Below are 55,722 nucleotides of genomic sequence, written 5' to 3'. Positions count from 1 at the left end.
CCCCCCGCCGTCCCGTACAGTCGACGGGTGATCGAAGAGACGCCGGACGAGGCCCGAGCCCGACGCCGACGGGCGCTGCTGTGGGTGGTGCCGCTGCTGGTGCTGCTGGTCGGCGGCCTGGTCGCCGTCACCCTCGCGATCGGCGGATTCGCGCTGCGCAGCATGACCGGCGCCTCCGCCGTGCAGCTCGTCCTCGTCGCCTAGGCGGTCGCGGCCGGGCCGTCCTCGTCCTCGGGCGGGGGCGCGGAGGAGGTGCGCGCCCGCTCCTCGGACGCGTGCACGGTCTCGGGCCCGGTCGCGCGGGCCTGCTCGTCGGCGCGGGTGACCGCCTCCGCGAGCTCGTCGGCGACGAGGTACCCGGGAGAGACGGCCTCGGCCCGGTAGGCCGCCCGGCCGACCATGTGCGCCGAGACGGGCACGGTCAGCAGCTGGAAGCCGATCACCAGCACGATGGTCCCCGCGGCGGCGAAGCCGGGGTTCCGGATGGCGACCGCGAGCATCACGCAGATCAGTCCGAGCACCTGCGGCTTCGTGCCCGCGTGCATCCGGGAGAGCAGATCGTCGAACCGCATCAAGCCGATCGCGGCCAGCAGCGAGAGCAGGGCGCCGACCAGCAGCAGCACAGCGGTGAGCACGTCGAAGAACAGGTCCATGTCAGTCCTCCTCGCGGTTGGCCATGAACTTGGCGACGCTGATCGATCCGAAGACGGCGAACAGCGCGAGCCCGAGCGCGACGGGCAGGGTCCGCGCGTGGTGGTCGACCGCCATCTCGGCGCCGATCCCGCAGATGATCGTCGCGACGAGCACGTCGGCCGCGACGACCCGATCGAGCACGGACGGACCGCGGAGGATCCGCACGAGCGCGAGCAGGCAGGCGGCGCCGAAGACCGGCACCAGGATCCAGATCAACCAGTCGATCACCGGACCACCCCCGATCCGGCCTCGATCGGCCGATTCACGCGCTGCACGTCCTCGCGGGAGCCGATGGCCCGCACGATGCGCGCTTCCGTCCGGAGGACCGTCCGGCGCACCTCGTCGATCCGCTCGCCCTCGTCGTGGGTCACGCCGAGCACGTGCAGGTAGAGGACGTTCAGCTGCGGGTCCACGTCGATCACCAGGGAGCCGGGGACGAGCGAGACGGCCTCCGTCGTCCAGACGAGCATCCCCTCGGAGCGGCTGCGCAGGTGCACGGCGACGATGGCGTTGTGCACCGGGACGGGCAGGGTCAGGATCTGCCAGGACACCCGCACCGAGGCCACCGCGATGTCGGCCAGCAGGCGCAGGAGGAAGAGGAGCACGAACCACGGGTTGATGCGGTTCGAGAACTCGACCGGCGGCAGGTAGAACACCCGGGTGATCAGCAGGGCGACCAGGAAGCCGGTGACGATCGACAGCACCGAGACGTCGTCCCAGAGCAGCACCCAGATCCCGACGAGGGTCACGAACATCGCGACGCGGTTCCAGATGTCGACGCGGCGGCGGGGGCTCATCGCGGCCCCTCCTCTCCGAAGGACGAGTCGCGGTAGACGGTCGCGATGTAGGTCGCGGGGTCGACGACCGCGCTCGCCGCTCGCTCGCTCGCGTCGTAGAGGGGACCGGCGCCGACGGTCAGCACGACGCCGACGACGACCATCCCCGCGGTGGCGAGCACCATCATGGGCGGCGAGTGGCGGGTGCGGATGCTGCCCGTGTCGTCGGGGTCCTCCTGCAGCTGGTCGATCAGGGGCGACTCGTAGCCGGGCACCTCCTCCTGCCGGCGCCAGAAGACCATGTTCCAGACGCGCGCGACGGCGTAGAGGGTCAGGAGCGAGGTGACGGCTCCGGCGGCGATGACGGCCCAGATCAGCCACGACGGCTGGTCGACGGCCGCCTCCGTGCCGGCGACGAAGAGCCCCACCTTGCCGAGGAAGCCGGTGAACGGCGGGATCCCGCCGAGGTTCATCGCGGGGATGAAGTAGAGCAGCGCCAGCAGCGGCGAGGCCTTGAGCAGCCCGCCGAGGCGCAGGATCGAGGTGGTGCCGCCGACGCGCTCGATCAGGCCGGTCGCGAGGAAGAGCGTCGTCTGCACCGTGATGTGGTGGATGACGTAGAAGATCGTCGCCGCGTAGCCGGCCGGGGTGCCCACGGCGATCCCGAAGACCATGTAGCCGATGTGCGAGACCAGCGTGAAGGACAGCATCCGCTTGATGTCGGCCTGCGCGACGGCGCCGAGGATGCCGACGATCAGCGTCAGCAGCGCCACCACCAGCAGCACCTCGCTCAGCCTCCCGCCGGGGAAGAGCAGGGTCTCGGTGCGGATCAGTGCGTACACGCCGACCTTGGTGAGGAGTCCGGCGAAGACGGCGGTCACCGGCGCCGGAGCCGTGGGGTAGGAGTCCGGGAGCCAGAACGACAGGGGGAAGACGGCCGCCTTGATGCCGAAACCGAGCAGCAGCACCACGTGGAGCACCAGCTGCACGTCGGCGGGGAGCTCGGCGATGCGGATCGAGAGCTGCGCCATGTTGACCGTGCCGGTGGCGCCGTAGAGCAGGCCGATGGCCGAGAGGAAGAACACGCTCGAGACCAGGCTGACGACCACGTAGGTCGTGCCGGCGCGGATCCGCGGCGCGGTGCCGCCCAGGGTGATCAGCACGTAGCTCGCGGCCAGCAGGATCTCGAAGCCGACGTAGAGGTTGAAGAGGTCGCCCGCGACGAAGGCGTTGAGGATGCCCGCCGAGAGGATCAGGTAGGTCGGGTGGAAGATCGTGACCGGCGTCTCGCGGTTGCCGTCGACGAGGCCCTGGCCGACCGAGAACAGCAGGACGCCCAGCAGGGTGATCGAGGTGATCACGAGCATCAGCGCGGCGAGCGGATCGACGACCAGCACGATGCCCCACGGCGGCTCCCAGCCGCCCACGTAGACGGCGCTGCCGCCTCCGTCGCCGGTGAGGACCAGCACGAGCATCACCGAGGAGATCACCAGAACGCTCGAGAGCGTCACGATGTTCACGGTGATCTGCGCGCGCCGGTGGCGTCCGAGGATCAGCGCGACGGCCGCTCCCAGGAGGGGGAGGGTGACGACGAGCGGGATCAGGGCGTTCATCGGTCCTCCTTCCTGTCGTCGGTCATGGCGCTCTCCCCGTGCTTGGCGGCGGTGCCCTCGTCGCTGGACTCGAGCAGGACGTCGAGCGCCCGGTCGTCGGCGGTGGTCTGGGCCGAGATGCCCGCCGCGTCCTCGCGGACGGAGGCGTCGGTCTCGTCGTCCTCCACCTGGTCGGCGTTGGCGAGGCGCCAGCGCCGGTAGATCATCGCGAGGAGGAAGGCGGACACCCCGAAGGTGATCACGATCGCGGTGAGGATCAGCGCCTGCGGCAGCGGGTCGGCCATCTCGGCGGCGAGCTGCTCGTAGGAGCGCCCGTCGTCGGTGACGAACGGCGCGATGCCCGAGCGGCCGGCCATCAGCAGGATGAGGATGTTGGTCGCGTTCCCGACGAGCAGGAACCCGATCAGGATGCGGGTGAGGCTGCGCTCGAGCATCTGGTAGACGCCCGCCGCGTACATCACCGCCATCACGACGACGAGGACGAGGGTGATGCTCATGCGCCGTCCCCCCTGCCCGGTCCGCCGACGACCGTGGAGCCGGTGGGGAGCGAGGTCTCGAGCCCGTCGACCGTGCCCTGGCCGGGGCCGGGGGTGCTGTCCGTCGAGTGCGTGACGCCGTCGCCCGAGGGGGAGCCCTGCTCGGCCTCCTCGCCGTGGCGGTCGACCTCGCCGCCGAGGCTGCGGAGGATGTCGAGGGCGAGGCCGATCACGATCAGGTACACCCCGATGTCGAAGAGGGTGGACGTGCCCAGGTGGAGCTCGCCCAGTACCGGCACCTCGAGGTCGAGCCAGCTCGATTCGAGGACCTCGAGGCCGAAGGCGAGGGAGGAGACGGCGGTGCCGACGGCGAAGAAGAGGCCGAGTCCGAGGACCTTGCCCGCGTCGATCGGCGCGGCCTCGCCGAGCTCGAAGCGGCCGCCGGCGAGGTAGCGCGCGACGAGTGCGAGACCGGCGAGCAGGCCGCCCGCGAAGCCTCCGCCCGGGGTGTTGTGACCGGTGAAGAGCAGGTAGACCGACACGATCATCGCGGGGTGGAAGAGCAGGCGCACCAGCACCTCGAGCACGATCGAGCGGTTCTCCGGCCGGAGAGTGCGCCCGGCGACGAGCCAGGAGCCGCGGTCGCCGTCGCGCTCGGCGTCGGCGGAGGAGGCGGTCAGGTCCATCGCGCGCTCGCGGCGGTCGTCGGCGCTCTGCGACTCCAGGCGGGGAGCGCCTCCGGCCCGGCTGGAGAGGAAGATCAGGCTCGCGACGCCGGTGGCGACCACGACGAGGACCGAGATCTCGCCCATCGTGTCCCAGGCGCGGATGTCGACGAGCAGGACGTTGACGATGTTGCGGCCCTTGCCCTCCTCGTAGGCGAGGCGGGGCAGCTCGGCCGAGATCGGCGTCGCGGTCCGGGCGCCGAGGGCGATGGTGGCGGCGAGGGCCATGACCGCTCCGACCGCGATGCCGATGACGGCGCGCAGGCGCTTGCGCATCGGCTGGTGCTTCGCGGCGATGCGGGTCGGGAGGCGGCGCAGCACCAGGACGAAGACCACGAGGGTCACCGTCTCGATCAGCGCCTGGGTGAGGGCGAGGTCCGGTGCGCCCTGCAGGGCGAAGAGGGCCACCATCCCGTAGCCGGTGGCGCCGGCCAGCAGCACGGCGGCGACGCGGTTGCGGGCGATCGCGCACAGCACCGCCGCGAGGATCATCACGGCCGCGACCGCGAGCTGGCCCGGGCTGTCCCAGAAGACGAGATCGCCCGGCCAGGTGCGGTTGAGGGCGGCCGCACCGCCGACGCCGAGGACGAAGACCGCGAAGATCACCGTCAGGTAGCGGGGGAGCGAGCCGCGCTGGACGGACTCGGTGACCGTGCTGGCGACGCGGTCGAGCCAGCGGACGGTGGCCCAGTAGCCCTCGGCGGAGTCGATCCGGTTGGGCAGCATCGACTGGGCGCGCGCGACGGCGACGCGCTTGGCGAAGAGCAGGAGTCCGACGGCGATCACGAGGGCGCTGAGTGCCAGCGCGGGCTCGAAGCCGTGCCAGAGCGCGAGGTGGTAGCCGCCGTGGTCGGAGGCCTCCGCGGCGGCGGCGAGCTCCGGGTCGGCGTCCGGAGCGGCGTAGGGGAGGCTGTCCGCGTAGACGGCGACGAGCGGGTCGAGCACGGAGGCGGCGATCCCGCCGATCACGCTGGCGGCGGCCAGCAGTACCGGGGCGGCGGTGAAGGTCCACGGCTCGGCGTGCAGGTGCGTGTCCTCGAGCCCCTTCTTCCGGGCGAAGGCGCCCCAGAAGAAGCGCGCGGAGTAGGCCACGGTGAGGATCGAGCCGAGGACGAGGCCGACCAGCGCGACCCAGGCCCAGAACGAGCCCTGCTCGATCGCCGAGATCAGGCTCGTGAACACGGTCTCCTTGGCGACGAAGCCCAGCAGCGGCGGGATGCCCGCCATCGACAGCACGCCGACGAGGGCGGCGCTCGCGAGCACCGGCGCCTGCCGTCCCAGGCCGCTGAGCTTGCGGAGGTCGCGCGTGCCGGCGCGGTGGTCGACGATGCCGACGGTGAGGAAGAGCAGCGCCTTGAAGAGAGCGTGGGCGACGAGCAGGGTCAGTCCGGCCAGCGCGGCGTCGCGCGAGCCGAAGCCGACGGCGACGGTCAGGAAGCCGAGCTGGCTGACGGTGCCGTAGGCCAGCACGAGCTTGAGGTCGTACTGCCGGAGCGAGCGCCAGCCGCCGACGAGCATGGTCCAGACTCCGACGCTCACCACCACGGGCAGCCAGACGGAGTCGTCGGCGAAGCCCGGCGCGAGGCGCGCGACGAGGTAGATGCCGGCCTTCACCATCGCGGCGGCGTGCAGGTAGGCGCTGACCGGCGTGGGAGCGGCCATCGCGGCCGGCAGCCAGAAGTGGAACGGCACCAGGGCCGACTTCGAGAACGCGCCGAGCAGCACCAGCACCAGGGCCGTCGACACGATCGGGCCGGAGGGGGCGGCGGCGACGATCCCGGAGAGGCTGGTGGTACCGGCCTGCACGATCAGGACGATGATCCCGACCAGCATCGCCAGCCCGCCGAGAGTCGTGACCAGGAGCGCCTGGAGCCCGGCACCCCGGCTCTCCTTGCGCCCGCTGTAGTGGCCGATGAGGAGGTAGGAGAGGACGCTCGTCGCCTCCCAGAAGACGAAGAGGATGATCACGTCGTCGGCCGTGACCAGCCCGTACATCACTCCGGCGAACGCGGACAGGAGCGCTGCGAACCGGCCCAGCGAGGGCTCGTCGCGGCTGAAGTACGTCGCGCAGTAGGCGAGGACCAGGGCGCCGACTCCGCTGACCACGAGGGCGAGGACGATCGAGAGCGCGTCCAGGCGGAAGGAGAGGGCGATGTCGAGCGCGGGGATCCACGGCACGGACTCGCGGATCTCGCCGCCGTCGAGGATCGTCGGCAGGGCGGTCGCGGTGGCGACGAAGCTCGCGGCCGGGATCAGCGCCAGCGCGTAGAACGTCTTCGGCCCGAACCGGTCCACCAGCCAGGGGGTCACCACGGCGATCGCGAACGAGATCACGAGGATGAGGAGCATCACATGTTCCTCCCAAGGTGTACCCAGCGCATAAGTCGGTCAAGAATATCGGAGCGCCCTCCCGCGGAACCTGAGTGCGCGAAGGCTTGACGGCCCCGTCGTGATCCGCCAGGGCCCTACCGTGGGGAGCATGGCCCGCTCGCTCCTCCCCGACCAGCTCTGCCGACTCCGCGTCCACGACCTCGCGACGGGGGAGTCGACGACCGTCTTCGAGTCCGACACCGTCCTCGTGGAGGCGCCGAACTGGACTCCGGACGGCTCCGCCCTGATCGTGAACGGCGACGGCGGCCTCTTCCGGCTGCCGCTCGAGGGGGCGGCCGTGCTCGAGCCGATCCCGCTCGACGGGGTGCCGGCCGAGCTCAACAACGACCACGTGCTCGCCCCGTCCGGCGGGCTCGCCTACGTCTCGGCGCGCGACGGGCACCTCTACGCGGTCGAGCTCGACGGCTCCGCCCCCGCCCGCCGCCTGACCGCCGAGCGCGAGGGCGCGCGCTTCAAGCACTACCTGCACGGCGTCTCGCCCGACGGCGCGACCCTCGCGCTGATCGGCGGCGGCGACGCCTCCGGGCGGTGGCGGACCGACGTCTACACGATGCCGGCCGGGGGAGGCCCGCTCACCGCCCTGACCGACGACGAGGCGGCCGACGACGGCGTCGACGTCTCGGCCGACGGCCGCACCCTCGTCTTCAACTCCGAGCGGGCCGGAGGAGGCGCGCAGCTGTTCCGCATCGGCCTCGACGGCTCCGCGCTCTCCCGCCTGGTCGAGTCGGACACGGTCGACTGGTTCCCGCACGAGTCGCCCGACGGCGCGCACCTGCTCTACCTCGCCTATCCGGAGGGGACGGCCGGGCACCCCGAGAACGTCGACGTCGAGCTGCGGCTGCTCGACCTCCCCGGGCGCGCGACGCTCGAGCCCGGCCGCGTGCTGGAGCGCCTCCACGGCGGGCAGGGGACGATCAACGTCTCCGGCTGGGCGCCGGACTCGACGCGCTTCGCCTACGCCGACTACCCGCGGCGCTGAGAGCCTGAGTCCTTGCCGCGCATGCGCGGGAGGGGGATCGATCACGGCGGGGAGCGGGTCTTGAATCGGGGGATGAGCATCGACAGCGCAGCATCCTCCTCCGTCACCCGCTCGCCGCTCGGCGACTCCGGCATCGACGTCTTCCCGCTCTCCCTCGGCGGCAACGTCTTCGGCTGGACCGCGGGCCGGCAGACCTCCTTCGACGTCCTCGACGGCTACACGGCCGCGGGAGGCGACTTCATCGACACCGCCGACGCCTACTCCGCCTGGGTCCCGGGCAACACGGGCGGCGAGTCCGAGACGATCATCGGCGAGTGGCTCGCGCAGCGCTCGGGGGACCGGGACGACGTGGTGATCGCGACGAAGGCGGGCCGCCACCCGCAGTTCACCGGCCTCGCGCCCGACACCGTGCGCGCGGCCGCCCGCGCCTCCCTCGAGCGCCTCGCGACCGACCGGATCGACCTCTACTACGCCCACTTCGACGACGAGGCCGTGCCGATGGCCGACATCGCCGCCGTGTTCTCGGAGCTCGTGGACCAGGGCCTGGTCCGCGCGATCGGAGTGTCGAACTTCAGCGCCGAGCGCGTCGCGGAGTGGCTGCGCATCGCGGGCGAGGAGGGCCTGCACGCGCCCGTCGCGCTGCAGCCGCACTACAACCTCGTGGAGCGCGGGGTCGAGGCCGACCTGCTGCCCCTCGCCCGCGAGGCGGGGCTGGCCGTCGTCCCCTACTCCGCCCTGGCGTCAGGATTCCTGACCGGCAAGTACCGCGACGGATCGACGCCCGAGGGTCCGCGCGCCGACGGCGCCTCCCGCTACCTCGACGGCCGCGGCCGCCGGGTGCTGGCGGCGCTCGATGCGGCGGCGGAGGCGCACGGCGCCGAGGTGGCGACGGTGGCGCTCGCGTGGCTCCGCTCGCAGCCCGGAGTGGTCGCGCCGATCGCCAGCGCCCGCGTGATGGAGCAGCTGCCGGCGCTGATCGCCTCGGCCTCCCTCGAGCTGAGCGCCGAGGAGCTCTCCGCGCTCGACGAGGCGAGCCGGGCGTAGCCGCAGACGGGCAGCCGCGGGGGCGCGTCCCCCGCGGTCATCGACGCTCCGCGGAGGTGCTATCGTCTAACGGTGCCAAATCGCGGGCACGCCCCGAGAGGGGCTGTCAGACCCGCAGGTGCGCCCCCTTAGCTCATTGGTAGAGCACTTCCTTGGTAAGGAAGAGGTAGTGGGTCCGATTCCCACAGGGGGCTCCGTTCCCCGCAGGCCAGGCCTGCGAAGAACGCGCGGCGGGGTAGCTCAGGTGGTTAGAGCACACGGCTCATAATCGTGGTGTCGCGGGTTCAAGTCCCGCTCCCGCTACAGCGAGAAGGCCCCGGTTCGCGCGTCGAGCCGGGGCCTTCGGCGTTCCCGGGCGAGGTCCTGCCCGTGGGAGAGGTCTCAGACCGCGCAGCCCGCGAAGAGCACGTCGTCCGAGGAGACCAGGTCCTCCAGGGTCAGCAGGCGGTCGAGGTCGTGGCCGGCGGCCAGGGCGTTGGCGCGCTCCGGTGCGGTCTGGGGGGCGAGGCGCCCCTCCATGACCCCGCCGAGGGCGCGGACGGCGCAGGCGGCGACCACTCCCTCCGGGGTGCCGCCGATGCCGAGGACGAGGTCGACGCGGCCCGCGGGATCGGCCGCCTCGATCGCGACCGACACGTCGCCCTCGCCGCGCAGCTCGAGCGCGACCCCGGCCGCGCGCAGAGCCGCGATGAGCCCGGAGTGACGCGGCTTGTCGAGCACGACGACGACCAGCTCCGCGACGGGCTTCCCGAGCGCCGCCGCCAGCCGTGCGGCGTTCTCGGCGGGAGGGAGGTCGAGCGAGACGGCGCCCCGGCCCGCTCCGGAGCAGACCAGCTTGTCCATGTAGAAGACGTCACGCGGGTCGAACAGCGTGCCTCGCGGGGCCAGCGCGATCACGCTCACCGAGCCGGGGAGCCCCTCCGCCGTCAGCCGGGTGCCGTCGAGCGGATCGACCGCCACGTCGCAGGAGGGAGCGGAGGCGCGGCCGAGGCGCTCGCCGTTCGCGAGCATCGGGGCCTCGTCCTTCTCGCCCTCGCCGATCACGACGACGCCGTCGAACGGAGCGTCGGCCAGCACGGCGCGCATCGCCGCGACCGACGCCTCGTCCGCCGCGACCTTGTCGCCGCGCCCGTACCAGCCGCGCGCCGCCTCGGCCGCCGCGCGCACGGCGGCGGCCACCGCCTCCTGCAGCTCGGCCGGGTAGGCGGGCGACGCGATCAGCCGCAGGCCGCTCATGCGCGCGCGGGCTGAGCGGTCGCGGTGCGGACCAGCCGCTCCAGGGTGCGCAGGCCGTCGGAGGAGAGCACCGACTCCAGGTGCCCCTGCACCGACGCGACGTGCTCGCCGCGCAGGGCGTTGACCACTCCCGTCTCCGGATCGACCGACACCTCGAGCCCCAGCCGGGGCGTGCGCGCGACGCCGGGGGCGACGGAGGAGAAGGTGTTGTAGAAGCCGATCGCGGCGTCCTCGCCGAACACGTCCACCGCCAGGCGCACGCCCTGGCGGGGCGCGGGCAGCGGCTCGACCGGGAGGCCCGCCAGCAGCGACAGCATCTGGTGGCTGAGGCAGACGGCGAGCATCGGCCGCTCCGCCTCGAGGCGCGTGGTCATCAGCGAGCGCAGGTGCGCGATCCGCGGCTCGGACTCGTCGCGGGGGTCGCCCGGGCCGGGGCCGAAGACGACGAGGTCGTCGCTCAGCACGTCGGCGACCTCCGACCAGCGCTCGACCCGGGCGTCCATCCCGAGGTGGCGCAGCTGGTGGGCGAGCATCGTCGTGAACTGGTCCTCGTTGTCGACGATCAGCGCGGTGTGCCCGGCGAGGCCGGCGATGTGCTCGGGCGCCTGGGGCCGGAGCCAGAACGAGGCGAGCCGCTCGTTGCGCGCCTCGAGCGCCTCCTGCACGCCCGGCTGCGCGTTCAGGTCGATGGCCGGCGGCACCTCGCGGTGCGGCAGCAGGCCCAGGGCGGAGAGGACGCCCGACGCCTTCGCCCGCGTCTCGGCGACCTCGCCCTCGGGGGTGGAGTGGCGCACGAGCGTCGCGCCGGCCGGCACGGTGAGGCGGCCGTCCGCGCGGAGGTAGGCGGTGCGGATGAGGATGGGGGCGTCGACCGTATAGCCGTGCTCCTCCGGCTCGAAGAGGGCGAGCACGCCGGAGTAGTAGCCGCGCGGCTCCTTCTCGTACTCGGCGATCACGGCGCACGCGTTCTCCATCGGCGAGCCGGTGACCGTGGGCGCGAACATCGTCAGCCGCAGGACCTCGCGCACGTCGAGTCCGGTGCGGCCCTCGAGCAGGTACTCGGTGTGGCTGAGCCGCGACATCTGCTTGAGGAACGGCCCGAGGATGCGGCCGCCGTCCGGGCAGACCGCGCTCATCATCTTCATCTCCTCGTCCACGACCATGAAGAGCTCCTCGCTCTCCTTGACGTCGGCGAGGAACGCGAGCACCTCCTCCCCGGTGGGTCCGGCCGCGGGGTGGCGGAAGGTGCCGCTGATCGGGTTCATCATCGCGACGCCGTCGCGCACCGAGACGTGGCGCTCGGGGGTCGCGCCGACGGCGGTGACCGTCTGCGCGCCGTCGACGCCGGGGGTGTGGATCGCGAAGGTCCAGTACGCGCCGGACTCGTCGGTGAGCAGGCGGCGGAACCAGGCCAGGACCGCCTCGACGGGCGGCGCGTCGGTCTGCGCGACGAAGGCGCGGTTGATGACGAAGTTGGCGCCCTCGCCGCGGCCGATCTCGTCCTCGATCACCCGGCGGACGATGTCGGCGTACTCGTCGTCCGGCACGTCGAAGCCGCGCTCCTCGACCGGGATCTCCCGCTCGGGCAGGAGCCGCAGCACCTCGGCCAGGGGGACGCTCTCGCGCTCGCGCACCACGAGGTTGCGCAGCGGGGCTCCGTCGTCCTTCGCCGCGAAGCCGCGCTCGCGCACCTGCCGGTAGGGCACGAGGGTCAGCACGTCGTCGCCGTCGAGCGGGATGTCGGCCAGGCCCTCGACGTCGAGCACGTCGCCCGTGAACACGTCGACGGCGTCGCGGCCCTGGCGGAGGACCACCGCGAACGGCAGCGTCCCGTCGGAGGCGAGGATGCGGGAGAGGAGCGAGGTCATCGTGGTCCTTGTATCGGGTCGTGCCCCACCCGGGCCCTGACATGCAGAACGACCGCCCGGAGGAGGCGGTCGCGTGCGAGGGGTCTGCGCGTCGGTCCGCCTAGGAGGCGGGCCACCAGGGGCTTCGGATCGACGTGCGCACGCGGCGAGTCTAGGGGAGAGCCGGGCGGCGGCCAAGCGGTGTCAGGCGGCCGGCCGCTCGGTCGGCTCGCCCCGCAGGGTCCGGAGCAGGAGGGTCGCGCCGGCCGTCGCGGCGGGGGTGGCGACGACCGCGCCCCCGGGGACGAGGAACGCCAGGTAGACGGCGATGCCGAAGCCGAGCGAGACCGCGCGGTGCTCGCCGAGGAGGCGGCGGCGGTCGCGGAGGGAGAGCCCCCGGGCGTCGCCCGCGAACCCGGTCAGCTCGAGCGCGAGGGCCCTCCCGCCGACCAGGGCGCCCGCGACGAGGCCGACGATCGAGCCGACCAGCGGCACCAGGCCCAGCAGCACCAGGACCACGCCGATCCCGAGGGAGGTGGCGACCAGCACGGCGGAGTCGCGGAGGCCGCGGCCGACCCCCTGCCAGAAGGTGCTCTCGCGCTCGTCGGGCACGCCGCCGAGGTCGTCCTCGACCCGCCGCCAGATCCGCTCGTAGAAGGGGTCGCCGACCAGCAGGGTCACCGCGGCGAAGAGGACCACGCCGAGGGCGAGCACGGCGCCGACCACCGCGATCGAGAGCACCAGGCGGACGGTGGCGGCCGTGCCCTCGTCCCAGCCGCCGGCGAACGGGGTGAGCGCGGTCACCGCGTCCTGCACCCGCGTGAGCACCAGGACCAGCACGCCGACGAAGACCAGGCCGACGATCAGGGGCGGGATCGCGCCGAGGAGCATCGCCCGCGGCGAGCGGACCCAGGTGCGGAAGCCGCGGAGGAAGAGCCGGGCACCGAGGCCGAGATCGCGGAGGACGCTCATCCCCCGATCCTCGCAGGTGGGTCCGGCCCGGCGGTCCGGTAGAACACCCGACCGTGCGGGGTGCGGAGCCTCAGACCCGCTCGAACGGAGCGAGCAGCCCCGCCATCGCCTTCGTCCGCGGCGCGGCGTACTCGTCGCGCCGCGAGGTGCTGACGCCCATCGCGACGAGCCCCTCCACCAGGCGCACCGCCGAGGCGACGCCGTCGATCACGGGCACGCCCAGCTCCCGTGAGAGGTCGCGGCACAGGTCGGCCATGCCCGCGCAGCCCAGCACGATCGAGTCGGACCCGTCGACGGCCAGCGCTTCGGCGCACTCCGCCAGGATCGCGCGGCGGGCGTCGGAGCGGGGGTCGTCGAGTTCGAGCACGGGGATGTCGCAGGCGCGCACCTGACGGCAGGCGTCGCCGAACCCGGCGCGGCGGGCGATGTCCCAGGCGCGGCCGCTCGTGCGCGAGAGCGTGGTGACCACGCTGAAGCCCCGGCCGACGAGCGCGGCCATGTGCATGGCGGCCTCGGCGATCCCCACGACCGGGCCGCTCGCGATCTCGCGCGCGGCGTCGACGCCCGGGTCGCCGAAGCACGCGATGACCGCGCCGTCGCAGCCGGCCGCCTCCGCCCGGGCGATCTCGTGCAGGACGCCGGGCACGGCGAGCGCCTCGTCGTAGTGGCTCTCGATCGACGCCGGACCCATCGGCGGGGTGACGGCCGTGATCTCGGTGCCGAGCGAGGCGACGGAGCGGGCGGCCCGGCCGATCGCCGCGGTCATCGCAGTGCTGGTGTTCGGGTTGACGACGGTGATGCGCATGGTGGTCTCTCGGTTCGGGTGCCGGGAGGGGGAGGGACCCGCCCGGCCGCCGGTCCGCGGGATGCGGAGCGGCCGGGGCGGATCCCTCCTCCGTGCCGGCCGGATCAGACGGTCGAGCCGTCGCTGACGTGCTCGAGGTCCTCGTCGAGGCGCCCGATCCGCGGCGCGCGCCGCTCGAGCACGGCCATCGCGACGAACCCGAGCCCGCAGCCGAGGAACCAGCTGTAGTCGCCGAGCCAGGTGAACTCCGCGCCTCCCGCCTCCGCGATCCAGCGCGGCACGAGCACCGAGGCGACGGAGGGGACTCCGCCGATCACGGTCGCCCAGACGGCGTTGGGGTTGAAGCCGCGCGAGAACCAGTAGCGGCCCTTCTCGCTCATCGTGTAGAGGTCGTCCACCCAGACGCGCTGGCGGCTGATCAGGTAGTAGCCCGCGATGAGGACGCCGAACAGCGGTCCGATCAGCGCGCCGAGGATGCCGAGCGTGTAGTGGATGGCGGTGTCGTTCGAGTACCAGTTCCACGGGGTGAGCAGCACCGAGCCGACGGCGGCGATCATGCCGCCCATCCGCCAGCTGATCTTCTTCGGGTTGACGTTGGAGAAGTCGAACGCGGGGGAGATGAAGTTGGCGACGATGTTGATGCCGATCGTCGCGATGACGAACGTGAGCCCGCCCAAGAGCACGGCGAACCAGGTGTCGATCCGCTCGACGGTCTCGATCGGGTCGGTGATCAGCTCGCCGAAGACCGGCACGGTCGCCGACGCGGTGATCACGGTGAGGAGGGAGAAGAAGAGGAAGTTGATCGGGAGGCCGAGCAGGTTGCCGCGCTTCACGGCGCCGTAGCTGCGGGCGTACCGGGAGAAGTCGCCGAAGTTGAGCATCGGGCCCGAGAAGTAGGAGACGACCAGGGCGACGGCCGAGATCATCACCGGCACCGCGGCGGCGAGGTCGAGCGGCTCACCGGAGCCGAGGGTGAGCGAGATGTTCTCCCAGCCCGCCTGCGACACCAGGTAGACGGCCAGCACGAGCATCACCACGTAGACCGCCGGTCCCGCCCAGTCGATGAAGCGGCGGATCGACTCCATGCCCCGCCAGAACAGCGCGGCCTGCGCGACCCAGAGGATCGCGTAGGAGAGGTAGCCCAGGGCCGAGAGGCCGAGGAACGACGCCTCGGGCGTGTTCAGGGCGGCCATGCCCGGGAAGAACTTGAGGAAGACGATGTTCAGCGACTGCGCCGCCAGGTAGGTCTGCACGCCGTACCAGGCGATCGCGATCAGTCCGCGGATGATCGCCGGGATGTTCGCGCCGCGGATGCCGAAGATCGCCCGGTTGATGACGGGGTAGGGCACGCCGGTGACCTGGCTGGGCTTGGCGACGAGGTTGCAGAAGACCTGCACGATCACGATGCCCACCACCAGGGCGACGAGTACCTGCCAGCCGGCCAGGCCCAGCGCGAAGAGCGAGCCCGCGGTCACGTACCCGCCGACGCTGTGCACGTCCGACATCCAGAACGCGAAGATGTTGTAGCTCGACCAGCGCTGCTTCCGGAGCGGGGCGAGGTCCTCGTTGGAGAGGCGGTCGTCGTAGCCGGCGCTCGCCGCGGCGGCGGGATCCGGATCGACGGGAGGAGCGGTGACTCGGGGTGCGGTGACTCGGTCGGACATGGGTGGATCCACCTCTCGGGCGGTCGTGCGCAGAGCGGCACGGAGCGGATGTGTCAGGGTGGTCGGGACGTCCGGCCGAGGAGGCGGGGCGTCGCGGAGAGCGTTCCGAGTGAAGTGATCACTTCACGCGGGCCACGCTACGAGTCGGGAGGCCGCCGCTCGTTTCGGCTCCGTTACGGCTGTGTGACGATCCGCGAGAGGGGACGGGCCATGCTCTCCGACGACACCGCGCCCGACGAGGCGGCCGCCCGGGCGATCGCGGACGGGGCCGGACTCGGCGCCCGGCTGCGGGAGCTGCGGCTCTCGGCGGGCCTGTCGCTGAAGGCACTCGCCGGGCGACTCGGCATCTCCGTGAGCGCCGTCTCGCAGATCGAGCGCGGAGCCATGCAGCCCTCGGTCGGCCGGCTGATCGCCCTCGTGGACGCGCTGGGGGTCCCGCTGTCCGCCGTGTTCGACCAGGGCGCGTCTGCGCCGGTCGAGACCGCGGTCGTCCGGGCGCGCGAGTCGGCGCCCGTGGCGCTCGAGGGCGGAGTGCTGTTCCGCCGTCTGGCGCCGCGTCCGCTGGACGCCGTCGACTTCTTCGAGTCGACCTACCCGCCGGGCTCGACCTCGACGGCGCACCGGCAGCTGCTCCGCCACGACGGGTTCGAGATGGGGACGGTGACGCTCGGAGAGCTGACGGTCGAGTTCGAGGACGAGTCGGTCGTCCTCGGGCCGGGCGACGCCATCACGTTCCCGTGCGAGCGGCCGCACCGCATGGTCAACACGGGCTCGACCACGGCGATCGCGACCTGGCTGATCGTCCACCGCTGACACCGCGCCGGTGCTTCGTGCCGGACCCCTGGCGGCACCACCTGCGTATGGGACCCTGGTCCTCGCTCCTCCACAACGGACGGACGACCGTCTCCTGTCCACACCCCGGTCGGGATCGGGGCGCGGCGGGCCCTCGGTGTCGGTACCGCCTGGTGGGCTGGTCTCCTCGACCGAGGGGTGCGGAACGTGGAGGAGCGGATGGACGGCAGGAACGACGAGGGGTGCCCGCGCTGGTGCGCGGGCGAGCACGACGAGCTGGTCGCGGCGGGGGAGCGGCTGCACCGCTCCGCGGCGAGCTCGCTCCCGGTGGTGCTCTGGGCGGGCCGAGACGGGGCCGCGGGCGCGACGGTGCACGTCTCCCTGTGCCGCCCGGGGGAGTCGGGGGAGGACAGGCTCCGCCTGGAGGCCGACGGGCTCGGCGAGGTCGACCTCGATCTCAGCTCGGGGTCGCGGCTGGCCCGCGCGGTGCTCCGGCTACTCGGCGCCTCGTGAGGTGCGCGGCGGATCGGGCGGCAGGAGGTCCGTCAGCTCGATCTCGAGCGCCTCGCAGAGCGCGAGGAGGGTGTGCAGCGTGGGGTTCGCGGGCGAGCCGGGCTTCGACTCGCCCTTCTCGAACTTCTGGTAGGTGTAGCCCGCGAGCCCGGCCGCGTGGGCGATCCGCTCCTGGCTGGCGCCCTTGGCGATGCGGGCCCGGTGCATGTTGGTGCCGAGCTCGCGGGCGTAGGTCGCCCAGTCGCGCTCGGGAGTGGGTGTCGACATGCCCGCCAGCTTCGGAGAAGTTCGGCCGCGGGTCAGCCATACACGGATGGGAAATTCTCGGTGGTCATACCCGGGTGACCACCGGCGGCGCCTCCGGAGCCCCGAGGGCCCCGCGACGGCAGCGCCTAGTATGGCCGGGTGCCAGTGAACCCCGAACTCGTCGGGCGCGTCTTCGCGCCCACGGAGCCCTATCAGGTGGGGCGCGAGAAGGTGCGCGAGTTCGCCCGCGCCGTCTCCGCGACCTCCCCCCTGCACCACGACGTCGAGGCCGCCCGCGCCGCCGGGCACCCCGACCTCGTCGCTCCGCCCACCTTCGCCGTCGTCGTGCAGGAGTTCACGCTCCAGCAGCTGCTCGCCGAGCCCGACGGCGGGATCGACTTCAGCCGCGTCGTGCACGGAGACCAGCGCTTCGTGCTGTCCCGTCCGGTCGTGGCCGGCGACGAGCTGACCGCGACCCTCTCGGTCGCCGCCATCAAGAAGCTCGGCGCCCACTCGATGGTCACCACCGAGTCCCGCATGGTCGACGCGAGCGGCGAGCACGTCGTCACCGCGATCTCGACCCTCGTGGTCAGGGGAGACGAATGAGCACCGCACTGCCCGCTCTCGCCGAGCTGAGCGTCGGCCAGGTCGTCGCCGAGAGCCGCTTCCCGATCGACCGCGGCACCCTGGTGCGCTACGCGGGCGCCTCGGGCGACTTCAACCCCATCCACTACCGCGACGACGTCGCCGGCGAGGTCGGCCTGCCCGGCGTGCTCGCGCACGGCATGCTCACGATGGGCACCGCGGTGCAGGTCGTCGTCGACTGGGTCGGCGACCCCGGACGCGTGGTCGACTATCAGGTGCGCTTCACCCGCCCCGTCGTGGTGGACCCGCGCGACGGCGCCGCCATCGACGTGGTCGCCAGGATCGGTGCTGTGAACGCCGAGGAGGGCTGGGTCCGCGTCGACCTCGCCGTCTCGGTCGAGGGCCAGTCCGTCCTCGGCAAGGCCCAGGCACGGGTCCGACTCGCGTGACCTCCGCGCCGCTGCTCTCCGCCCTGACCACCCTCCGCGTCGGCGGACCCGCCGAGCGCCTCGTCGAGCCCGCCACCGAGGCGGAGCTGGTCGAGACGCTCGTCGGCCTGTGGTCGGACGACGAGCCGTGGCTGCTGCTCGGCGGCGGCTCCAACCTCCTCGTGGGCGACGACGGGGTCGAGGGCACGGTCGTGCGCGTGCGCACCACCGGCGTCGAGCGGCTCCCCTCCGACGAGCCGGGGCGCGTGCTCCTGCGGGTCCAGGCGGGCGAGTCGTGGGACGGCCTCGTCGCGACGACCGTGGAGCGCGGCTGGGCGGGTCTCGAGGCTCTCAGCGGCATCCCCGGCACGGTCGGTGCGTCGCCGGTGCAGAACATCGGCGCCTACGGCCAGGAGCTCTCGGACACGCTGGTCGCGGTCGACTTCCTCGACGAGGGCGCCCGCGAGCCCGTCCGGCTGACGGCGGAGGAGCTGCAGTTCGCCTACCGCACCTCCGTGATCAAGCAGGGCCGCCGGGGCGCGGTGCTGGCCGTCGAGTTCGCGCTCGAGGAGGTCGGCGCCGAGGGCGACGGCACTCCCGTCGCCTACGGTCAGCTGGCGTCGGCGCTCGGAGTCGCGCTCGGCGACCGCGTGCCGCTCGCGCGGGTGCGCGAGACCGTGCTGGCGCTGCGTGCGGGCAAGGGCATGGTCCTCGATCCGGAGGACCCGGACACCGCGAGCGCCGGCTCCTTCTTCACCAACCCCCTCGTCACGAGCGCGTTCGCCGACTCCCTGCCACCCGAGGCGCCGCGCTGGCCGGTCGAGCCGACGGCGGAGGCGCCCGTCATCACCCCGCTCGCCGCGGTCGAGGCAGGAGCGCCCGTCGGGCTGCCCGTGCCTCCCCGCGCCGACGGCCTGGTGAAGCTCAGCGCCGCGTGGCTGATCGAGCACGCCGGCGTCTCGCGCGGTTTCGCCCTGCCCGGCTCGCGGGCCGCCGTGTCGAGCAAGCACACCCTCGCCCTGACCAACCGCGGAGGAGCGACGGCCGAGCAGGTCGCCGAGCTCGCCCGGTACGTCCAGGGCCGCGTCCTGGCGGAGTTCGGCGTGCTGCTGCACCCCGAGCCCGTCGTGGTCGGCACCGCGGTCTGAGTCCGCGCGGTCTGCGCGCGCAGGCCCCGCGCTCGCGGGGACGCGCGCCCTCCGGCCGCGGCCTCCTCCGGCTCAGCTGTCGCGGCGGATCCAGCGGAAGCCGAAGCGGCAGGCGACGAGCCCCACGACGAGCCAGATACCGAGCACCAGCGCGACGCCGCCGAGGTCCCACGACCCGTTCACCTCCGCCTCCTCGAACCCGCTCGGCAGGAACACGGCGCGCATGCCCTGCGCGATCCACTTGAGCGGGAAGACGCTCGCCGTGTTCTGCAGCCAGTCCGGCAGCGTCGTGAACGACAGGTACGACCCCGAGATGAACTGCAGCACGAGCAGCGGCGGCACGATCACGGCGGTCGCGCTCTTGCCCGAGCGGGGCAGCGCGGAGACGGCGATGCCGAGGATGGCCGACGTCGCGACTCCTGCCAGGTAGACCCAGGCGAAGGTCGCCCAGCGCCCGCTGTCGGTGGGCAGCTCGACCGAGAACACCGTCGCCGCGACGAGGAGCAGCAGGGCCGTCTGCGCGAGGCTCGTCACGAGCACCTGGCCGAACTTGCCGATGAAGTAGCTGAAGACCGGCAGCGGTGCCCCCGCGAGGCGCTTGAGCGTGCCGTCGCCGCGCTCGACCGCGATGTCGACGCCCAGGTTCTGGACGCCCGAGAGCAGGATCCCGGCCGCGGCGAGGCCCGGCACGTAGTACTCGGCCATCGGGATGCCCGGGTCCTGCGGGTTCGCCTGCATCACCGCGGTGTCGCCGAACGCGACCGAGAAGATCGTCAGGAGCAGCACCGGGAAGAGGAAGGTGAAGAACACCTGGTCCGGAGCGCGGAAGTACGAGCGGATCTCGTAGCGGGCGCGGGCGAGTCCGAGGCGGACGGTGCGTCCCGGGCCGGTGGAGAGGGTGCGGGGGCGGGTGGCGACGGCGGTCACGCGGGCTCTCCGATCAGGTCGACCGCGTCGCGGTCCTCGCGGATGAGGTCGAGGTAGATGTCCTCGAGGCTGGGGCGGACGACCTCGAGCGCCGTCGGCTCCCCGATCCGGGCGTGCAGCTCGGCGACGGTCCGGGCGGGCTCGGTGGTGCGCAGCCGGTGCAGCACGCCGTCCTCGCGCCACTGCACGATCGGGACGCGCGCCTCGTCCCCTCCGATCGCGCTCATCGGGCCGATGGCCAGGAGCCGCCCGCCGGAGATCACGGCGGCGCGGTCGCCGAGGCGGGCGGCCTCGTCGAGGTAGTGGGTGGTGAGCAGGATGGTCGTGCCCTCGCTCTTGAGCAGAGCGATCAGGTCCCAGAAGGAGTGGCGGGCCTCGGGGTCGAATCCCGTGGTGGGCTCGTCGAGGAACACCAGCTCGGGACGGCCGATGATGCCGAGGGCGACGTCGACGCGGCGGCGCTGGCCGCCGGAGAGGCGCCCGATGCGCGAGCGGGCCTTGGACGTCAGCCCGACGGCCTCGATGGTCTCGTCGACGTCGCGCGGTCGCGGATAGAGGCTGGCGAAGTGCGCGATCTGCTCGCGCACCGTCGCGTTGCCGGACTCGCCGCTGGACTGCAGGACGATCCCCAGACGCGCCTTCCACGCCAGGTCGCCGTGGCGCGGGTCGACCCCGAGCACCGACACCTCGCCGCCGGAGCGGTCGCGGTAGCCCTCGAGGATCTCGATGGTCGTCGACTTCCCGGCGCCGTTGGGGCCGAGGAGCGCGAAGGTCTCGCCCCGGTGGATGTCGAAGGAGACTCCCGCGACCGCCGGAGCGCCCCCGTAGTCCTTCCGCAGGTCGCGGACTCGGACGGCGTGGTCTTCGCTCATCGTCACAGCGTGCCCTGTCGCACCCCTCCGGCGACAGTGATCCCCGATTTCCGCCTCCCTCTTGCCCTCCCCGCCCCGAGATGCCAGGCACCCCTCACCTGTCGGACAGGCGCGTCGCAGTACCCGCCGTCACCGTGCGGCACGGTCGAGCGGCGATCGGCGATCCGCGTGTCGGCGGATCGTCATCCGCGCTGCGCATCCCGCTCTCTGCGACGCACCCCCGTCGTCGAGCCGATCGCGGCCGATCGACGACGCAGGAGGAGGGCTAATCGGTGCCGAAGAGCCGCTGCAGGCGGCGCACGCCCTCGAGGAGCGCGTCGTCGCCGAGGGCGTAGGACAGGCGGAGGTAGCCGCTCGGTCCGAAGGCCTCGCCGGGGACGGTGGCGACCTCGGCCTGCTCGAGGATGAGGTCGGCGAGCTCGAGGGAGGTCGTCGGGGTGGTGCCGTTCCACTCGCGGTTCAGGAGCTCGTTCACGTCGGGGTAGACGTAGAACGCGCCGCCGGGGGTGGGGCACTCGATCCCGTCGATCGCGTTCAGCTCGGCGACGATGGTGCGGCGGCGGCGGTCGAAGGCCAGGCGCATCTCCTCGGCCGGCTCCTGCGGGCCGGTGAGGGCGGCGATCGCGGCGCGCTGCGAGATGTTCGAGACGTTGCTCGAGAGGTGCGACTGCAGGTTCGAGGCGCCCTTGATCGCGTCGGCCGGGCCGACCATCCATCCGACGCGCCAGCCGGTCATCGCGTAGGTCTTCGCGACGCCGTTGACGAGGATCGTCCGGTCGCGCAGGGCCGGCACCGCCTCGACGATCGAGGTCGCGTGCTCGAGCGGGCTCGCGTCGTCCTGGTCGCCGGTGGAGTAGACGAGGTTCTGGTAGATCTCGTCGGCGATGATCCAGAGGCCGTGCTCCTCGGCCCACTCGCCGATCTCGCGGGTCTGCTCGGCCGAGTAGACGGCGCCGGTGGGGTTGGAGGGGGAGACGAACAGGAGCACCTTGGTGCGCTCGGTGCGCGCGGCCTCCAGCTGCTCGACCGTGACCAGGTAGCCCTGGTCGGCGCCCGCGAACACGTCCACCTGAACGCCGCCGGCGAGCTTGATCGCCTCGGGGTAGGTGGTCCAGTACGGGGTCGGCACCAGCACCTCGTCGCCGTCGTCGAGGAGGGTCTGGAAGGCCTGGTAGACGGCCTGCTTGCCGCCGTTGGTGACCACGACCTGCGAGGGGTCGACGGCCCATCCGGAGTCGCGCGCCGTCTTCTCCGCGATGGCCGCGCGGAGGTCGGGGAGGCCCGCCGCGGGGGTGTAGCGGTAGTTCCCCGGGTCGAGCACGGCGGCCGAGGCGGCCTCGACGATGTGCTCGGGAGTGAGGAAGTCGGGCTCGCCGGCGGCGTAGGACACGACCGGGCGGCCCTGGGCCTGGAGGGCCTTCGCCTTGGCGTCGACCTTCAGAGTGGCGGACTCGGCGATGGCGGCGATGCGGGCGGAGATGCGCGTGGTGGAGGACACGACGGCCAGCGTATCCTGCGCGCGCACGGGGCTCCGAGGCCCCCCGCCGCTCGGCTGGACACGCCCTGCGGGTCCACGTACACTCGTCCGAGGTAGTCGATCTCTGCCCTCATCCACAGCGCCCGCGAGGGTCGTGGCGGTGGGGCGGCGGGTCGGTCTCCTCCTCGGATGCTCGCAACGGCATCCATAGGGCGGTGGCTCAATTGGTAGAGCAGCGGTCTCCAAAACCGCAGGTTGCAGGTTCGAGCCCTGTCCGCCCTGCACATCGATGCCCGTCGCACGCGGTCCCCGCGACGCTGCGGTCATCGGTCCAGGGCCGCCCATGACGGGCGGTCGGCCACACCGGAGGTTCCGGTGCGGGAAAGGTGCGTGCAGGTGGCCGGGAAAGCAGTCGACGAGCCGAGCGAGGACGTCGTCGCGATCGCCAATCAGCAGCGAGCCGCGCGGCGCAACCCGTTCGCGCGCATCGCCCTCTTCATCCGGCAGGTCATCGCCGAGCTGAAGAAGGTCGTGACGCCCACCCGCAAGGAGCTGGGCAATTACGTCGTGGTCGTGCTGATCTTCGTCGTCATCATGATGGCGCTGGTGTCCTTCCTCGACTGGGTGTTCGCCCTGGCCGTGACGTACGTGTTCGGCACACCCGCCGCCTGACCCGAGAGCATCCGGGCCGCGCGAGCGGAGGGTGCCGGCGACAGCGGGACGCGCCCCGAGGGGCGCGACCGATCGATCGAGAGAGAGTTGTGACGAGTGTCTGACAGAAACCGCGACGACGTCGACTGGGCGACGGCTGCCGAGCAGTCGTCGGAGGTCGAGGAGGAGCAGGAGGGCGACGTCCAGTCGCAGGCTGAGGACGCCGTCGAGCCCGCCGAGCAGGGTGCGCTGAGCATCATCGACGAGAACGAGTCCGAGGACGACCTCGCCTCCGACCTCGAGGCAGCGCTGGACGCCATCGGCTCCGTCGACGACCCCGAGGCCGACTCCGCGGTCGACGAGGCCGCGCACATCGACACCGTCGAGGAGGCCGAAGCGGCCCTCGAGGCCGTCGAGGACGAGGCCGAGGTCGCCGCCGAGGACGCCGAGGCCGCCGGTGAGGACCTCGCCGACATCGACCCGTACGAGGCCTTCCGCACCGAGCTGCGCGGCAAGCCGGGCAAGTGGTACGTCATCCACTCCTACGCCGGCTTCGAGAAGCGCGTGAAGTCCAACATCGAGAACCGCAAGGTCTCGCTCGAGGCCGAGGACTACATCTTCGAGGTCCAGGTCCCGATGGAGGACGTGGTCGAGATCAAGAACGGCCAGCGCAAGATGGTCACCCGCGTGCGCATCCCCGGCTACGTGCTGGTGCGCATGGACCTCAACGAGGACTCGTGGTCGGTCGTCCGCCACACGCCGGGCGTCACCGGCTTCGTGGGCAACGCCCACAACCCGACCCCGCTGCGCTTCGAGGAGGCCTTCACGATGCTGAAGAGCCTCGTCGAGATCAAGGACGTCGCCCCCTCGAAGACCTCCGGCGCGAAGGGCCAGAAGCAGGCCCAGCGCGTGCTGCCCGCCGAGGTCGACTTCGAGATCGGCGAGACCATCACCATCAAGGAGGGCTCGTTCGCGGGTCTTCCCGGCTCGATCAGCGAGATCAAGCCCGAGAGCGGCAAGCTCACCGTGCTCGTCTCGCTCTTCGAGCGCGAGACCCCGGTCGAGCTGTCGTTCGACCAGGTCACCAAGCTCTGACGCGTCGCCTCCGCGCCGCGTGAACGCCCCCTCCGCACGTCGGAGGGGGCGTTCGCCGTTCCGGGCGCCGCCCCCTCCGGCACCGCCCCACGCGCCCCCGGGCGTCGGCCCCTCCTCCGCCCTGTCGGGGGTGGCCCCGCTCGTGTAAGCTCGTACGGGTTTTCGTGTCGGCGCCCGCCTCTGTGCGCGCCGGACGACCCTCCTCCACCGCGATCCGGCACCGTCGGATGCGCGGGAGAGCGGCCGGGAGCCCCCGACCGCTCGAACCCTGAGAAAAGGAATCAGAATGGCCCCCAAGAAGAAGGTCACCGGCCTGATCAAGCTCCAGATCAAGGCCGGCGCGGCCAACCCCGCGCCCCCGATCGGTCCGGCGCTCGGTCAGCACGGCGTCAACATCATGGAGTTCTGCAAGGCGTACAACGCGCAGACCGAGTCGCAGCGCGGCAACGTCATCCCCGTCGAGATCACCGTCTACGAGGACCGCTCGTTCACCTTCGTGCTGAAGACCCCGCCCGCGGCGGAGCTCATCAAGAAGGCCGCCGGCGTCGCCAAGGGCTCCTCGACCCCGCACACCGTGAAGGTCGCGAAGCTCACCCAGGCGCAGGTCCGCGAGATCGCCGAGGCGAAGCAGGTCGACCTGAACGCCAACGACATCGACGCCGCCGCGAAGATCATCGCCGGCACCGCCCGCTCGATGGGCATCACGGTCGAGTAGCGCGACTCGCTGCTCGACGGCGGGAGCGACGCGCCCACCGGCGCGGACCCACCGCGGAAGCCTCGAGAACCCGACGGCGGCCCCTCAGCGGGGTCGCACGCCCGGTCCGGAAACGCCTCTGCACGACCTCTCCGCCTCCCGCGAGCAGCAGTCACGGCCGCGATCGCGGCACCACTAGAACTCCATCACCCCCGTGGGAGAGCCCGCCAGGCTCTAGAACCACATTCTCGTTTCAAGGAGAAACAACATGGCACAGAAGTCGAAGGCCTACCGGGCCGCCGCGGCCAAGCTCGAAGAGGGCAAGTTCTACACGGCCGACGAGGCCGTCGCGCTCGCCCGCGAGACCGGTTCCGCCAAGTTCAACAGCACCGTCGAGGTCGCCCTCAAGCTCGGTGTCGACCCCCGCAAGGCCGACCAGATGGTCCGCGGCACGGTCATCCTGCCCCACGGCACGGGCAAGACCGCCCGCGTCATCGTGTTCGCGACCGGTCCGGCCGCCGAGGCCGCGCTGGCCGCCGGTGCCGACGAGGTCGGAGGCGCCGAGCTCATCGAGAAGGTCGCGGGCGGGTACACCTCGTTCGACTCCGCCGTCTCGACCCCGGAGCTCATGGGCCAGGTCGGCCGTCTCGGAAAGGTGCTCGGCCCCCGCGGCCTCATGCCCAACCCGAAGACCGGCACCGTGACCCCGGACGTGGCGAAGGCCGTGACCGAGATCAAGGGCGGAAAGATCGAGTTCCGCGTCGACAAGCACGCCAACGTGCACCTCGTCGTGGGCAAGGCCGCGTTCACCGAGGAGCAGCTCCAGGAGAACTTCAAGACCGCGCTCGACGAGATCCTCCGCCTCAAGCCGTCCTCCTCGAAGGGCCGCTACATCCAGAAGGCCGCCGTCTCGACGACCTTCGGCCCCGGCATCCCGCTGGACGTCAACGTCCTGGCCTGAGCCGAGCACGCACTGACGTGAGGAGGGGGTCCGCTTCGGCGGGCCCCCTCCTTCGTCTTCCCGGCATACTGGACCGGTGATCCGCCGCTCCACTCCGCCGCGCCTCCCGTGACCGTCCGCCGCGCGTCGGCCGCCGATGCCGAGGCCCTGGCCGAGCTGGCCGCCGCGACCTTCCCGCTGGCCTGCCCGCCGCACACCACCGCGGAGGCGAAGGCCGAGTTCGTGCGCACCGTGCTCTCGGTCGAGCGCTTCCGCGACCACCTCGCCGATCCGCTCCGCTCGCTCCTGGTCGACGACGACTCCGGCGCGCTGACCGGCTACGCGATGCTCGTGCGCGGGGAGCCCGCCGACGCCGACGTCGTCGCGGCGATCCGGCTGCGTCCGACCGTCGAGCTCAGCAAGTTCTACCTCCTGCCCGGCCGGCACGGCTCCGGAGCGGCGGCCGCGCTGATGGCCGCGACCCTCGAGGAGGCGCGGGCTCACGGTGCCGCGGGCGTCTGGCTCGGCGTCAACGAGGAGAACGCGCGCGCTCAGCACTTCTACTCCAAGCACGGCTTCGCGGTCGTCGGCCGCAAGCGCTTCCTCGTCGGCGACCGCTGGGAGGACGACTTCGTCCTCGAGCGCTCTCTCTCCTGACCCTCCCCGCGAGACGCCGCCCGGGTACGCGACACGCTCCGCGTGGCGTACCGGAGCGGCATCTCGCCGAGGTCAGCCCTCGGAGACGGTGAGGACGATCTTGCCGCGGGTGTGGCCCGTCTCGAGCTGCTCGTGCGCCTCGCAGGCGCGGGCGAGGGGGAAGATGCCGTCGATGAAGACGCGGACGTCGCCCGACTCGAGAAGGCGCGAGACCACGCCGAGGGTCGCCCCGTCGGGAGCGACGCGGTAGGTGGAGGCGCGCACGCCCGCAGCGGCCGCCTCCTCGAAGAACCCGGGCCAGCTCCCGGTGGGCGCGTTCACGATCAGGCCCCCGGGGCGGAGGACCCTCAGCGAGCGCGAGCCCGTGTCGTCGTGGACGTTGCCGACCAGATCGATGACCACGTCGACGCCGGACAGCAGCTCGTCGAAGCGCTCGGCGGTGTGGTCGATCACCTGCGCGGCGCCGAGCTCGTGCAGCCACTGCAGGTTGCGGGTCGAGCCGGTCGCGATCACCGAGGCGCCGAAGTAGGCGGCGAACTGCACCGCGAAGTGGCCGACTCCGCCCGACCCGGCGTGGATGAGGATCCGCTGGCCCTCGTGCGCCTTGGCGAGCTCGACGACCATGCCCCAGGCGGTGAGCGCCGCGAGCGGGACGCCGGCCGCTTCGACGTGCGAGAGCGTCGACGGCTTCCGCGCGATGGAGACGCTCGGCACGCTGACGTACTCCGCGTAGGAGCCCGAGTAGCGCGGCACCATGACGAAGCCGTAGACCTCGTCGCCCGGCCGCAGCGGATGCGCCGGGTAGGGGCTCGAGACGACGACGCCCGAGAAGTCGTGGCCGAGGACCGCAGGGTAGGAGGCGATCTGCGAGGCGACCCCCTGGCCCGCGCGCGTCTTCGCGTCGAGCGGGTTCACGCCGGCCGCGACCACCTTCACGGTGAACTCGGCGTTGATGGCGGAGGGTGTCGGCACGGTCGCCAGGTGCAGGGCGGAGGCGTCGCCCGGCGCGTCGATCACCGCCGCCGTCATCGTGTCGGGGAGGACGACCTCCTCCGGGATCTCGCCGATCGCGAGGCCGTGCCCGAGCGCGCTGGTGTGCATCGTCGCCTTTCCTGTCGCTGAGGCGTGCGGGTGGAGCGTGCCGAGGACGTCGCCCCCGATCCCCGCATCCGACGCCGCGACCAGTCAATCGAGGCAATGAGTCGGCGCTGTTACGGGGGTGTCACCCTCGGGAGAAGATTGGCGCGCGGAGCCGCGGGCGCCCGGTCTGGCACGATGAGGGGATGCGACGCCGACGTACCCTGCTGGTCGGCGGTGCCCTCCTTGTCCTGGCCGGGCTCGTGGTCCTCCTGGCCGCCCGGATCAGCATCGGCACCAGCCGCTGGGTCTACGTCAGCGAGATGGGCGCGCCGGACCTGCCGACGGCGGGCGCCTTCGAGGCCGCTCTTCTGCTCGTGGCGGCCGGCGGCGCGCTGATCGCCGCGGGCGCCTGGCCGGTGCGCGCCCGCCTGCTCCCCGCCCTCCGCCCGGCGGGCGCGATCCTCCTGGCGGCCGCCTGCTTCGCGCTCGCCTCGCAGGTGACCTGCACGGCGGGCTGCCCGCTGCCGGTCGGGCCGGCCTTCCGCTGGCAGGACCTCATCCACACCTCGGCCGCCGTCCTCGGCTTCGGGGCCGCCTGCGCCGCGATGCTCCAGCTGGCGACCGTGCGGGGGCGCCCTGCGGTCGCGCGGCTCTCGCTCGCCGCCGGGATCTCGGTGGCGGTCGTCGCCGGGACGGGCGGGATCCTGTCGCTCCTGCGCGTGTGGCTGCGGCTCGGCGGCACGCTCGAGTTCGTGGCGACGGCGATCGCAGTGCTCTGGCTCGCGTTCGTCGGCCTGGTGCTCGCGCTCGAGGACCTCAGCGGTGAGCGAGCCAGCCGCGGACGTGCCCGCGGATCCGGTCCTGCTGAGCGGCGAAGCCCTCGTCCCGCGACGGCACCCGCTCGCAGTCCGCATCCGGAAGAGCCCTAGCCCACGCCTCCGCGACCTCGACCGGGTGCACGGGGTCGCGCTCGGCCGCGATCACCAGTGTGCGCGCGATGACCTCGCCCAGCTCTCCGGAGTCGCGGTAGGCGGCGTTCCGCGGGATCTGGGCGAGCCGGACGGCGCGCTCGGCCGCGCGCGGGGAGCGGAACTGCAGCGTCAGCGCCTCCGCCGACGCGGGGGACACCTCGGCGGCGCGCGCGAACAGGCCCGAGGCGCGGAACATCCGCTCGCCGCGCTTCGCGCCGTGGTCGTGCAGCAGCTGCGCGATGACGGGGAACACGGTGAGGTTCTCGGGCAGCGGCTCGGCGGTGAAGGCGGGACGCACGAAGACGGCGCGGTCGATCGGCAGCACGCGTCTGACCGCGAGGCGCAGGGCGATCGCCGCGCCCATCGAGATGCCGAGCACCGTGAGCGGCTTGTGCGCGGCTCCGGCGCGCACGACCTCCTCCGTCACCTCGTCGGCGAGCGCCTCGAGGGCGAAGTCGCCGGGCGCGCCGAGCAGCTCGGAGGCGCCGTGGGCGCGGACGTCCGGAGCGATGACCTCGCTGCCGGCGGGGAGGGCGGAGCGCAGCAGCCCCAGCGGCTGGGAGCGGTCGCCGCCCAGGCCGTGCAGGAGGAGGACCGTCACCGGGCGCGCGTCCGCTCGTGCAGCTCGGCCATCAGCATCCCCGCCAGGCGGACGAGGATGTGGATCTCGTCCTCGTCGCGGTCGACCCAGCGGGAGTTCGGCTCGCCCTCGATCGGCACGAAGTCGCGGTGCTGCTCCCAGACGACGAGCGTGCGCTCGGCGCCGAGGACGTACTGCTGCCAGAAGACCTGCCGCAGGTAGTGGCGCGGGATGCTCCGCCACGGCTTCGTCGTGGTCTTGATCTCGCAGAGCTCGAGCCGGCCGTCCTCGCGGAGGCCGATGCCGTCGGGCGTGGCGAGGTGGCGCCGCTCCTGGCTCGCGTGGAAGAGGGTGCTGCTGGGCTCGATCGCGTGCTCGCTCCGCACCCAGGCGGCGATCTCGGGCTCGCGGGCGCGGCCGTGGTCGGTGAAGGCGTTGCCGCCGAAGCCGGTGCCGTAGAGCTTGTCGAGCGCTGCCTTGCCGATCGCGGCGGGGGAGGAGAGGCGGGCGACGTCGGTCGCCGTGATGCCGCGCGAGCGGGCGCGGAGCCAGGCGACGCGGTCCGAGGAGTCGGCGACGACCCTCCGGAGGTGCGGGGGCTCGGCGTCCGTGAAGACGGGCTGCGTCTCCCAGGGGAAGGAGAGCTGCAGGTCGGGCACCGATTCATTCTCTGCCCCCTGCGGCGCCCGGTCGAATCGGCACGCCGACCCGCGGCGTCTCACCGGGGCGCGACGGCTCGCGCCGGCGGCTCAGGCGTCGAGGAAGGCGTCGACGTGCGCGGGGGAGAGGAGGTGGCGCCGGACCATCAGGGCGGCGCCGCGGACGCCTCCGCCCTGGGCCGCGGCCTGCACGATGTCGAGCGCGCGGGTCGCCAGGGGGAGGGAGCGGCGGTAGACGACCTCGCGGACCCCGGCGAGGACCTCGTGGCTGGCCTGGGCGATGCTGCCGCCGACGACGATGACGGACGGGTTCAGGAGGTTCACGCAGGTGGCGAGCACCTCGCCGATGTCGCGGCCGGCGGCGCGCGTGAGCTCGACGGTGGTGGGGTCCCCGCCGGTCAGCAGGGTGACGACGTCGGAGGTGCTGGCGGCGTCGATCCCGGACTCGGTCAGGCGGCGGGCGATCGCCGAGCCGCTCGCGATCGCCTCGAGGTCGGCCTCGCCGCGGTCGCCGGGGACCTGCACGTGGCCCAGGTCGCCCGCCGCTCCGAGGGCTCCACGCTGCAGGGCGCCGCCGCTGACGATCCCGGCTCCGATGCCGGTGGAGACCTTCACGTAGAGGAGGTCGTCGACGTCGGCGTAGTGGTCGGCGTGCTCGCCGAGCGCCAGCAGGTTCACGTCGTTGTCGACGAGGACGGGCACGGGGAGGCGGCGGCCGACGAACTCCGGGATGTCGAAGCGGTCCCAGCCGGGCATGATCGGCGGCTTCACCGGGCGGCCCGTCGCGTGCTCGACGGGTCCGGGGACGCCGACGCCGACTCCCGCGAGCGGGCCGGCCGCCGGAGTCCGGCCGAGCAGGGCCGCGGCGACGTCGAGGGCGTGGCCGAGGACGGCGAGGGGGCCGTCGGCGATGGCGATGCTCTCGCGGCGGCGGGCGAGGACCGTGCCGTCGAGGTCGGTCAGGGCGACGACGGCGTGCGCGGCGCCCAGGTCGACGGCGAGGAGGCTGCGCGCCCGGGGGTCGAAGGCCACGCGGGCGGCGGGACGGCCTCCGGAGGAGGGGGCGTCGTCCTGCCGGGCGACCAGGCCGGAGGCGGTGAGGACGTCGAGCTGAGCGGAGACGGCCGCGCGCGGCAGGCCCGTCTCGGCGACCACGTCGGCCCGCGTCCGGGGCGCCCCGTCGGCCAGCAGGAGCAGGAGCTCGCCGACCGCGCTGACGGTGATGCGGCGGCGCGGGGACATGGCCAGAGTCAACCACAGCGCCCGTGCTTCTGTGCGGCGGGTGCCCGACTTGGCGGGCGCGCAGGGCTAGTTTTGCTTGTCCGTGAGCAAAAGTCCGCGTAGGGTTCGAGGCACACCTTTCGATGCGATCAGGAGCCCCACCGGTGGCCACACCCCCAGACCTCTCTGTCCAGCTGTACTCGGTGCGCGAGCCGCTCGCGGCCGATCTGCCCGCCACCCTTGACCGCCTCGCGGCGATCGGCTTCACCACGGTCGAGCTCTTCGGGTTCGTCGACCTGGCCGACGCCTACCGCGCGGCGCTCCCGGCCAGCGGACTGCGCGCTCCCAGCGCCCACGCGCGCCTCCTCGGCCCGCAGGGCGACGCCACCGTCGACGAGATCCTCGACACGGCCGCCTCGCTCGGCGTCGAGACCGTGATCGACCCCTTCGTCGACCCGACCCGCTGGACCACCGCGGACGACGTCGCCCGCATCGCCGACGAGCTGAACGCGCTGGTCGACTCCGCCGCCGCCCGCGGCCTGGTGCTCGGCTACCACAACCACGCCTTCGAGTTCGAGAACCGCGTCGACGGCCGCAGCGCCTTCGAGCACCTCGCGAGCCTGCTCGACTCGCGCATGGTCCTCGAGCTCGACACCTACTGGGCGGCCGTCGGCGGCGACGACCCGGTCGAGGTGCTCGGACGCCTCGGCGACCAGGTGCGCTTCCTGCACGTGAAGGACGGCCCGATCTCGGCCGACACCCAGGAGCAGCTGCCCGCGGGCGAGGGCGCGATGGACGTCCCGGCGATCCTCGCCGCCGCTCCGCAGGCCCTGCCCGTGCTGGAGTTCGACGCCTACGCCGGCGACATCTTCGAGGGCCTGGAGTCGGCCCACCGCTACGTCTCGGGGCTCGGCGCATGAGCGGCACCGGCCGCGTGGGCGTCGGCGTCATCGGCGCCGGCAACATCAGCACCCAGTACCTGACCAACCTCACCGTCTTCCCCGACCTCGAGGTGCTCTTCGTCGCCGACATCGACCTCGAGCGGGCGAGGACCCAGGCCGAGGCCTTCGGCGTCCCCGCCTCCGGCACCGTCGAGGAGCTCCTCGCGCACGAGGGCATCGAGATCGTCGTCAACCTCACGATCCCGGCCGCGCACGTCGAGGTCGCGCGCCGCGCGGTCGAGGCGGGCAAGCACGTGTGGACCGAGAAGCCCTTCTCGCTCGACCGCGACAGCGGGATCGAGCTGCTCGCGCTGGCCAAGGAGAAGGGGCTGCGCGTCGCGACCGCTCCCGACACCTTCCTGGGCGCGGGCCTCCAGACGGCGCAGCGCGTGATCGAGAGCGGAGCCATCGGCACGCCGCTCTCGGCCCTCACCCTCTTCCAGGGCCCCGGCCCCGAGTCGTGGCACCCGAACCCGGAGTTCTTCTTCGCCGAGGGCGGTGGACCGCTGCTGGACATGGGCCCGTACTACATCACCACGCTCGTGCAGAACCTCGGCCCCGTCGAGAGCGTCACCGCCGTCTCGTCCCAGGCCCGCGCCACCCGCGTGGTGGGCTCCGGCCCGAAGGAGGGCACCGAGTTCCCGGTGACCATCCCGACGCACATCGGCGGGCTGCTCCGCTTCGAGTCCGGGGCCTCGGCCCAGGGCGTGTGGAGCTTCGAGTCGAGCCTGCCGCGCACCGGCTTCGTCGAGATCAACGGCTCCGAGGGCACCCTCGTCCTCCCCGACCCGAACCAGCACGACGGAGAGATCACCCTGCACCGCCGCGGGTCCGCCGAGCCGGAGGTCATCGCGGCGACCGGCTCGACCGCCTCCCGCGGCACCGGCGTGCTCGAGCTCGCCCGTGCGATCCGGGCCGACCGCCCCGAGGCCGCCTCCGGAGACCTCGCGTACCACGTCACCGACGTGATGCTCTCGCTCCTCGAGGCCGCCGAGACCGGCGAGAAGGTCCTCGTCACGAGCTCCGTGACGCCCCGCCCCGCACTGCCCGAGAGCTGGGACCCGACCGAAGCGACCCTCTCCTGATGCCCGCGCCCCTGCGCGTCGGCGTGCTCGGCGGCGGCTTCATGGCGGCCGTGCACAGCCGCGCGGCCCGCAGCGCCGGAGCGGTGCTCGCCGGAGTCGCCTCCTCCACCCCGGAGAAGGGCGAGCGGGCGGCGGCCGAGCTCGGCGTCGAGCGCGCCTACCCGGACGCCCGGGCCCTGATCGAGGACGAGAGCATCGACCTCGTGCACGTCTGCACCCCGAACGCCACGCACGCCGCACTCGCGCTCGCGGCGATCGAGGCGGGCAAGCACGTGGTGTGCGAGAAGCCGCTCGCCGCGACGCTGCGGGAGGCGGAGTCGCTCGCTGCGGCCGCGTCCTCCGCCGGCGTGGTGGCGACCGTCCCGTTCGCCTACCGCTTCCACCCGATGGTGCGCGAGGCCCGTGCCCGCGTCGCCTCCGGCGAGACCGGCCGCCTGGTCACGGTCCGCGGGAGCTACCTCCAGGACTGGCTGCTGGGCGCCTCCGACGACAACTGGCGCGTCGACCCGGCCGCCGGCGGCCGCTCGCGCGCCTTCGGCGACATCGGCTCGCACCTGGTCGACCTGCTGGAGTTCGTCACCGGCGACCGGATCGACTCGCTCGCCGCGATCACGAGCACCGTCCACGCCGAGCGCGGCGGCCGCCCGGTGACCACCGAGGACGTGGCCGGCCTGATCGTCCGGCTCGAGGGCGGCGCCGTCGGCACGCTCCTCGTCTCGCAGGTCACCGCGGGCCACCGCAACGAGCTGGTGCTCGAGGTGTCCGGGCTGGAGGAGTCGCTGCGCTTCGAGCAGGAGCTCCCCGAGACGCTGTGGGTCGGCCGGCGCGACAGCGCCCTCCTGGTGCCGCGCGACGCCTCGATCCTCGCGCCCGATGCGGCCCGGCTCTCGATCGTGCCGAGCGGTCATCCGATGGGCTACCAGGACGCCTTCACGGCGTTCGCCCGCGACACCTACGCCGCCGTGGCGGGCGCCGACGTGGAGGGTCTGCCGACCTTCGCCGACGGCCTCCGCGCGGCGCGCATCACCGAGGCCGTGCTCGACGCGGCCGAGACAGGCGTCTGGGTGACCGTGCCCGCCGCCGACGACCGGACGGAGATCGCCGCATGAGCGACGAGAAGACCTACCCCGCCACCCACCCCGTGACGCTGTTCACCGGCCAGTGGGCCGATCTGCCCTTCGAGGAGGTCGCCCGACTCGCCGCCGAGTGGGGCTACGACGGACTCGAGATCGCGGCCTCGGGCGACCATCTCGACCTCAAGCGCGCGGACGAGGACGACGCCTACGCCGCCTCGCGTCTGGAGATCCTCGACCGCTACGGCCTCGAGGTCTTCGCCATCTCGAACCACCTCACCGGCCAGGCCGTCTGCGACGACCCGATCGACTTCCGCCACAAGGCACTCGTGCGCGACTACACCTGGGGCGACGGCGACGCGGAGGGGGTGCGGCAGCGCGCCGCCGAGGACATGAAGCGCTCGGCGCGGGTCGCCCGCAAGCTCGGCGTGAACGTGGTCGTCGGCTTCACCGGCTCGAAGATCTGGCCCTACGTGGCGCAGTTCCCGCCGGTGCCGGCCTCCGTCATCGACGAGGGGTACGAGGACTTCGCGACCCGCTGGAACCCGATCCTCGATGAGTTCGACGCGAACGGCGTGGTCTACGCGCACGAGGTGCACCCGTCCGAGATCGCCTACGACTTCTGGTCGAGCGTGCGCACCCTCGAGGCGATCGGGCACCGCCCGGCCTTCGGCTTCAACTGGGATCCGTCGCACATGATGTGGCAGGACATCGACCCGGTCGGCTTCATCGTCGACTTCGAGGACCGGATCTACCACGTCGACTGCAAGGACACCCGCCTGCGCCCGAAGAACGGCCGCGCGGGCGTGCTCGGCTCGCACCTGCCCTGGGGCGACCCGCGCCGCGGCTGGGACTTCGTCTCGACGGGGCACGGCGACGTCCCGTGGGAGGACGCGTTCCGGGCGCTGGAGTCGATCGGCTACTCCGGCCCGATCTCCATCGAGTGGGAGGACGCCGGGATGGACCGCCTCCACGGCGCGAAGGAGGCCGTCGGCTTCATCCGCTCGCTGCTCTGGAGGACCCCGACCGCGTCGTTCGACGCCGCGTTCTCGAACCAGTAGCCGCGCGGCTCCCCTCGGCGGGATCCCGCTCCGGCCCGCAGCGCACGTCGCGCGCGCCGGATCGGGGTCCTGCAGGCGGGGGTGGGGTCAGTCGGCGGCCTTGGCGGCGCGCTCGGACTTGATGCGGGCCTGCTCGCGGCGGACCTCCGCGTAGCGGTTCTGCTCGACGCGCAGCCACTCGGGGACCTCGTCGAGCAGGGCCTGGATCTCGGGAGTGGTCAGCGCCTCGGTGACGCCGCCGCGGGCGAGCCCCGAGATGGAGACGTTCAGCCGGGAGGCGATGACGGAGCGGGGGTGCGGCCCCTCCTCGCGCAGCTGCACGAGCCAGGCGGGCGGGTTTGCGGCGAGCTCGTCGTACTGCTCGCGCGTGATCGCCGACTCCTGGAACTCCTCCGGGGTCGCGGGCAGGTAGACCTGCAGCTTCTTCGCCGCGGTCGCAGCCTTCATCGTCTGTGTCGCCTTGGCCATGCGGCAACCCTACCGGCGCGGCGCGGACCACCTACCCTGAGGGGATGAGCGAGCAGCCCGAGACCGTCGACCCGCAGGCCGCTCCCGAGGCGGAGGGGCGTCCGGAGGGCGGGGCGGACGCGACGGCGGACGACGCGTCGGCCGGATCGGGTGCGGTCGGCGCCGGAGCCGGAACCGAGTCGGACGACACGGACGGCGCCTCCGAGGACGGCGACTCCGACCACCTCGACTCCGACCACCTCGACTCCGACGATCTCGACGCCGAGGACAGCGACTCCGACGACAGCGATGTCGACGACGCCGACGACTCCGACGACGCCGACTCCGACGCCGAGGACGCCGTCCCCGCCGGCCCCGTGCTCGCCGTCGCCCTCGTGCCCGGCGTCACCCCCACCAAGTGGACCCGCGTCTGGGGCCAGCGCCGCTCCGATCTCCCGCTGCGCATCACCGTCGTCGCCGAGCGCGATCAGGAGCAGGCGCTGCTCGACGGCCGCGCGCAGCTGTCGTTCGTCCGCGGCGACGTCTCCTCCTCCGCCCTCAGCTCCATCCATCTCTACGACGAGCAGCCCGTCGCCGTCGTCGGCCGCGAGCACGCCCTGGCCGCCGCGGACGAGCTCGACGTCGCCGAGCTGGCCGGCGAGCACCTCCTCCAGGATCCGGAGGACGTGCCGGAGTGGGCCGCGGTCGCCGAGGAGCTCGCGGACGGCTCGCGGCGCCCGCTGCCGCGCATGGCCGGCCTCGACGACGCGGTCGAGCAGGTCGCGGCCGGCGTGGGCGTGCTGATCGTGCCGCAGTCGGTGGCGCGCGTGCACAGCCGCAAGGACGTCACCGCGGTGCCGGTGACCGGCGTCGCTCCCTCCTCCGTCCGCCTCGCCTGGGTGACGGACGACAAGGGCGACGACGTCGAGGACTTCATCGGAGTCGTCCGCGGCCGCAGCGCGAACACCACGCGCGGAACCGCCGCGACGCCGAAGGTCGAGTCGCGGGCGAAGGCCGCCAAGGCGAAGGCGCGGGAGGCGCGCGAGAAGGCGGAGAGGGCCGGCGGCGGCAAGAAGAAGCCGGCCCGCGCCACGGCGTCCGCGCCGGCGGTGCGGCGCACCCGCAAGCCCCGCGGCCGCTGACCGTGGCCGACGACGCCGACTGGTCGCTCCGCCCCGCGACCGCGGAGGACGCCGCGGCGATCGCCGAGCTGCGCGCGGTCGTCATGCGCCCGTCGCTCGAGACGCTCGACCGCTACGACGAGCACCGCGTGCGGCACCGCTTCCTCGACGGCTACCGGCCCGAGCTCACCCGGGTGATCGAGCTCGACGGCGCCTTCGCCGGGAGCATCGCCGCGCGGGTCGAGCCGGACGCGGTCTGGATCGAGCACTTCTACCTGGCGCCGCACGCGCAGGGCCGCGGTGTCGGCGGCGCCGTCCTGCGCCGGGTGATGGCGGAGGAGGCGAGGCCGGGCCTGCCCTTCCGCCTCGACGTGCTGAAGCGCAGCGACGCCCGCCGCCTCTACGAGCGGCACGGCTTCCGGTTCGAGCGCGCTCTGGAGTGGGACGACATCCTGGTCACGCCGCCCGTCTCCTGACCCCTGATCGGGGAGGACGACGGGACGCGGGCCGCCGTTAGCATGAGCGCGATCCCCTCCGCCGGGTCGACCGCAGGGCGACCTCCTCCTGGAAGCAGGCACTCCGCCGTGTCCCCGCTCGTTCTGAGGTCCGCCGCCTCCGCGGTCCTCGTCGCCGCCCTGGCGATCAGCTCCAGCCCGCTCGCCTCCGCCGCATCGGCGGCCGCGCCGTCGGCCGCCCCCGTCGCCGCCTCCGACGCGCCCCGCTCGATCGTGCTCCCCGAGGGGCAGCCGCTCTGGCAGCCCAGCGCCGAGTCCCCCCTGCCCGCCGTGCCGGATGAGGCGCCGAGCGCCGCCCGTGCGAGCGCTGCGGCGTCGATCAGCGGCCGTGTCGTGGTCGAGGAGGCCGACGGCTCGATCGCGACCACCACCCCCCGCGGCGCCCTCCTGAACGTCGAGGTCTGGTCGAGCGAGGCGGGGCTCCTCGGGAACCACTCCGTCGCCGGCGACCTCACCTTCAGCATCGACGGGCTCACCGCCGGGCAGACCTACTACCTGCTGATCAAGGACAACGCCGACCTGTACGCCGACCTCTGGTCCGGCGGCAGCGCCGTCGCCCGCAGCGCCGAGCCGCTCCAGGCCCCGGCGGCCGGCGTGCAGCTGCGCACCGCACGGCTGGGGTCGCTCGAGGGACGCCTGAGCGGCGTCGCGGGCGACCAGCGCGTCGACATCTGGTACCGCGACCCGGGAACCGACGGCTACTTCCGCACCGGCGAGCTCGACCTGATCACGGGCGGCGACAACCCGTACTCGTTCCAGCAGGTCGTCCCCGGCGACTACCTCGTCCGGGCGTCGAGCCGCGACGACGTGATCGACGACAGCTACTGGGACCACGTCCTCCGCTCGGGCGACGCGGGCGACGTGCGCGTCCCGGTGGGCGGATCGGCCGCCGGGATCGACCTCTCGCTGAGCAGCGACTACCAGCAGTACACCGGCCGCCTCGCCGGATCGGACCGCTACGCGACCTCGGTGGAGGCGACGGGCTACTTCTCCCCGGGCATCCCGGTGCTCTACGTGGCCAGCGGGGCGAACTGGCCGGATGCGCTGAGCGCCGGCCCGGCCGCCGCCGCCCTCGGAGGCGCGCTCCTGCTCACCGATCCCGACCGCCTGCCTCGGGTCGTCTCCGACGAGATCCGCCGCCTCCGCCCGGAGCGGGTCGTGGTCGTCGGCAGCGAGCTGAGCGTGAGCCCCGGGGTCCTGTCCGAGATCCGCTCGATCGTCGGCGGCACCGAGCGCATCGGCGGGACGGACCGCTACGACACCTCCCGCCGGATCGTCGCAGACGCCTTCGGCACCGGCCCCTACTCGAACATGTTCGTCGCGACCGGCACGAACTTCCCCGACGCCCTGTCGGCCGCGCCGATCGCCGGCTGGCGGGCGCAGCCCGTGCTGCTGGTCGACGGTGCGACCTCGGGCGCCGACTCCGCGACCGAGACCGCAGTGCGCGACCTGGCGCCGGAGCACGTGGAGTTCCTCGGCGGCGACCCCTCGATCCGGGACGCGTACGTGGCGGACTTCGCGCGTCGCGGCCTCGCCCCCTCGGTCTCGAGGATCGCCGGCCGCGACCGCTACGAGACCAGCGTCAAGCTGAACAGCGCCTACCCCCAGTCGCTGCTGCAGGACAGCGTCTTCCTCGCCGCGGGGTCCTCCTTCGCCGACGCCCTCTCGGGAGCGACGACGGCGGCGGCCCTGGGCTCGTCCGTGCTGCTGACCGAGCGCGACTGCGTGCACGACTCGACGCTGCGCTTCCTGGCCTCCAACTCGAAGAACTACGCGTTCCTGCTCGGCGGGGAGCCGACCCTCACCGAGGACGTGGCGAACCTCCGCAACTGCGAGTACGACTTCTGACGACGCGTGCTCCCGGGGTCCGGGGCTAGGGTGCGAGCATGCCCACGAGCGATGAGACCTGGACCCTGGCCGAGCACGACGTACCGGTGTACCGCAGCGGTGAGGGCGGCCGCGCGCTGATCCTGATCCACGAGGTCTGGGGGGTCGACGGGCACATCCGCTCGGTCGCCGACCGCTACGCGGCCGAGGGCTACAGCGTCGTCGCCCCCGAGCTCCTGGCCGACAGCGGCCTGCTCGAGCAGCTCGACGAGGAGCAGCGCGCCGACCACGACCACCCGGTGCGGCGCCTGCCGCGCCAGGTCGAGCTGCGCACCTTCTTCGCCCCCGTCTTCACTCCGGAGCACGCGACGCGCACCGTCGCGATCCTCCGCGCCCTCGTCGAGCGGCTCCTGCGCCAGGAGGGCGCGACCAGCGTCTCCGTCACCGGGTTCTGCTACGGCGGCACCTTCTCGTGGGCGCTCGCGCTGGCCGAGCCGCGGCTGGCGGCGGCCGTGCCGTTCTACGGGCACGTCACCGCGTCCGCCGAGGAGCTCGGCGCGCTGCAGGTGCCGGTGCTGGCGTTCCTGGGCGATCAGGACGCTCCCCTCGTCGAGCAGGTGCCGCGCCTCCGCGAGGCGACCGAGGGCAAGGACGTCGAGGTCGTCGTCTACCCGGGAGCGGGCCACGCCTTCTTCAACGACGCGAACGAGCAGACCTACCAGGCCGAGGCGGCGACCGACGCCTGGCCGCGGGCGCTCGCGTTCCTCGGAGCGCACGCGGGCTGAGCGGGCTGTGCGGGATCAGCGGGTGAGGATCCACGCCACCAGGTAGCTGCGCGAGTCGGCGCTGTCGATCGAGGAGTCCGGCAGGCGCTCCGCCCGCGCGAGAGCCGCGGCCGGGTCGCTGGTCGCCTGCAGCATCAGCACGTAGTCGGCGAGCGGCGCGCCTGGGGCTCCGGCCACGAGCTCGTCGACCCGCGAGGGGTCGGGGAGGAACGCGGTCGACGGCGGCATCGGGATCAGCTCGATCCCCAGCAGCGCCGAGGGTGTCGCGTCGAAGAAGGTGGCGTAGTCGCGCTTGCCGCCCCAGTTGATCGCGACGAACGGCGCTTCGAAGCCGACCGGCGTCTCCGGGCTCAGCCAGAGGTCTGCGGCCGCCTGCGTCTCGAGGGAGAGCAGCCAGCGCGCCTCCTCGAGCAGCGGCGCGTTCCCGGAGGCGGCGGCCCAGAGGGCGAGGCCGTTCCAGGCGTTGACCGCCTCGGACACCGACTCCTGGTCGTTGCCGTCCCGGGCCGGCGCGAGCCCCGAGGCCCAGGAGTGGCCGCGGTACGCGTCGAACACGCGCAGCCGCGGGAACTCGGCGGTGTCGACGGGAGAGGCGAGATCCAGGGCGAGCAGGTCCGCGACGGTCCGGTACCGCTCGAGGAGGGACGGGTCCTCGGCGGCCAGCATCCCGACGGCGGAGAGCAGGTAGCCGTAGTGGAAATGGTGGTCGTTGAACGCGTCGGACCCGAACGACGGCGCGGAGCCGACGACGCCTCCGAGCACCGGGTCGTAGACGACGCACTTCACGGCGCCCGGTGCGCAGCCGCGCGGGTCGAGCCACTGGTCGAGCTCGGCGGCGATCCGGTCGTGCAGGTCGGCCGCCACCTCCTCCAGGCCGAGGTCGACGGCGAGACGGTGCAGAGCAGCGGCGCGGAAGAGCTCCTTGCCGGCTCCGTAGGTGTCGGGCGCGGCGAAGCGGGTGGCCGCGGCGTCGAGCGGCACCTGCGTCCGGAGCGTCGTCTTCTCCTCGGCCGTGAGGGAGCTGAGATCGAGCGCCCCCGACTCGACGATCGAGGGGGCGGCGCGGGAGAACGACGTTCCCGCACGGAGCCCCACCCGGCCGTAGAGCGTGTCGTAGCCGATCGCCCCCTCGGCCCCGAGGCCGAAGAACGTCTCGGCGCCGCCCTCGGTCCGCAGCGCGTAGGTCGTGGTGGTGGTGCTCGCCGTGACGTCGTGGGAGACGCTCGCGCCCTCGAGGGGAACTGCGCGACGCCGAAGCTCGTCGATCCGCGCACCGCTCGCTCCCGGCGGCACCGCGAAGAGGAGCAGCGTGCCGTCCAGCGTCATCCGGGGGAACGCATCGAGGGCGGCGGCGGGCGCCACCAGCCCGTACCGCTGTCCGCCCGCGGTGACCAGGAGCAGGCCGTCGGCCACGCGCTCGGGTGAAGTGGCGCCTCCGATCAGCACCGTCTGGACGCTCTCGGTCCGGTAGGAGGCGTAGGGCCAGCCTTCGGCCGCGACGAGCTCACCGGCACCCGCGAGGCTCCAGTGCGCGACGAGGTCGTCGAACGCCGAGAGCGCCACAGCGCTCGAGGGGACCGTCACGGTGAGATCGTCCCGGGCGAGGGCGTAGACGGTCCGCGGAGCCGCCTCCACGATCGGGAGGCCCACGGTGAAGCCGTCGGCGCGCGGCGTGACGGTGAGGATCCCCGTGTAGAGCGGGAGATCCTCCCCGAACACCGGTCCGGACACCCACGAGTTCGTCGGCGGCCGCACCCCTTCGGCGAGCCGCGGCGTCCCCGCGTAGGGGCCGGGGACCTGCGGCAGCTCCCGCGCGTGCACGGACGCTGCCACGGCCCAGTCGGACGCGGAGCGGCCGGACGTGCATCCGGTGAGGCCCGCGAGCGCGAGCGCGAGGGCGAGAGCGAGGGCCGCCCCCGCCCCGCGCCTCACCGCGCGAACCCGCCGGGCGTGAAGAGCCTGCCGAGCTGGGCGACCAGCCAGCCGCCGAAGCCGTCGCCGTCGTCGCGGAGCCGCACCTCCGCCGCGACGGGAGCTCCGACCACGGTGTAGTCCTGCGTCGTGATCTCGTCGGTGCGCGCGCGGATGACGGTCGTCGCCCGCCCCTCGTGGAACCGCTCCACCTCGACGTCGTAGATCTCGGCGTCGACGGTCGTCCCGTCCGGCATCGCCACGGCGACGGTGCCGCCGATGGGGACCCGCGAGTAGTCCCGGGCGCCGAGCACGAACTCGCTCTCGAGGTGGATCGAGTCCGAGATCGCGACGACCGCGATCATCTGGTCCTCCTCGACGAAGGAGCCGATCTCGGCGTCGACCGACGTGACCACGCCGTCCAGCGCCGCCGTGAAGACCATCAGGCCGCCCTCCTCGATCCGGTAGCCGACATCGGCGCTGGTGAACGTCTTCGTCTGCATGTCGGACTCGAGGACGGTGCTCTGCAGGCTGAAGAGCACGTCGCCCTTCTCCACCGCGTCGCCGCGGGAGATCGTGAGGTCCTGGATCGTGCCCGCGTAGGGCGTCCCCAGCGAGTACTCGTCAGTGACGAGCTGAGCGCTTGCCGCCCGCACGGTGAGAGAGGAGTTGTTCGCGTAGACCAGGCCGGCGGCGGCGACGCCGAGCGCGAGGGCGCACGAGGCGAGGAAGCCGAGCCAGCGCAGCGCGGTCATGCCGCACCCACGGCGAGTCCGTGGCGTCCCGCGGCGGCGGGGCCGCTCGGAGCGACCACCTCGGCCTGGGCGGCGCGCTTCAGGAGGACGTGCTCGCGCGCCGCGATCACCGCGAACGCTCCGAGCGTGAGGGTGTTCAGGACGTTCCAGGCGAGCGCCACCGAGTACTCCGCGGTCCACTCCGCCTTGAGGAAGCCGACGACGGAGGTCGCGGCCAGGAACACCAGGAAGACCATCTGCACCTTGATGAAGTTGAAGGGCGAGGCGGCCTGCCCGGTCGCGCCCGTCGAGGTCCAGGCCGGCTTCCGGCCCGCGAGAGCGAGGAAGAACGCCTTCGTGTACATCGGGAAGGTGACGGTCGACAGCAGCAGCGTCTCCCACCGGAACGAGCCGATGATGAACAGCGCGAGCCCGATCTGCAGCACGTAGAACCCGCAGTAGAAGAGGATCCACTCGACGAGCGGCACCTCGAGGCTGACCGGCGTGATGTTCAGGTAGATCTGCAGCGGGGGCAGCACGATCAGGCCCAGCGGCACGATCCCGGTGAAGTAGAACGTGACGGTCATGAAGTACTGCACGCGCTGGTCGGTCGTGAGCCGGCGCTTCGGCGAGAACAGGTTGTGCTTGAGCAGGATCTCGAACCCGCCGACGGCCCAGCGGACCTGCTGGCGGACGAAGGCCTCGATCGTCTCGGGCGTGCGCCCGACCGCGAGGGTCATCGGCACGAAGATCGAGCGCCAGCCGCGCTCGTGCACGAAGATCGACGTCCAGATGTCCTCGGACTGCGAGCCCTCGTACATCCCGCCGATGTCGTCGAGGGCCTTGCGGCGGAAGACGGCGTTGGTGCCCACGCAGAAGGCGGAGTTGTACTTGTTCTTGCCCGGCTGGGTGAGGGCGTAGAAGACGATCTGCATGTAGGCGGAGCCGCGCGAGATGAAGTTGTGCGCGTTCCCGTAGACCTGCGGGGCCTGCACGAAGGCGACGTCGTCGTGGGCGAAGAAGGGGAGAGTCTCCTCCAGGAACTCCGGCACGGTCACGAAGTCGGCGTCGATCATCACGGCGAAGTCCGAGTCGGTCAGACGGAGCGCGTGGTTCACGTTGCCGGCCTTGGCACCCGCGCGGTCCTCGCGCACCACGTAGCGGACGCCCAGGCGCTCGGCGATCGCGGCGACCTGCGGGTCGTCCCCGTCGTCGAGGAGCCACGTCACGTGGGTGCCGCGCATGTCGCGGGCCGCACGGGCAGTCTCCTCGATGATCGCGGGGTCCTCCCTGTAGGTCGTGATGAAGACGTCGACGGTGATGCGGCGGCGGCCGAGGTAGAGGTCCTCGCCGATCGGGATGCCGTCGACCGGGCTCCCGTAGAGCGTCGCTCGAGCGGAGTGGAAGGCGGAGTCGCGCGGGTCGTAGGTGCTCGACAGGGCGGTCCACATCGTGAGCGCGGCCTGGCCGATCAGGTACAGCTCGCAGATGATGACGATGGCGAACGGGAGGGGGTCGCCGATGTTGCGCGGGTTGAGCAGGAAGGCGCCGTAGAGCAGAGCGCCGGCGCCGGAGAGGAGCACGATCATGATGAGCGAGGGCGACTGCTGCTTGGCGCGGCTGGTGACGGCACGGGGGCTGGCGACGCGCTGCTGGCGCGTCAGGAGCGGGCGGATCTCGGGTGGAGCGGGAGGACCAGGGCGGGCGGGGGTGCTGGGGTTCACGGGTGAGCTCTTCGGGTAGGTGGAAGTGGGGGCCCGGAGCGTCGTCGGTCGGGGGTGCCGGACGGCGCGCCGGTGGAGCGCCTGTGCGCGCGTTCGGCTCAGGTCGCTGATGCGCCGCGGTCCGTCGGGTACGGCGCGGGCGTCGGGGCCGCGGTCCCGTCGGGTACGGAGTCGCGGTGCGGAGGCCGCCCGTCATCGGGGATGTCGGCGGCGGTCCCCATGTTCGACCTGGGAGAGTGCCGGGACAAGAGCCGGAAGAGGACGTGTCCGCTAGCGGACACCCCGTTCCGACACCGCGGCTCCGCGGCGCTGAGCTCGCCGACGGCCGGAGTCAGCGCGGCCGGACCGGCAGCCAGCCCCGCCGGGACGCGAGCACGCCCGCCTGGAAGCGGCTCTCGGCGCCGAGCAGCTCGAAGAGACCGGCGATGTGCCGACGGCAGGTGCGCACGCTGAGGTCCAGCCGTGCCGCGAGCGCCTCGTCGGTGAGCCCGGCGGCGAGGCCCTGCAGGATCGACCGCTGCACCGCGGAGAGGGAGGGCTCCTCCTCGGCACCTGCCGCGTGCAGGGGCGCTGCGAACTCCCACGCCGCGTCGAACACGCGCGCCAGGGTCGCCGCGAGCTCGGAGGAGCGGACGACCAGGGCGGCGCGGTCGTCCTCGTCGCGGGAGCGGGCGACGATCGCGAGGGAGCGGTCGAAGACCACCAGCCGGAAGGGCAGCACCGGGAGGGTCCGGAACCGAGCGCCCAGCGGCTCGAGCTCCGCGACCGAGCGCCGGAGGGCCGCGTTGTCGCGGCGGCGGTCGTGGTACAGCGTCCGCCTCGCGATACCGCGCCCGAGCAGCTCGCGGTCGACGGCGTCGCTCGCCTCGTGCCGCTCCACGCTGCTGGTGCCGGGAGCGGCGATCAGCACCTCCTCCGAGGCTCCGCGCTGCAGGTCGAGGAGCAGCCGGAGGACGGTCGCCGGGTCCTCGATCACCTCCACCTGCTCCGCGGCGGCGAGGGCGCTGCGGGCGCTCCGGTAGGCGGGGACGAGGGCCATCAGCTCGCTGCGGCGGCGGGTGATCCCGGTCTGCAGCTCGAGGAGGCGCCGCTCGTCCTCGGCGATCAGCTCGGCCAGGGCGATGTCCGGCGCGGCCGTGGCGAGCGATTCCGCCCCCGCGTGCAGCGGAGCGAGCAGCCGGAGCTTGATCAGCTCGTCGCGCGCCTCGCGGAGGCCGTCGACGGTGACGCCGAGCTCGTCCGACGCGCTCTCGAGCGACCAGTCTCCGCGCACGGACGCGTGCAGGTACAGCGCGATCGCGTTCTCGCTCAGCACCGGCGGCCCCCCGTTCTCCCGACCCTCCCGAGTGTAGGAGGCGCGCACTCAGCGCCGCCGCGCGAGAACCGCGACGACGGCGAGCTCACCGGCGAGGACCAGCGCCACCGCTCCGAACACGGCCGGGCCGACCAGCGCGGCGAGCGGAGTGAGACCGGCGTTCGCGAGGAGGGGGGCGAGGAGACCGATCACGACGCCGGTACGGCGGGCGGGGGGCTGCCGGCGGGCGACGGCGACGACGCTCAGCGAGGTCGCGGCGGCGGCCGCGAGCACGAGCACGAGGACAGCCGCGGGGTGCGGCTCCCCGAGCAGGAGCAGCGCGGCCAGCGCGGCCCAGGCGAGGGCGCCTCCGGTGGCGACGGGGCCGAGGTGCGGGGTGGCGGCGGGTGCAGTGGCGGTCATGGTGCGTCCTCTCGTCGTGGTCCTCCGAGCCTCGCGGAGGCCCGTCGGCGGAACCAGATCAGCATCCGGGCACGGCAGCATCCGGACATGCCGCGGACCCCCGGCTCCGCGCGGGGCGGAGGGTCGGGGGCCCACGGGACGTCCGGGCAGGCTCCGGCCGTGGCAGCATCCGGTCAGCCGGCCTCGCGCAGCCTCCCGACGGCGGGGTGGAGGCTGCGCTGCGCCCGGCGCGACGGCGGAGTCGTGGGTGTCGTCGGCTCCTCCTCCGGGGGCGCCCGCTCTTCCCGGGGCGGTGCCCGCGGTCGTAGGCTCGCGCTCATCCGCAACGGGAGGGGCCGACGATGACCGCCACGAGAGAGACGTCCGCCCCGCCCGAGCTCAAGCGGGTGCTCGGCCCCAAGCTGCTGCTGCTGTTCGTGGTCGGCGACATCCTCGGGACCGGGATCTACGCGCTCACCGGGCAGGTCGCGGCCGAGGTGGGCGGGGCCGCGTGGCTCCCCTTCGTGATCGCGTTCGTCGTCGCCACGCTCACCGCCTGCTCCTACCTGGAGCTGGTGACGAAGTACCCGCAGGCGGCGGGCGCCGCGCTCTACGCGCACAAGGCGTTCGGGATCCACTTCGTCACGTTCCTCGTCTGCTTCACCGTGATGGCGAGCGGGATCACCTCGGCCTCCGCCGCCTCGGGCGCCTTCGCGAGCAACTTCGCGATCGGCTTCGGGCTCGGGGACGGCGCGGGGACGCGGCTGAGCATCGCGCTGGTGTTCATGGTCTGCATCGCCCTGGTGAACCTGCGGGGCGTCGCCGAGAGCGTCGGGCTGAACGTGGTGCTCACCCTGATCGAGCTCTCGGGCCTGCTGCTCGTGATCTTCGTGTGCTTCTTCGCCGTGTTCGGCGGGCAGGCCGACTTCTCGCGGGTGGTCGCGTTCGAGGCGCCGGAGGACAAGTCGCTGCTGCTCGCGGTGAGCACCGCGACCTCCTTGGCGTTCTTCGCGATGGTCGGATTCGAGGACTCCGTGAACATGGCGGAGGAGACGAAGGAGCCCAGCCGCATCTTCCCGCGCGTGATGCTCACGGGTCTCGGCATCACCGCCGTGGTCTACGTGCTCGTGTCCACGCTCGCCGTCGCGATCGTCCCCGTGGGGGAGCTGGCCGGCAACGACACTCCGCTCGTCACGGTCGTCGAGGCCGCGGCGCCCGACTTCCCGATCTCGACGCTCCTGCCCTTCATCTCGCTCTTCGCCGTGGCCAACAGCGCGCTGATCAACATGATGATGGCCAGCCGCCTGCTCTACGGGATGAGCCGCCAGGGCGTGCTGCCGCCGTTCCTGCAGAACGTGCTGCGCGGACGGCGCACGCCGTGGGCCGCGATCCTCTTCACGACGGTGATCGCCCTGCTCCTCACCGCCTACGTGTCGCGCGACCCCTCCGACCCCATCGCGGTGCTGCTGGGCGGGACCACGTCGCTCCTCCTGCTGACGGTCTTCGCCGTCGTCAACGTCTCCGTGCTGGTGCTGCGGCGGCAGCCGGTCGAGCACCGTCACTTCCGGACCCCCACCGTGCTGCCGGTGCTGGGCACGATCGCCTGCGTCTACCTGGTGCTGCCGATCACCTCGGGACGCGACACGGCCCAGTACGGGATCGCGGGGGTGCTGCTCGTGATCGGCGTCCTGCTCTGGGCGGCGACCTTCATCGACCGGCGGGTCCGCGGCTACGCGCGCACCGCGGCGATCGCTCCGGAGGAGCTCGACGCCGATCCCGCGGAGGACGCATCGGGAGCGCACAGTGACGGCATCGGCCGGTCATAGCCGATCCATAGGGAACTCCCGATACTGGAGTCATGAGCACCCCGGCCCCCTCGAAGCACCTCGCCCCCGCGCAGCGCACCCGCCTGAAGCGGGCCGACGGGACGCCGATCCGCGTCCTCGTCGTCGACGACGAGAGCACCCTCACCGACCTGCTCCAGATGGCTCTGCGCTACGAGGGCTGGGAGGTGCGCACCGCCGCCGAGGGCCGCGCCGCGATCACGATCACCCGCGAGTTCCGGCCCGACGTGATCGTGCTCGACGTGATGCTCCCCGACATCGACGGCCTCCAGGTCCTGCAGCGGGTCCGCGCGGACGGCAGCGAGACCCCGGTCCTCTTCCTCACCGCGAAGGACGCGCTCGACGACCGGATCGCCGGGCTCACCGCCGGCGGCGACGACTACGTCACCAAGCCCTTCTCCCTCGAGGAGCTGGTCGCCCGGATGCGCGGCCTCATCCGCCGCAGCACCCTGCTCGCCAACGACGCGGACGACCCCGAGGTCGTCGTGGGGGACCTGGTGCTGAACGAGGACAGCCACGAGGTCCGCCGGGGCGGCGACGAGATCGAGTTGACCGCCACCGAGTTCGAGCTGCTGCGCTTCCTGATGCGCAATCCGCGCCGCGTGCTCAGCAAGGCCCAGATCCTCGACCGGGTCTGGTCGTACGACTTCGGCGGCAAGTCGAGCGTGGTCGAGATCTACATCTCGTACCTGCGCAAGAAGATCGACGCCGGCCGCTCGCCGATGATCCACACCGTGCGCGGCGCCGGCTACCTCCTGAAGCCCGCCGACCAGTGAGCCGCACCGGCCGCCCGTCGCTCGGCGACTTCGCGACCCGCTCCGCCCTCCGCAGCTCCCGCAGCGGCCGGCGCGCGCCGTGGACTCTGCGGCGGCGGATGGTCGTCGCCGTGGTCGCGCTCGTCGCGGTGACGGCGGGCGTCGTGGGAGCGGTGAGCGTGCTCTCGGCGCGGTCGATCCTCTACGGCAGCACGGACGCGTCGCTCAGCCAGTCGGTCACGCGCCTCCAGGACTTCGACGGGCCGAGCCGCTTCGGCGGGTCGAGCGCGATCGAGCAGGCCACGACCTGCCCCAGCGGATCCTTCGGCGGCGGCCCGAGCCAGAACCTCAGCACCATCACCGCCGTCCAGGGCTCGGACGGCTCCTTCATCGGCGCCTACGTCGACGCCGACGGGGTCTGCCGGCAGTTCTCGGACCCGGCCGACTCCGTGCTCGCGGCGGCCGTCGCCGCGGGGGGCGAGGAGGCGACCATCGAGCTGCCCGGGAGTCTCGGGACCTACCGCGTGCGCGCGGCGGCGGTCGAGGGCTCCGTCGTCGTCGTCGGCGTCCCCCTGGGCGAGGTCGCCGAGACGCTCGCCTCCCTCACCTGGGTGGTCGTCGTGGTGGTGCTGCTGGCGATGCTGCTGGTCGCCCTCGTCGCCACCGCGATCATCCGCGTGGCCCTGCGGCCCCTGGAGCGGGTGGAGGCGACGGCGACCCGCGTGGCCGAGCTGCCGCTGGACCGCGGCGCCGTCGAGCTGGTCGAGCGGGTCCCGGAGGAGGACGCCGACACCCGCACCGAGGTCGGCCGGGTCGGCGCCGCCTTCAACCGCATGCTCGACCACGTCACCGGTGCGCTGGAATCGCGGCAGGCGAGCGAGGACAAGGTGCGGCAGTTCGTCGCCGACGCCTCGCACGAGCTGCGCACTCCCCTCGCGGCGATCCGCGGCTACGCGGAGCTGCCCCGGCGCGGCGGGACCGAGCTGCCGGAGTCGGCGGCCTACTCCCTCGATCGGATCGAGTCCGCCGCCACCCGGATGACCTCGCTGGTCGAGGACCTCCTCCTGCTCGCCCGCCTCGACGAGGGCCGCGACCTCGAGAAGGAGCCCGTCGACCTGACGCTGCTCGTGATCGAGGCGCTCTCGGACGCGCACGCCGCGGGCCCCGACCACGAGTGGGACCTCGAGCTCCCCGAGGAGCCGATCGAGATCCGCGGCGACGGCTTCCGGCTGCACCAGGTGGTCGCCAATCTGCTGCGGAACGCGACCGTGCACACGCCCCCCGGCACCCGGGTCGTGGCGGCGCTCGCCGAGGAGGTGTCGGAGGGGCGGCCGATCGCAGTCGTGACGGTCGCCGACTCCGGCCCGGGCATCGCGCCGGAGCTGGTGCCGGTGCTGTTCGAGCGCTTCGCCCGCGGCGACTCCTCCCGAGCGCGCACGACCGGATCGACGGGGCTGGGCCTGGCGATCGTGGCGGCGGTCGTCGACGCCCACGGCGGGCGCGTCCTCGTCGCGTCCGAGCCGGGGCGCACGAGCTTCCGCGTCGAGCTGCCGGCGGGCTGAGGGCCGGGGCGGCGGTCTCCCGCCGCCCGCCCTACACCGAGACGCCCAGGCGGCGGCGTGCGTCGTCGAGGGTCCGCACCACGGCGACCACCTCGTCGAGCGGGTGCAGCGGCGACTCGGTGCGCCCCTCCGTCACGTACTGCGCGACGTGCAGCGCCTCCCAGGCGAGGCCCTCGCCGCCCTGGAGCGGCGTCTCGTCGATCCACGACCCGCTCTCGGAGCCGCGGGTGAGCGTCACGCCGCCCGGTGTCCAGAACGACGGGTGCACGTCGATCCGCCCCGCCCGCCCCGCGACGCTCGCCGCGTGGCGGGTGTCGGCCAGCACGGTCGAGGTGGCCACCGACTGCACCCCGTGCGCGTGGCTGCCGACGATCGTCGCGGTCGCGTCGACGCCGGTCGAGGTCATGCTGCCGGCGACGACGGTGCTCTGCGGGGTGCCCGCCACCATCGAGACGAAGGAGGAGGCGTAGACGCCGACGTCCAGCAGGCCGCCGCCCGCGAGCGCCGGGTCGAAGATCCGGCTGGAGGGGTCGAAGTCGAAGGCGGCGCCGAAGTCGGCCGAGACGACGGCGGGCGCGCCGACCGCCCCGTCGGCGAGCAGCTGCCGCACGACGTCCATGTGCGGCAGGTAGCGCATCCACATCGCCTCCATCGCGAACACTCCGGCGTCGCGCGCGGCGTGCACCATCATCTCGGCCTCGCCCGGGGTCGGCGCGAACGGCTTCTCGACCAGGATGTGCTTGCCCGCGGCGATGGCGAGCAGTGCCTGGCGGGCGTGCTCCGAGTGCGGGGAGGCGATGTAGACCACGTCGACCTCCGGATCCTCGACCACGGCCTCGTAGCCGGCCGAGGCCCGCTCGATCCCGAACCGGCTCGCGAACCGCTCCGCGCGCTCCAGCGAGCGGGAGCCCACCGAGACCACGCGCTGCCGGGTGTGCTTCTGCAGCGCCTCGACGAACGAGCCGGCGATCGAGCCGGGCGCGATCACCCCCCAGCGCAGGACGGGGGAGTCGAGGAGGGAGGGGAGTCGGGGCTCGGGAAGCGTCAGTGCCATGCGTCCACGCTAGGGCCCCGTGCCCGGCGGGGGCGAGGGGGTGCGCGGCGGTCCCCTAGGGTGTGACGGCACGCGCAGTCGCGGGCGGAGGAGGACGTCATGCCCGAGTGGTACACCCTGGGCGTCGTCGCCCTCGTGATCGTCGTGGTGGTCGTCGCGATCGTGCGCTTCCGGTTCAACCCGGTGCTGGCGCTGGCCGTGGGAGCCGCCGCGATCGGCCTGCTCACCGGGCTCGGCCCCGTCGACACCGTCTCCACGATGACCACCGGCTTCGGCGAGGTGATGATGGAGGCGGGCCTCCTGATCGGCTGGGGCGTGCTCATCGGCGCGATGCTCAACGAGATGGGCGCCGTCGTCCGGCTCGTCGAGGGCCTGCTGCGCGTCTTCGGCCGCCGCGGGATCCCCTACGCGCTGGGCCTCTCCTTCGCCACCTACCTGCAGACGATCTTCGTCGACGCGCTGATCGTGATCGCGGCCCCGCTCGCGCGCCGGATCGCGCCGCGGCTGGGGCGCGCGGGCACCGGCATCGTCGCCGTGACCTTCGCCGTCGGGCTCGAGACGGGCATCGTGATGATGGTGCCCGGCTTCGCCGCGGTCGCGCTCGCGGGGCTGCTCGGAGTGCCGCTGGGCGTGATGATGCTCGGCGGATTCGCGGTGGTGGCGCCGACGGTCGTGGTCACGATCCTGCTGATGTCGCTCGCGTTCCGCCTCGGCTTCTGGGACCCGGCGCGCGACGAGCAGCTGGTCGTGCGCGACGACACGACCGGGCTCGCGACGGTGGGAGCGTCGCCCGATGCGGACGGCGGACGGCTGCCGTCGTTCGGCGCGCGGGGGCGCGGCGGGGCGTCCTCGGGCGGAGCCGGAGCGGTGTCGGGCGGCTCGTCCGTCGAGGACGCGGCGGGTCCCGCTGAGGCGCAGGACGCCCACGCCGCCCGCGAGCGCCCGCTCCTGCTCCTCTTCGCGCCCATGCTCCTCGCCCTCCTGCTCATCGCCGCGCAGGCGGTGCTCACCGTCTCCGGGATCGAGCTGCCGGTGCTGCAGTTCCTCGGGAACCCCGTCATCGCGCTCCTCCTCGCCGTGATCGGCACCGGAGTGGTCGGCCGGTCCACCGTGGGAACCGCGCGGATGGAGAAGGCGGTCGCCAAGGGCTTCCAGGACGGCGGGCAGATCTTCCTGCTCACCGGCGTCGGCGGGGCGCTCGCCGCGGTGATCGCGCAGGGCGACCTCGGCGAGATCCTGAAGGGCTACTTCTCGACCTCGGCGACCGCGCCGCTGCTGCTCGTCTGGGTGATGGCGGCCGTGCTGCACATCGCGGTCGGCTCGGTCACCCTCTCGGCGATCACGGCGGCCGGAGTCGTCGCGCCGGTCGCCGCGACACTCGGCCTCGACCCGCTGCTGATCGCACTCGCCGCCGGCTCCGGCGCGCTGTTCTGCATCCACGTCACCTCGAACACCTTCTGGCTGCTGCAGAGCTTCCTCGGCCAGTCGGTCCGCGGCACCCTCAAGTCCGTGACCGTCGGTGTCTCCCTCGCCTCCGTCCTCGCGCTCGGCGCCACGCTCGTCCTCTCCCTCTTCCTCTGACCGGGACCTGCTTCCTCCTCTCGCCGGATGCCACTCGGGCACCCGAGTCGCCGGGCGAGGCGTTCAGAACAGGCATCTCGCGGAGGTGACCCGGCCGACACGTGACGGAAACATGGAGCCTCTTTCTTCCTGAGAGGGTTCACATCCGATTCGGAGATCCGGACGCCGACGGGGGCCCGATCCATTCCGTCACGCCTCGACAAGGGAAGAACTCCGCTTGAGATCTCGAACCGCCCTCGCCTCCGGATGCGCCGCGCTCGCGCTCGCCGCCGGCGGCCTCCTGGTCGCCCCACCGGCGACCGCCACGACGACAGCACCCGCCGACTACACCCGCGTGGACATCGTGCGTCCGCCGTCCGCTCCGATCGCGGTGCCGACCAGCTACCCGCAGCAGACCCCGCTGACCGAGGTGCCCGTCGACCCGACCGACGCCTCGCTCCTGCGCGGAGTCACCCCCTACGACGCCATCGTGCCGCAGCTGAACGCGCTCGCCGCCCGCTCCGACCGGGTCTCGACCCAGGTGGTCGGGAAGTCCGGCCTCGGCCGCGACATCTACCTGGTCACCGTCACCGCCCCCGAGGCCGAGGCCGAGACGGCACAGCAGGCCGAGTGGCGCGACCGGCTCAAGTACGAGCCCGCCGCCTCGGCCGCCGACGCCGACCTGATGGACGGCTACAAGGTGCCGGTCTGGTTCAACGGCAACATCCACGGCAACGAGTGGGAGGGCAGCGACGCGATCCTCGAGTACATCGAGGGCGTCGCCACCGCCGAGGACGCGGAGACCGAGGCGCTGCTCGAGGGCAACCGCCTCTACTTCACCGTCACCAACAACCCCGACGGCCGCGCCCTCGGCCAGCGCGCCGTCGCCGCGGGCTACGACCCGAACCTCGACATGATCACCGGAGCCACCAGCGAGGCGGCCGTGATCCGCGACCTCTCGAGCGTGCTCCAGCCCACGTACTTCATCGACATCCACGGCTACACCGGGATCCTCCAGGTCGAGCCCTGCGGCCCGCCGCACGGCGAGAACTACGAGTACGACCTCTTCCTCCCGCACGCCTACGCGACCGCGCTCGAGATCGAGCGCCGCGTCGTCGAGGCCGACGTGCCCGGCAACACCTACCTCGCCGAGGACGGCAGCGCCACCACGGACAACACCGGGAAGATCCTCATCCCCTACCGCGACATCCGCGCGGGCTGGGACGACTGGCCCCCCATCTTCGCCCCGCAGTACGTCGCCTTCCAGGGCGCGATCACCAACACGGTGGAGCTGCCGCTCGGCCGCACGGCCAACAGCACTCCGGAGGAGATCGCCCAGGGCCAGGCCAACGCGGACATCGACGTCGAGGTCGCCGGGATCGTCATGGACGCCTCCGTCGACTACATCGAGGCCAACCGCGACGCGCTCCTGAGCAACCAGGTCGCCATCTTCGAGCGCGGCGTCACCGGCGCCCCCGCCGTCGAGATCCCCGCCGACGTCTCCGCGGCCGACTTGCCCGCGGGCGTGCCGACCGAGTGGACCGAGATCTGGGACGAGACCGACGTCTACACGACCGAGTACCCGCGCGCCTACGTCATCCCCGTCGACGGCACGCAGCGCTCCGTCTCGGACGCCGAGACCCTCGTCGCGCAGCTGCTCGCCCACGGCGTCGAGGTGTCGCGGACCACGGCCGCCACGAGCGTCGAAGGAGTCTCCTACCCCGCGGGCACCTACCTGGTCGACATGCACCAGTCGGTCCGCGGCCTCGCCAACGTCCTCCTCGCCGACGGCAGCGACATCTCGAGCCGCGTGCCCGAGATGTACGACGTCTCGGCCTGGAGCCTCTCGCTCCTCTGGGGCGCCGACGTGCAGGCGATCGGCTCCACCATTGACGCCCTCCCGGCCGTCGGCCTGGAGCCGGTGACCGCCGTGGCTCCGGTCGGCTCCGTCCCGGCAGGCGCCGACTACCTCGCCTTCGAGCCGCGCGGCGTCCTGGAGTACCAGGCCGTCAACGCGCTGCTGGCCGACGGCGTCGCCCTCGAGCAGTTCGAGGACGGCACGATCGCCCTGCGCGCCGACGCCGCCGGGCTCGCGGCCGCCGAGGGAGCCGCCGCCGTCTTCGGCGTCGACTTCACGGCGACCACCGCCGACCGCGTGCGCGCCGAGGACGGGAAGGCGCTCGACCCCCTCCGCGTCGCCTACTCCGGCACGAACGAGGACCGCGACGCGCTGGCCAAGCTCGGCTTCGCCGACGCGGTCGCCGTCGACGCGGCCGCGCTCACCGCGGGCACCGCGACCCTCGAGGGCGCCGACGTGCTCTACGTGGGACGCGCTCTCTCCTTCACCCCGGAGCAGGCCGCGGGCCGCACCGTGGTCGAGGAGTTCCTCGCGGCGGGCGGCGACGTCGTCGGCCGCGGTGGCGCTGGAGCGGCCTTCGTGTCCGACTTCGGCCTGGCCGAGCTGACTGCGCAGACCGGCACCAGCGGCTCCAACGGCATCGTCTCGGTCGAGACGCCCGGTGGCGGCGTCCTCGGCGACTACCCGCAGGACACCGCGTTCGTCTCGCCGGCACTGTGGTTCGCCGGCTTCGACGAGTCGGTCGCGGTCGAGCAGAGCTACTCGGAGGACGGCACGTTCGTCGCCGGGCACTGGGTCGACTCCGACGGGCAGTCCCGGAGCGACGCGGCCGGGCAGGCCTCGGCCGTCTCGTTCTCGACGGAGTCGGGCACCGAGGGCTTCCTCTTCGGCACCTCGCCGGTGTTCCGCAACCACCCGGTCGGAGCGTTCAGCGACGTCGCCCGGGCGCTGCTCGCCGTGGCGCCGGAGGGCGCCGCCGTCGAGCTGCCGGGGACCCCGGAGCCCACGCCGACGCCGGAGCCGACCGGCTCACCGGAGCCGACCGCGACTCCCGAGCCGACGGCGACGCCTGAGCCGACGGCGACGCCCGAGCCGACCGTGAGCCCCGAGCCCACGTCGACCCCCGAGCCCACGTCGACCCCGGAGCCCACGTCGACCCCGGAGCCCACCGTCGTGCCGACGGCCGGACCGACCGCCACGGCCGCGCCGATCACCGCGCCGACCGGCCCCGGCGGCCTCCCCTCCACCGGAGTGGAGACCGGCTCCTGGCTGCTGCTCTCGGGAGGTGCTGTCGCCCTCGGCCTCGGCTCGCTCCTGATCGCCCGCAGCCGTCGCCGTGAGGACCAGGAGGCCTAGCCTCCGCCTCGGGGAGGGATCGGGCGCCCGCCGCCCTGTCCCTCCCCGTTCCCGTT

53 protein-coding genes and 3 tRNA genes are annotated in these 55,722 nt (G+C 72.9%); 30 read left to right on the top strand and 26 right to left on the bottom strand.

The genetic code is table 11. The features are described from left to right. Positions 1–27 precede the first annotated feature (27 nt). Positions 28–204, top strand: coding sequence for a hypothetical protein (locus C5C55_RS16665; protein ID WP_181067860.1), 177 nt, complete (start codon positions 28–30; stop codon positions 202–204). Here C5C55_RS16665 and mnhG read toward each other — a convergent pair. From mnhG to C5C55_RS13445, 6 genes are read right to left on the bottom strand one after another with little or no spacing between them, the layout of a single operon-like run. Beyond that, a complete protein-coding gene (gene mnhG, locus C5C55_RS13470) occupies positions 201–653 on the bottom strand; it encodes a monovalent cation/H(+) antiporter subunit G (protein ID WP_219812138.1) in 453 nt (150 codons plus the stop codon). The genes C5C55_RS16665 and mnhG overlap by 4 nt on opposite strands. Before the next feature lies 1 nt (position 654). Next, complete coding sequence (locus C5C55_RS13465; RefSeq protein ID WP_308471052.1) at positions 655–921, bottom strand: monovalent cation/H+ antiporter complex subunit F; 267 nt, start codon at positions 919–921, stop codon at positions 655–657. Continuing rightward, a complete protein-coding gene (locus C5C55_RS13460; protein WP_104234245.1) occupies positions 918–1,490 on the bottom strand; it encodes a Na+/H+ antiporter subunit E in 573 nt (190 codons plus the stop codon). Before C5C55_RS13460 ends, C5C55_RS13465 begins: the two co-directional genes overlap by 4 nt. Continuing rightward, the gene (locus C5C55_RS13455) at positions 1,487–3,082 is read right to left on the bottom strand and encodes a Na+/H+ antiporter subunit D (RefSeq protein ID WP_104234244.1); all 1,596 of its coding nucleotides are present in this window, start codon (positions 3,080–3,082) and stop codon (positions 1,487–1,489) included. The genes C5C55_RS13460 and C5C55_RS13455 overlap by 4 nt, the downstream gene beginning before the upstream one ends. Next, entirely contained in the window at positions 3,079–3,579 is a 501-nt protein-coding gene (locus C5C55_RS13450; protein WP_104234243.1) for a Na(+)/H(+) antiporter subunit C, read from the bottom strand. The genes C5C55_RS13455 and C5C55_RS13450 overlap by 4 nt, the downstream gene beginning before the upstream one ends. Further along, on the bottom strand, positions 3,576–6,632 hold the full coding sequence (locus C5C55_RS13445; RefSeq protein ID WP_104234242.1) for a Na+/H+ antiporter subunit A: 3,057 nt from the start codon (positions 6,630–6,632) through the stop codon (positions 3,576–3,578). Before C5C55_RS13445 ends, C5C55_RS13450 begins: the two co-directional genes overlap by 4 nt. Positions 6,633–6,762: 130 nt before the next feature. On the opposite strand from C5C55_RS13445, the gene C5C55_RS13440 reads away from it, so the two are divergent. From C5C55_RS13440 to C5C55_RS13425, 4 genes are all read left to right on the top strand, one after another. Further along, on the top strand, positions 6,763–7,653 hold the full coding sequence (locus tag C5C55_RS13440) for a PD40 domain-containing protein (RefSeq protein WP_104234241.1): 891 nt from the start codon (positions 6,763–6,765) through the stop codon (positions 7,651–7,653). Between the two features lie 72 nt (positions 7,654–7,725). Then, positions 7,726–8,697: an aldo/keto reductase gene (locus C5C55_RS13435; protein WP_104234240.1), complete on the top strand. Its 972-nt coding sequence runs from the start codon at positions 7,726–7,728 to the stop codon at positions 8,695–8,697. A 122-nt stretch (positions 8,698–8,819) separates the two neighbouring features. Beyond that, positions 8,820–8,891 (top strand) — tRNA-Thr (locus tag C5C55_RS13430). A gap of 35 nt (positions 8,892–8,926) precedes the next feature. Beyond that, positions 8,927–9,000 (top strand) — tRNA-Met (locus C5C55_RS13425). A gap of 78 nt (positions 9,001–9,078) precedes the next feature. On the opposite strand, the gene C5C55_RS13420 is transcribed toward C5C55_RS13425, so the two are convergent. The 5 genes from C5C55_RS13420 to C5C55_RS13400 all read right to left on the bottom strand — a co-directional run bounded on the left by C5C55_RS13420 (position 9,079) and on the right by C5C55_RS13400 (position 15,221). Beyond that, complete coding sequence (locus tag C5C55_RS13420; protein ID WP_104227038.1) at positions 9,079–9,933, bottom strand: fructose-bisphosphatase class II family protein; 855 nt, start codon at positions 9,931–9,933, stop codon at positions 9,079–9,081. Then, complete coding sequence (locus C5C55_RS13415) at positions 9,930–11,801, bottom strand: anthranilate synthase family protein (protein ID WP_104223619.1); 1,872 nt, start codon at positions 11,799–11,801, stop codon at positions 9,930–9,932. The genes C5C55_RS13420 and C5C55_RS13415 overlap by 4 nt, the downstream gene beginning before the upstream one ends. A gap of 183 nt (positions 11,802–11,984) precedes the next feature. Beyond that, positions 11,985–12,752 carry an EI24 domain-containing protein gene (locus C5C55_RS13410; protein WP_104223620.1) on the bottom strand — a complete coding sequence of 256 codons (768 nt, stop codon included), beginning with the start codon at positions 12,750–12,752 and terminating at the stop codon, positions 11,985–11,987. A gap of 70 nt (positions 12,753–12,822) precedes the next feature. After that, positions 12,823–13,557, bottom strand: a complete 735-nt coding sequence (locus C5C55_RS13405) for an aspartate/glutamate racemase family protein (RefSeq protein ID WP_104234239.1) — start codon at positions 13,555–13,557, stop codon at positions 12,823–12,825. Positions 13,558–13,661: 104 nt separating this feature from the next. Continuing rightward, the gene (locus tag C5C55_RS13400; protein WP_104227042.1) at positions 13,662–15,221 is read right to left on the bottom strand and encodes an NCS1 family nucleobase:cation symporter-1; all 1,560 of its coding nucleotides are present in this window, start codon (positions 15,219–15,221) and stop codon (positions 13,662–13,664) included. A gap of 210 nt (positions 15,222–15,431) precedes the next feature. Between C5C55_RS13400 and C5C55_RS13395 the strand changes: the two genes are divergently transcribed. Both C5C55_RS13395 and C5C55_RS13390 read left to right on the top strand, forming a co-directional pair. Next, the gene (locus C5C55_RS13395; protein ID WP_104234238.1) at positions 15,432–16,034 is read left to right on the top strand and encodes a helix-turn-helix domain-containing protein; all 603 of its coding nucleotides are present in this window, start codon (positions 15,432–15,434) and stop codon (positions 16,032–16,034) included. 198 nt (positions 16,035–16,232) lie between these two features. After that, positions 16,233–16,526: a DUF6907 domain-containing protein gene (locus tag C5C55_RS13390; protein WP_104234237.1), complete on the top strand. Its 294-nt coding sequence runs from the start codon at positions 16,233–16,235 to the stop codon at positions 16,524–16,526. Here the strand turns inward: C5C55_RS13390 and C5C55_RS13385 are convergent. Continuing rightward, on the bottom strand, positions 16,509–16,793 hold the full coding sequence (locus tag C5C55_RS13385; protein ID WP_104223625.1) for a helix-turn-helix domain-containing protein: 285 nt from the start codon (positions 16,791–16,793) through the stop codon (positions 16,509–16,511). The two genes, C5C55_RS13390 and C5C55_RS13385, sit on opposite strands and share 18 nt — an antisense overlap. A gap of 138 nt (positions 16,794–16,931) precedes the next feature. Between C5C55_RS13385 and C5C55_RS13380 the strand changes: the two genes are divergently transcribed. The 3 genes from C5C55_RS13380 to C5C55_RS13370 are packed head-to-tail and all read left to right on the top strand — an operon-like array spanning position 16,932 to position 18,933. Further along, complete coding sequence (locus C5C55_RS13380) at positions 16,932–17,378, top strand: MaoC family dehydratase N-terminal domain-containing protein (protein ID WP_104227045.1); 447 nt, start codon at positions 16,932–16,934, stop codon at positions 17,376–17,378. After that, positions 17,375–17,806 carry a MaoC/PaaZ C-terminal domain-containing protein gene (locus C5C55_RS13375; protein WP_104234236.1) on the top strand — a complete coding sequence of 144 codons (432 nt, stop codon included), beginning with the start codon at positions 17,375–17,377 and terminating at the stop codon, positions 17,804–17,806. The genes C5C55_RS13380 and C5C55_RS13375 overlap by 4 nt, the downstream gene beginning before the upstream one ends. Continuing rightward, entirely contained in the window at positions 17,803–18,933 is a 1,131-nt protein-coding gene (locus C5C55_RS13370) for a UDP-N-acetylmuramate dehydrogenase (RefSeq protein WP_104223628.1), read from the top strand. Before C5C55_RS13375 ends, C5C55_RS13370 begins: the two co-directional genes overlap by 4 nt. A 72-nt stretch (positions 18,934–19,005) precedes the next feature. Here the strand turns inward: C5C55_RS13370 and C5C55_RS13365 are convergent, their stop codons facing one another. The 3 genes from C5C55_RS13365 to C5C55_RS13355 all read right to left on the bottom strand — a co-directional run bounded on the left by C5C55_RS13365 (position 19,006) and on the right by C5C55_RS13355 (position 22,239). After that, a complete protein-coding gene (locus C5C55_RS13365) occupies positions 19,006–19,860 on the bottom strand; it encodes an ABC transporter permease (RefSeq protein ID WP_104223629.1) in 855 nt (284 codons plus the stop codon). Then, the gene (locus C5C55_RS13360) at positions 19,857–20,732 is read right to left on the bottom strand and encodes an ABC transporter ATP-binding protein (protein ID WP_104223630.1); all 876 of its coding nucleotides are present in this window, start codon (positions 20,730–20,732) and stop codon (positions 19,857–19,859) included. The genes C5C55_RS13365 and C5C55_RS13360 overlap by 4 nt, the downstream gene beginning before the upstream one ends. A 265-nt stretch (positions 20,733–20,997) precedes the next feature. Then, complete coding sequence (locus C5C55_RS13355) at positions 20,998–22,239, bottom strand: pyridoxal phosphate-dependent aminotransferase (protein WP_374954244.1); 1,242 nt, start codon at positions 22,237–22,239, stop codon at positions 20,998–21,000. 179 nt (positions 22,240–22,418) lie between these two features. On the opposite strand from C5C55_RS13355, the gene C5C55_RS13350 reads away from it, so the two are divergent. From C5C55_RS13350 to C5C55_RS13325, 6 genes are all read left to right on the top strand, one after another. Continuing rightward, a tRNA-Trp gene (locus C5C55_RS13350) sits at positions 22,419–22,491 on the top strand. Positions 22,492–22,605: 114 nt separating this feature from the next. After that, a complete protein-coding gene (gene secE, locus C5C55_RS13345) occupies positions 22,606–22,881 on the top strand; it encodes a preprotein translocase subunit SecE (protein ID WP_068208793.1) in 276 nt (91 codons plus the stop codon). Positions 22,882–22,977: 96 nt separating this feature from the next. Next, positions 22,978–23,955, top strand: a complete 978-nt coding sequence (gene nusG / locus C5C55_RS13340) for a transcription termination/antitermination protein NusG (protein ID WP_104234235.1) — start codon at positions 22,978–22,980, stop codon at positions 23,953–23,955. Positions 23,956–24,241: 286 nt separating this feature from the next. Continuing rightward, complete coding sequence (rplK, locus tag C5C55_RS13335) at positions 24,242–24,670, top strand: 50S ribosomal protein L11 (RefSeq protein WP_104223632.1); 429 nt, start codon at positions 24,242–24,244, stop codon at positions 24,668–24,670. A gap of 247 nt (positions 24,671–24,917) precedes the next feature. Next, a complete protein-coding gene (rplA, locus tag C5C55_RS13330) occupies positions 24,918–25,610 on the top strand; it encodes a 50S ribosomal protein L1 (RefSeq protein ID WP_104223633.1) in 693 nt (230 codons plus the stop codon). Positions 25,611–25,718: 108 nt separating this feature from the next. Next, the gene (locus C5C55_RS13325) at positions 25,719–26,246 is read left to right on the top strand and encodes a GNAT family N-acetyltransferase (RefSeq protein ID WP_104234234.1); all 528 of its coding nucleotides are present in this window, start codon (positions 25,719–25,721) and stop codon (positions 26,244–26,246) included. Between the two features lie 72 nt (positions 26,247–26,318). Here C5C55_RS13325 and C5C55_RS13320 read toward each other — a convergent pair whose 3' ends face one another. Next, positions 26,319–27,347, bottom strand: a complete 1,029-nt coding sequence (locus C5C55_RS13320; RefSeq protein WP_374952914.1) for an NADP-dependent oxidoreductase — start codon at positions 27,345–27,347, stop codon at positions 26,319–26,321. 182 nt (positions 27,348–27,529) lie between these two features. Here C5C55_RS13320 and C5C55_RS13315 point away from each other — a divergent pair, with 182 nt between their 5' ends. Next, a complete protein-coding gene (locus C5C55_RS13315; RefSeq protein ID WP_104234233.1) occupies positions 27,530–28,255 on the top strand; it encodes a DUF998 domain-containing protein in 726 nt (241 codons plus the stop codon). On the opposite strand, the gene C5C55_RS13310 is transcribed toward C5C55_RS13315, so the two are convergent. The 3 genes from C5C55_RS13310 to C5C55_RS13305 all read right to left on the bottom strand — a co-directional run bounded on the left by C5C55_RS13310 (position 28,143) and on the right by C5C55_RS13305 (position 30,778). Continuing rightward, positions 28,143–28,898: an alpha/beta fold hydrolase gene (locus C5C55_RS13310; protein WP_181067859.1), complete on the bottom strand. Its 756-nt coding sequence runs from the start codon at positions 28,896–28,898 to the stop codon at positions 28,143–28,145. The genes C5C55_RS13315 and C5C55_RS13310 overlap by 113 nt on opposite strands. Then, a complete protein-coding gene (locus tag C5C55_RS16360) occupies positions 28,895–29,527 on the bottom strand; it encodes a YqaJ viral recombinase family protein (RefSeq protein WP_104223661.1) in 633 nt (210 codons plus the stop codon). Before C5C55_RS16360 ends, C5C55_RS13310 begins: the two co-directional genes overlap by 4 nt. A gap of 99 nt (positions 29,528–29,626) precedes the next feature. Continuing rightward, on the bottom strand, positions 29,627–30,778 hold the full coding sequence (locus tag C5C55_RS13305; protein ID WP_104223637.1) for an ROK family transcriptional regulator: 1,152 nt from the start codon (positions 30,776–30,778) through the stop codon (positions 29,627–29,629). 143 nt (positions 30,779–30,921) lie between these two features. On the opposite strand from C5C55_RS13305, the gene C5C55_RS13300 reads away from it, so the two are divergent. Genes C5C55_RS13300 through C5C55_RS13285 form a run of 4 tightly spaced genes read left to right on the top strand, consistent with a single transcriptional unit; the run spans position 30,922 to position 34,917 of the window. Beyond that, positions 30,922–31,677, top strand: coding sequence for a sugar phosphate isomerase/epimerase (locus C5C55_RS13300; RefSeq protein ID WP_258072561.1), 756 nt, complete (start codon positions 30,922–30,924; stop codon positions 31,675–31,677). Further along, positions 31,674–32,783 carry a Gfo/Idh/MocA family protein gene (locus C5C55_RS13295; RefSeq protein WP_104234231.1) on the top strand — a complete coding sequence of 370 codons (1,110 nt, stop codon included), beginning with the start codon at positions 31,674–31,676 and terminating at the stop codon, positions 32,781–32,783. Before C5C55_RS13300 ends, C5C55_RS13295 begins: the two co-directional genes overlap by 4 nt. Further along, positions 32,783–33,892: a Gfo/Idh/MocA family protein gene (locus C5C55_RS13290; RefSeq protein ID WP_104234230.1), complete on the top strand. Its 1,110-nt coding sequence runs from the start codon at positions 32,783–32,785 to the stop codon at positions 33,890–33,892. The genes C5C55_RS13295 and C5C55_RS13290 overlap by 1 nt, the downstream gene beginning before the upstream one ends. Next, complete coding sequence (locus tag C5C55_RS13285) at positions 33,889–34,917, top strand: sugar phosphate isomerase/epimerase (RefSeq protein WP_181067858.1); 1,029 nt, start codon at positions 33,889–33,891, stop codon at positions 34,915–34,917. Before C5C55_RS13290 ends, C5C55_RS13285 begins: the two co-directional genes overlap by 4 nt. 87 nt (positions 34,918–35,004) lie before the next feature. Here the strand turns inward: C5C55_RS13285 and C5C55_RS13280 are convergent, their stop codons facing one another. Beyond that, the gene (locus C5C55_RS13280) at positions 35,005–35,385 is read right to left on the bottom strand and encodes a DUF5997 family protein (RefSeq protein WP_104223641.1); all 381 of its coding nucleotides are present in this window, start codon (positions 35,383–35,385) and stop codon (positions 35,005–35,007) included. A gap of 44 nt (positions 35,386–35,429) precedes the next feature. Between C5C55_RS13280 and C5C55_RS13275 the strand changes: the two genes are divergently transcribed. The 4 genes from C5C55_RS13275 to C5C55_RS13260 all read left to right on the top strand — a co-directional run bounded on the left by C5C55_RS13275 (position 35,430) and on the right by C5C55_RS13260 (position 39,612). After that, positions 35,430–36,506, top strand: a complete 1,077-nt coding sequence (locus C5C55_RS13275; RefSeq protein ID WP_104234229.1) for a LysR substrate-binding domain-containing protein — start codon at positions 35,430–35,432, stop codon at positions 36,504–36,506. 2 nt (positions 36,507–36,508) lie between these two features. After that, complete coding sequence (locus C5C55_RS13270) at positions 36,509–36,961, top strand: GNAT family N-acetyltransferase (protein ID WP_258065459.1); 453 nt, start codon at positions 36,509–36,511, stop codon at positions 36,959–36,961. Positions 36,962–37,069: 108 nt separating this feature from the next. Continuing rightward, the gene (locus C5C55_RS13265; protein ID WP_104234228.1) at positions 37,070–38,848 is read left to right on the top strand and encodes a cell wall-binding repeat-containing protein; all 1,779 of its coding nucleotides are present in this window, start codon (positions 37,070–37,072) and stop codon (positions 38,846–38,848) included. Between the two features lie 38 nt (positions 38,849–38,886). Continuing rightward, a complete protein-coding gene (locus C5C55_RS13260) occupies positions 38,887–39,612 on the top strand; it encodes a dienelactone hydrolase family protein (protein WP_104234227.1) in 726 nt (241 codons plus the stop codon). Between the two features lie 15 nt (positions 39,613–39,627). On the opposite strand, the gene C5C55_RS13255 is transcribed toward C5C55_RS13260, so the two are convergent. From C5C55_RS13255 to C5C55_RS13235, 5 genes are all read right to left on the bottom strand, one after another. After that, a complete protein-coding gene (locus C5C55_RS13255; protein ID WP_104234226.1) occupies positions 39,628–41,544 on the bottom strand; it encodes a glycosyl hydrolase in 1,917 nt (638 codons plus the stop codon). After that, positions 41,541–42,278, bottom strand: a complete 738-nt coding sequence (locus C5C55_RS16660; protein ID WP_104247768.1) for a biotin/lipoyl-binding protein — start codon at positions 42,276–42,278, stop codon at positions 41,541–41,543. Before C5C55_RS16660 ends, C5C55_RS13255 begins: the two co-directional genes overlap by 4 nt. Then, positions 42,275–43,981: a glycosyltransferase family 2 protein gene (locus C5C55_RS13245; RefSeq protein WP_104234225.1), complete on the bottom strand. Its 1,707-nt coding sequence runs from the start codon at positions 43,979–43,981 to the stop codon at positions 42,275–42,277. Before C5C55_RS13245 ends, C5C55_RS16660 begins: the two co-directional genes overlap by 4 nt. A gap of 331 nt (positions 43,982–44,312) precedes the next feature. After that, positions 44,313–45,296, bottom strand: a complete 984-nt coding sequence (locus C5C55_RS13240) for a helix-turn-helix transcriptional regulator (RefSeq protein ID WP_104234224.1) — start codon at positions 45,294–45,296, stop codon at positions 44,313–44,315. 48 nt (positions 45,297–45,344) lie between these two features. After that, positions 45,345–45,698, bottom strand: coding sequence for a hypothetical protein (locus C5C55_RS13235; RefSeq protein WP_104223648.1), 354 nt, complete (start codon positions 45,696–45,698; stop codon positions 45,345–45,347). Between the two features lie 341 nt (positions 45,699–46,039). Here C5C55_RS13235 and C5C55_RS13230 point away from each other — a divergent pair, with 341 nt between their 5' ends. Genes C5C55_RS13230 through C5C55_RS13220 form a run of 3 tightly spaced genes read left to right on the top strand, consistent with a single transcriptional unit; the run spans position 46,040 to position 49,838 of the window. Further along, positions 46,040–47,503 (top strand): APC family permease, encoded by a 1,464-nt coding sequence (locus tag C5C55_RS13230; protein ID WP_104234223.1) that lies wholly within the window; start codon positions 46,040–46,042, stop codon positions 47,501–47,503. A gap of 32 nt (positions 47,504–47,535) precedes the next feature. Then, a complete protein-coding gene (locus tag C5C55_RS13225) occupies positions 47,536–48,297 on the top strand; it encodes a response regulator transcription factor (protein WP_104223650.1) in 762 nt (253 codons plus the stop codon). Beyond that, complete coding sequence (locus tag C5C55_RS13220) at positions 48,294–49,838, top strand: cell wall metabolism sensor histidine kinase WalK (RefSeq protein ID WP_258072560.1); 1,545 nt, start codon at positions 48,294–48,296, stop codon at positions 49,836–49,838. Before C5C55_RS13225 ends, C5C55_RS13220 begins: the two co-directional genes overlap by 4 nt. Positions 49,839–49,869: 31 nt before the next feature. Here C5C55_RS13220 and C5C55_RS13215 read toward each other — a convergent pair whose 3' ends face one another. Further along, positions 49,870–50,892, bottom strand: coding sequence for a Gfo/Idh/MocA family protein (locus tag C5C55_RS13215; RefSeq protein WP_104234222.1), 1,023 nt, complete (start codon positions 50,890–50,892; stop codon positions 49,870–49,872). 99 nt (positions 50,893–50,991) lie between these two features. On the opposite strand from C5C55_RS13215, the gene C5C55_RS13210 reads away from it, so the two are divergent. Both C5C55_RS13210 and C5C55_RS13205 read left to right on the top strand, forming a co-directional pair. After that, complete coding sequence (locus C5C55_RS13210; RefSeq protein ID WP_104234221.1) at positions 50,992–52,473, top strand: GntP family permease; 1,482 nt, start codon at positions 50,992–50,994, stop codon at positions 52,471–52,473. Positions 52,474–52,690: 217 nt separating this feature from the next. Continuing rightward, positions 52,691–55,666: a M14 family zinc carboxypeptidase gene (locus C5C55_RS13205; protein WP_104234220.1), complete on the top strand. Its 2,976-nt coding sequence runs from the start codon at positions 52,691–52,693 to the stop codon at positions 55,664–55,666. Positions 55,667–55,722: the final 56 nt, after the last annotated feature.

Origin of the sequence: Rathayibacter sp. AY1C2, from assembly GCF_002931195.1 — a bacterium.
Lineage (GTDB): Bacteria > Actinomycetota > Actinomycetes > Actinomycetales > Microbacteriaceae > Rathayibacter.
Note: the sequence above shows the minus strand (reverse complement) of the source record. Positions and strands in the feature narration are given on the sequence as shown.

Bases quoted from the DNA above. Each gene is read 5' to 3' on its own strand.
- mnhG (WP_219812138.1), bottom strand. From the start codon at position 653: ATGGACCTGTTCTTCGACGTGCTCACCGCTGTGCTGCTGCTGGTCGGC.
- C5C55_RS13460 (WP_104234245.1), bottom strand. From the start codon at position 1,490: ATGAGCCCCCGCCGCCGCGTCGACATCTGGAACCGCGTCGCGATGTTC.
- C5C55_RS13455 (WP_104234244.1), bottom strand. From the start codon at position 3,082: ATGAACGCCCTGATCCCGCTCGTCGTCACCCTCCCCCTCCTGGGAGCG.
- C5C55_RS13450 (WP_104234243.1), bottom strand. From the start codon at position 3,579: ATGAGCATCACCCTCGTCCTCGTCGTCGTGATGGCGGTGATGTACGCG.
- C5C55_RS13445 (WP_104234242.1), bottom strand. From the start codon at position 6,632: ATGCTCCTCATCCTCGTGATCTCGTTCGCGATCGCCGTGGTGACCCCC.
- C5C55_RS13440 (WP_104234241.1), top strand. From the start codon at position 6,763: ATGGCCCGCTCGCTCCTCCCCGACCAGCTCTGCCGACTCCGCGTCCAC.
- C5C55_RS13435 (WP_104234240.1), top strand. From the start codon at position 7,726: ATGAGCATCGACAGCGCAGCATCCTCCTCCGTCACCCGCTCGCCGCTC.
- C5C55_RS13420 (WP_104227038.1), bottom strand. From the start codon at position 9,933: ATGAGCGGCCTGCGGCTGATCGCGTCGCCCGCCTACCCGGCCGAGCTG.
- C5C55_RS13415 (WP_104223619.1), bottom strand. From the start codon at position 11,801: ATGACCTCGCTCCTCTCCCGCATCCTCGCCTCCGACGGGACGCTGCCG.
- C5C55_RS13410 (WP_104223620.1), bottom strand. From the start codon at position 12,752: ATGAGCGTCCTCCGCGATCTCGGCCTCGGTGCCCGGCTCTTCCTCCGC.
- C5C55_RS13405 (WP_104234239.1), bottom strand. From the start codon at position 13,557: ATGCGCATCACCGTCGTCAACCCGAACACCAGCACTGCGATGACCGCG.
- C5C55_RS13400 (WP_104227042.1), bottom strand. From the start codon at position 15,221: ATGTCCGACCGAGTCACCGCACCCCGAGTCACCGCTCCTCCCGTCGAT.
- C5C55_RS13395 (WP_104234238.1), top strand. From the start codon at position 15,432: ATGCTCTCCGACGACACCGCGCCCGACGAGGCGGCCGCCCGGGCGATC.
- C5C55_RS13390 (WP_104234237.1), top strand. From the start codon at position 16,233: ATGGACGGCAGGAACGACGAGGGGTGCCCGCGCTGGTGCGCGGGCGAG.
- C5C55_RS13385 (WP_104223625.1), bottom strand. From the start codon at position 16,793: ATGTCGACACCCACTCCCGAGCGCGACTGGGCGACCTACGCCCGCGAG.
- C5C55_RS13375 (WP_104234236.1), top strand. From the start codon at position 17,375: ATGAGCACCGCACTGCCCGCTCTCGCCGAGCTGAGCGTCGGCCAGGTC.
- C5C55_RS13360 (WP_104223630.1), bottom strand. From the start codon at position 20,732: ATGAGCGAAGACCACGCCGTCCGAGTCCGCGACCTGCGGAAGGACTAC.
- rplK (WP_104223632.1), top strand. From the start codon at position 24,242: ATGGCCCCCAAGAAGAAGGTCACCGGCCTGATCAAGCTCCAGATCAAG.
- rplA (WP_104223633.1), top strand. From the start codon at position 24,918: ATGGCACAGAAGTCGAAGGCCTACCGGGCCGCCGCGGCCAAGCTCGAA.
- C5C55_RS13320 (WP_374952914.1), bottom strand. From the start codon at position 27,347: ATGCACACCAGCGCGCTCGGGCACGGCCTCGCGATCGGCGAGATCCCG.
- C5C55_RS13315 (WP_104234233.1), top strand. From the start codon at position 27,530: ATGCGACGCCGACGTACCCTGCTGGTCGGCGGTGCCCTCCTTGTCCTG.
- C5C55_RS13305 (WP_104223637.1), bottom strand. From the start codon at position 30,778: ATGTCCCCGCGCCGCCGCATCACCGTCAGCGCGGTCGGCGAGCTCCTG.
- C5C55_RS13295 (WP_104234231.1), top strand. From the start codon at position 31,674: ATGAGCGGCACCGGCCGCGTGGGCGTCGGCGTCATCGGCGCCGGCAAC.
- C5C55_RS13290 (WP_104234230.1), top strand. From the start codon at position 32,783: ATGCCCGCGCCCCTGCGCGTCGGCGTGCTCGGCGGCGGCTTCATGGCG.
- C5C55_RS13285 (WP_181067858.1), top strand. From the start codon at position 33,889: ATGAGCGACGAGAAGACCTACCCCGCCACCCACCCCGTGACGCTGTTC.
- C5C55_RS13280 (WP_104223641.1), bottom strand. From the start codon at position 35,385: ATGGCCAAGGCGACACAGACGATGAAGGCTGCGACCGCGGCGAAGAAG.
- C5C55_RS13275 (WP_104234229.1), top strand. From the start codon at position 35,430: ATGAGCGAGCAGCCCGAGACCGTCGACCCGCAGGCCGCTCCCGAGGCG.
- C5C55_RS13260 (WP_104234227.1), top strand. From the start codon at position 38,887: ATGCCCACGAGCGATGAGACCTGGACCCTGGCCGAGCACGACGTACCG.
- C5C55_RS16660 (WP_104247768.1), bottom strand. From the start codon at position 42,278: ATGACCGCGCTGCGCTGGCTCGGCTTCCTCGCCTCGTGCGCCCTCGCG.
- C5C55_RS13235 (WP_104223648.1), bottom strand. From the start codon at position 45,698: ATGACCGCCACTGCACCCGCCGCCACCCCGCACCTCGGCCCCGTCGCC.
- C5C55_RS13230 (WP_104234223.1), top strand. From the start codon at position 46,040: ATGACCGCCACGAGAGAGACGTCCGCCCCGCCCGAGCTCAAGCGGGTG.
- C5C55_RS13225 (WP_104223650.1), top strand. From the start codon at position 47,536: ATGAGCACCCCGGCCCCCTCGAAGCACCTCGCCCCCGCGCAGCGCACC.
- C5C55_RS13215 (WP_104234222.1), bottom strand. From the start codon at position 50,892: ATGGCACTGACGCTTCCCGAGCCCCGACTCCCCTCCCTCCTCGACTCC.
- C5C55_RS13210 (WP_104234221.1), top strand. From the start codon at position 50,992: ATGCCCGAGTGGTACACCCTGGGCGTCGTCGCCCTCGTGATCGTCGTG.